This window comes from Dulcicalothrix desertica PCC 7102 (assembly GCF_003991905.1).
GTDB lineage: Bacteria > Cyanobacteriota > Cyanobacteriia > Cyanobacteriales > Nostocaceae > Dulcicalothrix > Dulcicalothrix desertica.
This window is the reverse complement of the sequence record NZ_RSCL01000006.1, coordinates 4,285-61,955: the sequence shown is the minus strand read 5'-3', so window position 1 is coordinate 61,955 and position 57,671 is coordinate 4,285. Positions and strand designations below refer to the sequence as shown.

Sequence of the window (57,671 nt, the reverse complement as noted above, 5' to 3'; positions counted from 1 at the left end):
AGAAAGTGTGTCTCCTGCTTGGACAGTATAGTTTTGTGCTGACATGGTTTTCTCCTGTTTAAAAGTTAAGTGTTTGTAATCTTTTGTAAAGACGCTCCAGTTTAGGAGCGTCTGAACGTAATCGTTACATGGGTGTTCCGAAAACTTGTGTCCAGTAGTGTTTGTAATTAACGCTACCTGTATCATTCGCTAAGAAGTAATAGCCAACTCCTATTTCTTGATATTCTGGATTTAGAATATTTTGGCGATGTCCAGGACTGTTCATCCATCCTTTAACAGCATCTTCAGGAGTAGAACCACCTGCGTAAATATTTTCTGCTGCACGGGAGTATCGATATCCCGTAGCTTTAATGCGGTCAAATGGCGATGAACCATTTTTTGCTTGGTGATTAAAATAATCCTGCACTGCCATGTCTGAACTATGCTTTTGAGCAGCTACAGCTAACTGACTGTTCAATCTTAGTAGCGATAAACCAGCTTTTTGACGTTCAGCGTTGGTTAGTTCTACGATGCGATTTATAAATTCTTGGTTCATATTGAACAACCTTTTGAGTGTAAAATTTGCTTGTCTACTTTTATTAGTCAAATCTAAAAGTTTTTTCCGCAGTGCTGGTAAATAACTTTTAATAAGTGGCAACTGACTACTCATCTAAGAGGATGTTTGAAAAGTATAAAATTCAACTATAGCCTTAATAAATCCCCCCTTCCCCCCTTATTAAGGGGGGTTAAAGCTGCTATTTTTCCCTCCTTAATAAGGGGGGTTAAAGCTGCTATTTTCCCCCCTTAATAAGGGGGGTTAGGGGGGATTAAACCAAGAATTGCGTATTAAATATAACTTTTCAAACATCCTCCAAGTATTGAAACTCATAGTCATATTCATTTTCGGTGAATGGTTGAACTATTGAGTCCTCATCTGTTACCCAACTATCTAAAGCTAAATCTGAACTCATCGAAAATAAAGTAGTTGGAGTAGTATCTAGACTTGCGTCACAAATTGCCCACAAGTCAAAGCTATATTGTGGGTTTGCCAGGTAGCTATAAGGTATATAGCAATAGCCACCATGACCCCAACGTTCTGACCATGAGTTGCGAACAATAAATACTTGATGCTTATCTGAATAACCCACGCAAAGCATCGCGTGATGACCATGCACTTGCAGTCCTTCTTCGCTATTTGGACTTGGCATAGTTACCCAACCAGACTTACTTGCTTGTTGAAAAGAATTGAATAACTTAATTCCGAATGCAAACGGATAACCGCTGGCTAAAAAATTCTTCATTGTGTAAAGGTCAATAGGTAGTTGACGTGCATCCTTAAGAAGAAAGTTTCGTGCTTCTTGATAAGCTTGTGCTGAAGGTTCTACATTAACTAGGTGAGGTTGGTAAGGCCAAGTTGCTTCTTTACAAACACCTTGTTGTTGCATCACTGTTATGGAAGTAGCAATGGAACTGCCTTTATCACCTTGGATGTTGTCACGCTTGCGAGCGTTATAATAAAGAAACAGTCGGCTAAAGTCTATATAACTGCCGTTTTTTCTATTAGCTAAATACTCGTAAGCAGCAACTAAAGTATTCGCAGTACAACTACCGATTTTTCCTTGGTCTTCTACTACGGACATATAACGACGTAAATCTACTACCGGAGGAAGTTGTGTAGTTGTTGGCAGGACATCAGTAAGCTTTTGTGGTGTTTCTTCAGAAGGAATGCAACCATTTACAAAATACTGTTTGCCAGTAGAGCGCTCTAAAAGGTAAGGTGTCAACATTATTCGCGTCTCCTGTTATGATAATTTCAAAATATCTTTGATGCCGTTTCTCTACTTTTATCAGTCATTCCTTGAGGGTTTTTCCGCAGTGTTGGAAAATCACTTTAGGAGGTTTCGAGAAGCATCTGTTTTCTTGTCTACTTTTATTAGTCATTCCTTAAGGATTTTTCCGCAATCTATTAAATTCTTTGGAACGCTAATTGAAACAAAGCCTCCACCCAACCTACAATCATCCTTATCCGAGCAGTATTGGGAGTTAGTCGGCGCCGACAACGCGACTAAGCAGGATGTACCTAGTGTTATACTTAGTCATATCTCAGAAGTTTTTCTGCAAAGCAAGCTCTGTTTTTTAGAGAAACCAGTGATATATAGAGTAACTATGTTTAATAAAAATTCTGACGGTTCCCAAAAAGTCTCATTTACAATACCCCTTGGTACTAAGGCACATGAAATTGGGCGCCAATCGAGCGAAGCTGTATGTAATACTGGTAAAGACGCTAACAAAACAGAGCGAGTATATCTCAACAGCTTGGCAGTATACGCAGTTAATTATTACCTGGAAATTCTGAGATTTGAGACTGAATTTGAGCAAAGCAATAGTCAGGATAAGCTGATGCTCAAATTCTTTGCTCAAGCAGATTTACCAGTAAAGAATATTGGGGTACTAGAATGTATTCCTGTACTAAATGATGCAGAGTATTGCGACATTCCGCTAGAAGTTTGGTCTAATAGAATTGGCTATGTTGTTGTCCAATTAAGTGCATCGCTAAAAGAGGCAGTAATTTTGGGCTTTACCAAAACGGGAGCATCACAAGTTGCTTTGAATGAATTACTGTCAGTAGACGATTTAATTGACTATTTGACTGATTTGTCAGAAGGTGCAACAATAAATATTAGCTAGCAAAATATTTATTGTTCTTGGTTTGATTGAGGGTTGGCTCAAGATAATAAGTCGTTTTCGCGTAAATAATCTATCACTTTTTCCCCATTGCGCTTAATGAATGAGGATAAGGACTTCGGCGAAATGTCAAATTGATTACATATATCTTGATTTGTGTACCCATCTAACCGCATTAACCATACGTCTTTGAGTAAGATAGATTCTTCATCACCTGTGTGTTTATTGTTGTAGTTTAGCCGTTTATTAAGTAGTGTGCTTGTATCCTGTTCAATAAACTCTCGAAGTAAGTTATCTTCCTCCATTGGCGCCGGAATCTCTAAATTTATATCGTCTAAGCTAGACATTTGCTTGTTTCTTAAATCTCTACTTAGATTGCGAAGGTTCAATTTGAAGGCGCCCTTAACCCAATTCACTAACGTGCCCTTCGTGGGTTCATACTTCTGAATAGTTTTAGAAATATCCCTAATGGTCTTTTCCAACGCATCGGCACACAAATGCTCATGCTCCTTTATATATCTCTCTGACAACCGAGGCAATAACTTAATGAGTTCTGGACTAATTAGTACTAGCAGTTGATTTAAGACTTTGCGATGCTGGTTGCTATCAGGTGGCAATTTTTTAATCTGCTGTACGAGATGTTGTAGTTCTTGTTCTGTGTCATTAATCATGATGCTAGTTTGTCTAAAAGTTTTTGTTCCTTGCTTGTTTCTAAAGTTATCAGAAGCTAAAATGTGGTTTGGTTGATGATCACGATTGATGATCCACTATTTTTAAATTATTTTTTTTGATTGTAGTCAAAGTCACTCCCCGCAAGGCTTCCGGCATTAGAGACTTTTTGGGGTGCTGATGATCATCGTGATGATATACTAGTTTGAGTGATTGTTTAAAATGTAGTGAGTCAAAGTCAGTTATCCACACACAAGTCTTCCGTCGCAAATGAGGGATTTGTTGGGGTGCTGCTAATTAGGTTACTGGGAGTAAGGAATGCCAAACCAAGATTCAGATAAAAAGTCAAATTCTCCTAAAGATATACGAAAACAAAAACCAGCATATATATTGACTGACGAAGGTATGAAAAAACTAAAGGAAGTTTTTAACAAGTTATTTGATTCAGATCAACCATCAAAGGCAAAGTTACACGGAGTTGTAAATTTAGACAAATCAACAATAGATAAAATTTTAAATCCTCATAAAAAAAAAGGAGTTAATGAAGATAGTTTAAACCGTTTTTTTGAGAAATTGGAAGAGCATTGTCTAGATAAAAATAAAGATATTACTAAATTTAGAGTAAAAATTGATTATAAATCGGTCAATAGAGAGACCAAAAATTTCACTAATCAAGGTAAAAATATTAATGAAAAAACTCCAATATTAGTCAATAATAAAGACAATTCTATAGCAATAAATAAAGAATTATTAAATAAATATTTACTCTCGTTGAATTGTTGTGAACAAAAAAAACAGTTTCAAAATAAAACAAATAGTCAGGTAGGTTTTTTTATAATTCAAGCAGATACAAAAGTTTCTTCTTGGCTTAGATGTGTTTTAGAACAAAAAATAGGAGGTTTCAAGACAGCAACAAAAATTCCAATTAAACTTGGTTATGCAGAACGACAAGATTTTGATAGTAATTTTCCGCAAAAATTCAAACATGCCATGAAAACAGCAGATAATATTAGCATAGACATGCTTGTTACAACATTAGCTGAGTTATATCGACAAAAAACTGTAATTATTTATATATCTTCTAATTCTGGTTTTACTTTTGAACAACTAAAAAAATTATCTAGTTTCTATTCTCAATTAGTTAAAAAAACTAGTCATACTCGAAAACAGCATAAGCAGGTAAACAAACCAATATATTTTATTTTATTTTTAATTGAAGAATTAAAACATAATATTAATAGTCAAAATTTCAAAAATATTAGTTTGCTGAGTTTAAATGAAATCTCACATAATGATGTGAACAGTTGGTTAATTTCTATGCAAAATCAACACGACTCACAAACACTTTTAAATATAGATAACGGGACATTCAAGCAAGCTAAACAATTTTCAATAGATCCTTATGCTGCAATCGATGATATTTGTGGATGTGTGTTTAAATTGAATGAGGGTATTGAAGAAATTCAAAACTATTGGAAACTAGAACATACTTAAGATTATGAGTAACGAACAAAAGTTAAAAGAAATACAACCCAATTATAAGTATACAGTAGAATACCAGCCTGAAAAGGAAAATGAAAATTACCCAACAGACTCAAAAGGACGAGTGTATTACCCTTACTTACCTAGCGACGATTTAATTGAAGCTGTAAATTTAGCTATTGCACTTGAACGACCATTACTACTGGAAGGGGAACCTGGTTGTGGTAAAACTCGTTTAGCTTCAGCAGTTGTCTACGAATTTACGAAAAAAAATCAAGAATATCTAAAAAAGATAAAAGATCAAAACTCGGAAAATCAAAATAGCGAAAACCAAAACCAGGAAAACCAAAACCAAAAAAATCAAAACCAGAAAAACCAACACAGTACACTACTGTGGTGGTCTTATTATATCTGGAATATTAAATCTACAACGCGCGCTCGTGATGGACTTTACAGGTATGATGCTGTTGCAAGACTGCGAGATGCTCAATTAATGGGAACTAACCCACAGCAGTTGCAAGAATATATTGGAGAAGATGAGACCAAAAAATTAAAGGAGCGGTTAAAAAATAAAGAAAAATATATAGAATTTGGACCATTTGGTAAAGCATTACAAAACCAATCCTATCGCTCAATTTTACTGATTGATGAAATTGACAAAGCAGATAGCGATTTTGCCAATGACTTGTTATTAGAATTAGAAGAGTTACGCTTTGAAATTACGGAAACAGGACAAAACATTACGACAGCTAATAAACCGATTATTTTTATTACTAGTAATCGTGAAAAACCTTTACCAGAACCATTTTTACGTCGCTGTCTTTACTTTTATGTTGAATTTCCTCAAGCAGAGAAATTAAAGGAGATTATTGAGTTACGCTTTGGTGAACAGAGCGAAAATAAAGAAAAACTGGTTGATAAAGCCATAAAAAGTTTTTATGATATTCATAATAAGCTGAAAGACTATCCTGGAATTAGACCACCTGGAACTAGCGAGTTTATGGATTTTCTCACTGCTATTTTAAATTTGAAGGAAGATGATATTAATACAGCATTAAATGATTTAGATAAGTATTTTTGTGATAAATTATACTTAAAAGGAACGCTATTGAAAACAAAAGAAGCACAGAACATATACCCAAAAGTTATGGAAAATTATGATGAAAATTTAACTTAAATAATATTATGATTAGTTCTGAGTATGTCCAAATCGATTCACTCTTATTAAACTTATTCCAAGAATTGCGTAAAGCAGGAATGGCTTTAACATTGGAACAGTACGAGTTATTACAAAAAGCAGTTGCTCAGGGGTATGGTTTAGGTGGATGGGAAGACTTAAAGCGGGTATGTCGGTTATTGTGGGTTAAACCTAGCGCTAATTATGATGGTGACACTTTCGAGCGCGCGTTTGACGCTTTTAAAAAAGATAATATCCGACAGCATGGCGCCAAAATGGATAGAGAACCAGAGGAAAAACCACCAGAAGATCCTCCCCCTATTGTAAAACCAACAGCACTCCCCCAAATTCCACCCAGGAGAACACCCAAAAAAACAGGAACACCATCAGCTACAGCGTCAGACGAAAATAATACGGAAGTTCCAACTGCCGTAAAAACGAATTCAAATCCCTTAGAAAAAGGTTTTACCAAAGATACTAGTAAGGAATATATACTTACCCCTAAGAATTTCCCGATAAAGCTGCAAGATGTTCGAGATACTTGGAAATTTTTAAAACGACCAGTACCAATTGGCAAAGAATACGAATTAGATATTGAAGCAACAATCGACCTAATTGAGCGGGAAGGTCTTTTTAGTGACGTAGTAATGCGACCTGTCAAAGTTCGTCGAGCCGAGCTTTTATTACTGATTGATGATAACTTGGCAATGATACCATTTTTCGGCGCCCTTCAGCCTTTTACTCAAGCAATTGACGAAGCTCGCATTACCCCCGCAAGGATTTATCGGTTTACAAGTTACCCAGACGAATATCTGTACCAATGGCATCATCCAACAAAAGCCGAACTAATTACTAATCTCTTATCCAAATTACACAAAAACCGCACTATTGCTCTAATTTTAAGCGATGCAGGCGCCGCAACAGGTACTTATAGCGAAGAACGAATACAGGGAATCTGGAAATTTTTACATAAATTATCCCCTTGTGTTCGCCAATTAATCTGGCTTAATCCCTTACCATCTAAACGTTGGCAGCATACTTCTGCTTGGGAGATACATAAAATACTTGATGGTAAAATGTTAACCTACGAATCAGCCAGTTTACAAACGGTAGTCAAACAAAATTCACAGGGGAGTATGATTCAGATATGCCAAATTCCCCATCTGTAAACCAACTCAGTAAGAGAGAAGATTTAACAACCCGGCGCCTTCGTGTTATTGTACAGCGCTACGGGGAAGAAAAACATAAAGAACAAGTGCTACTCTTAGCCTATCACGCTGCTTTTCCTCTCACCCTCACCTCAGATTTACTTTATTGTCTGCGCGAGACCTTTGTCAAAGACTGTCCCTGGTATGCTGTCGCGGATATTTTGCTATCGGGGTTGTGCGAAACTATCGGTTATGACCTGTATGAAATGGAAGCGGAAACGAGAAATGCTTTACTTCGCTGCTTAGAGGAGAAATTGGGAAAACAACGACTCCGGGAACTGGATAATTTTATGTTCCAGTACATTTCCAATCGCTTAGATCAAAAAGACAATGATTACCGTTGGACACCGCTGACATATTTGATTGCGGATGATGAAAAATTTGATACTCTCAAGCGGAAATTGCGAAAGTTAATACTTTCCTTATCTAAAGAAGATATCGAATGGAGAAAATTGTCAGAAAAGTATGACGATTTTTTACAAGAGCGAGGCTTTAAGCCATTATTATCGAAAGACGAACTGCACCCTCTTGATGAAGAAGAGCAAAAAATCGCCGCAGCATTGGGAGTTGAGTTAAAACCCTTTGAATATTACGTAGCAGTTATTACCGACGACGAATTAGAAGAATTAAAACCTTTCCAATTTGCAACAGTCACCGTTGATACTCACGGGCAAATAATTAAGCGAGAAAAAAAAGAAGCATTTTTCTTTACCGAGTATTTAGGTGAAACCCCAGGAAAACCAGCTGCATTAGGGATAGAAATGGTAGCAATACCGGGAGGAAGCTTTATAATGGGGGCGCCAGAAAATGAACAAGGACATCGTGACAACGAGAGTCCTCAGCATAAAGTCACCGTACAGCCCTTTTTCATTGGCAAATACCCCATAACTCAAGCACAGTGGAAATTTGTCGCTCAGTTACCCCAGATAAACAGAGAACTAAAATTAGACCCATCTGAATTTAAAGGCGATAACCGACCCGTTGAGTGCGTCTCTTGGAACAGCGCTGTTGAATTTTGCTCGCGTCTCTCGGAGTATACAGGTAGAACTTATACTTTACCAAGCGAAGCCGAATGGGAATATGCTTGTCGCGCGGGTACAACCACACCATTCCATTTTGGCGAAACAATTACATCAGAACTAGCTAGCTATAACGGTAGTGAGACTTATGCTAATGCTCCCAAAGGAAAATCTCGTCGTAAAACAACACCCGTAGGAAGTTTTCGCGTAGCTAATGCGTTTGGGTTATACGATATGCATGGAAATGTATGGGAATGGTGCCTTGATGATTGGCACAATAGTTATGAAGGGGCGCCTAATGATGGAAGTGCTTGGCTTGATGATAAGAATGATAATTCTTCTCAGGCACATAGATATACTGTGGCGCGTGGGGGTTCCTGGTATACTGAAGCACAGTACATACGTTCTGCGTATCGCGACTTCAACGATGGGTCGGAGCGCGTCAACTACTTCGACGATGTTGTTGGTTTTCGGGTGGTCTGCGGGGTTGGGAGGATTCTTCAGTAGCCCTTTATACTTTAGTCCTATTGTCCTTTATTCTTTTTCTTTTTTTCTTTTTCCCGCCGTTAGGCGGTCGATTTTTTTAGTAAAATATTAATGCTTATCAAAATAAGTAAAAATGAAAGAACTATCTGTCATTCAAAAGACTTATGATTGTATTAAATGGTATGTCCCTATTATTGATCGCCTACCCAAAATTCATAAGTTTACTTTAGGAGATAGAATTCTGAATGGGTTGTATAATTTATTAGAGGGATTGATTCAAGCTAAATACGCTAAGAATAAACTAACTCAATTAGAGGCTTTAAATACTCAGTTGGACATTTTACGCTATCAGACGCGGATGTTACAAGATTTTGACTTTATTTCCGTCGAGCGATATGAGTATGCAATTAAACTGGTAGATGACATTGGTATAGAGCTTGGTGGCTGGATAAAACAACAAAAGAGATAGAGATAAAGAAAAATGAAGCGTCGCGGTAATCTTTACCCTCAAATTATTGAATTTGCAAACCTACTCTCAGCCGCGCGTCAGGCACAAAGAGGTAAACGATTTCGAGATAATGTTTTAGATTTTAACTACCATCTCGAAACCGAGTTAATTAATTTACAGAAAGAGCTAACAAATAAAACTTACCAACCTGGAAATTACCGAACCTTTCACTTAACGGGTCTCAAAAGTCGCCTCATCTCCGCTGCACCTTATCGAGATAGAGTTGTCCATCATGCTTTGTGTAATATTATTGTACCGATTTTTGAGTCCACATTTATCCAAGATTCTTACGCTAATCGAGTTGGTTTTGGAACTCATCGAGCATTAAAAAGATTTACTCACTTTGCCCGCAATAGTCGCTATGTACTTCAATGCGATATCCGAAAGTATTTTCCCAGTATTGACCATATCGTATTAAAAGAGTTAATACGCCGTAAAATCAAATGTACTGATACTCTCTGGTTAATTGATACTATTATAGATAATAGTAACGAACAAGAACCTGTAATTGAATATTTTCCAGGCGATGATTTACTTACTCCAGTTACTCGCAGACGCGGTTTACCAATTGGGAACTTAACTAGTCAATTTTTTGCAAATATCTACTTAAGCGGGTTTGACCATTTTGTCAAGGAGCAACTAAAAGCTAAAAAATATGTTCGTTATGTCGATGACTTCGCTTTACTGTCAGATGACTGGCAATTTTTAGCTACTGCGCGGTTAGCTATAGAAAATTACTTAAATCAATTAAGACTGCAAATTCATCCAATTAAAAGCCAATTATTTGCTACCAAAATCGGCGCCACCTTTCTAGGGTTTAGAATATTTCCCGATAGAATTCGTGTGCGAAGTAGTAATTTACATTTAGCAAGGCGCCGACTCAGACGTTTGCAATCAGACTATGCTCGTGGTATAATCGACCGGGAAAAAGCAAATCAATCGATACAGAGTTGGTTTGCTCATTTAGAGCATGGAGATACTTGGCGATTGAGGCAACAGATATTTACTTCACTCGAATGGTTGAGGGAGTAGAGAAGGGATAGGCGAACCCGACTGCGTATCGCAACAACAACAATAGGACGGAGCGCGACAACAACAACAATAATGTTGGTTTTCGGGTAGTCTGCGGGGTTGGGATGTCTCTTCACCGCGAGAGTCGGCAGGTGGGAATCTGTCGAGGGTGTCATTGAAGAGTCCAGCCTATTCCTGAGATGTCGGTGACGATATCCGAAAATCAAACTGGATGAGGTAGCTTAGTAAGTAAGCTGAAAAGTTATCTCATCCTCACAATATTATAAAAATAAAATAAAAATAAATATGGCACTAACAATCACCAAACACCGCCAGACAGGACTACATTTTGTTGAAGACTTGGGAGGAGTTGAATTAGAAATGGTGCTGATAAAGGGTGGTACTTTTACAATGGGTGCCCCAAAAACGGAAGAAGGTAGCAGAGATAATGAACGTCCCCAACACGAAGTTACAGTCCCAACTTTCTTTATGGGTAAATACCCCATCACCCAAGCACAATGGCGAGCAGTGGCAAACATGCAGCATCTGCGAGTTAATGAAGATTTAGAACCAGACCCATCAAGATTTAAAGGTGATAACTTACCTGTAGAGCGGGTCACTTGGCGCCATGCTGTTGAATTTTGCTCACGTCTTGCTAGCTACACAAATACAAAAAGAGAATACCGTCTTCCCAGCGAAGCCGAATGGGAATATGCTTGTCGCGCGGGTACAACTACACCATTTCACTTTGGCGACACAATTACAACCGATTTAGCTAATTATAGGGGTACAGATAGCAAAGAAAATAAATGGTCAGGCTCTTATGGTCGAGGTACTAAAGGAAAATATCGCGAGCAAACAACACCCGTAGGAAGTTTTGGCGCTGCAAATGCGTTTGGATTATACGATATGCATGGAAACGTATGGGAATGGTGCCTTGATGATTGGCATGATAATTATAAAGGGGCGCCAACGGATGGTAGTGCTTGGTTTAATAATGAGAATGATAATCTTTATGAAAAAAAAAGAGACGTTGTACTGCGTGGCGGTTCCTGGTATTACAGTCCTAAGTACAACCGTTCTGCGTATCGCTACCTCGGTAGGTCAGTGCGCGAGTTCAACTTCACTTATGTTGGTTTTCGGGTAGTCTGCGGGGTTGGGAGGATTCTTCAGTAGCCCTTTATACTTTAGCTCTATTGCCCTTTATTCTTTTTCTTTTTTCCTTTTTTCCCGCCGTCAGGCGGTCGATTTTTTTTAGCAAAATATGAGGATTGATAAAAATAATTAAAACTAACTGGTGACGAGTAATTATTTTATCGGTGATGACGGCGCCTTGACTCGCAGCAAACATTTGAATAAAATCCCCCCAACCCCCCTTAATAAGGGGGGCTAAAAGCTTTTATTTTTCCCCCCTTATTAAGGGGGGTCAGGGGGGATCAATTTCGAGAAATTTTCAAAACCTACGCAGTATTGTAATCCAAGGCGCCTAACAAAATTCCACAGTTATTACCAACTAAGTTGGAATATATTGATAAAAAGATTGAGTGTTTTGCGGAAAAAGTGGTGAGCAGTGACTAATAAAAGTAGAGAACAGCTTTTCTGCTTCTCTAAAACCCGTTAACTCACATCTTGCACTAGTTCGAGAAACCGGGCTTCTTGAGAAAGATTTTGCTAGAAACCCCTAGTTTGTCGTAAAGAAGCCCGGTTTCTTTGAGCTTGTTGAGAATGAGGCAAGATATAAGTTACAGCTATTTACCAGTAAAAAGGAGCAATTTATGACTACTGACAAATGGGTGAGAAAGGCAAAAAATGGTTTAAATATTGTATTTATTCATGGCATAAATTCTAGTGATGATTGCTGGAGAAATAGTAATGGGTCTTACTGGCCACAATTACTTGCAGATGAGAGCGAGTTGGCAGATATTGGAATTTATTTATTCTCGTATCGTACTGGTCTTAATACTGGTTTTTATAGCTTAAGCTATGTTGTTGATTCTCTGAGAGAATACTTCGTGCTGGATGATTTATTTGATGGTTCGGGAGTTATATTTGTTTGTCATAGCATGGGAGGAATTGTAACAAGACGCTTTCTCGTAAACCAGCATTCAGCGTTAATCGAAAAAGGACTTAATAAAATTGGTCTGTTTTTAGTAGCATCACCTTCTTTAGGCTCTGAATATGCCAATATGCTAAGTATTTTATCACGTATCATGGGGCATACTCAAGCTAGTGGATTGAAATTTTCCCAAGACAATGTATGGCTCAACGATTTGGATAAGGATTTTATCAATCTCAAAACAGACGAGAGTTTGCAAATTAAAGGTAAAGAATTAATCGAAGATTTACCACTATATGGAAAAAGGTTGATAAAGAGGCAGATTGTTGAACCTTTCTCTGGCGCCAAGTATTTTGGTAACTCCTTCAAAGTACCGGGTTCAGACCATAGTACAATTGCAACTCCCGCTGATGAGAATGCAGTACAACACCGCTTACTAGTTCAATTTATCAAGGAGTTTGTTGAAACAGAATTAGGTTCCGCGAAACTGGATGATAGTTTAGTTTCTATTCGCCTTACTATTGACAAAATTGATAACATCAATCCTGTTGATGGGCTGACCAAAACAGACTATACAGAAGCAGAGATGCTAGACAGAACAAATGTTTGCAACTGTGGTCAGTATTTGCTGATTACCCTTCAAAATCTTACTAACAAGTCTGTTGATGTGCTTCGCGTGCAAGCTCGGTTAAAACAAATCTCTAAAAATCTCCCCTTAACGCTACCTAATAACGACCTGCAATTACCTTTGCCTGAGAAACGACTTCCAATAGAAACTATTCATCAACCTTTACAGTGGTTAGAAGCAGACCGAGAGGGAAGTACAAAAGAGATTGGAGCAGGTCGAATTAGACTTGGCTCTATGGGTAGTACTGACGGGAGCGATGTTCATCAGATTGGTGTTGTTGTTGAAGCTAAAGAAGCAGGATTTTGGTTTTACACTATTGAAGCTTTAGTTGACGATTTAGACAGTGGAGAAAAACTTGTCTTCGCAAGCAATGTAAATTCGATTTCTGTTTTGAACTGACACCCCCAACTATAAGGATACCGCTGGCAATTTGGGAGTGGCGCCTATCATTTCATCAAAACAGACGTGTAGAGACGCGACATGTACGGTCTCTACTTTTTTCTAAGTTTAGAGGCAAGCAAATCACCTAAGAACTGTATGACTTGGACTAAAATTATAAGTATCAAAATAGTGGAAAACATCACTCCAATATCAAATCGCTGGTATCCATACTGAATTGCTAAATTACCTAATCCACCACCTCCCACAGCTCCAGCCATTGCCGAAAAATTAAGTAAGCTTACTATTAATATTGTGATTCCTAATACTAATGCTGGGTTAGCTTCCGGTATCAATACTTTGAGAATAATTTGCCAGTAATTACAACCCATTGCTTCTGCTGCTTCTATTAATCCTTTATCTACTTCTAAAATAGATGTTTCTGAAATACGCGCAAAAAATGGAATTGCTGCCAAACTTAAAGGAACTAATGCTGCGGTACTACCTATTGAAGTACCAACTATAATTCGTGTGACGGGGGTTAATACAACTAATAAAATAATGAATGGGAATGAACGTCCTGTATTTACTATAGTACTAAGTATTTTATATAAATGTGGAGAATTTAAAATATTACCCGGCGCCGTCATTACTAGTAATACTCCCAATGGCAAACCTACAAACACAGAGATAAAGGTAGATATTCGAACCAATCTTTACGGTTGCCTTCTTCAAAGAAAAACGTAAGCGATGCTAACCCTATTGCCATTGTGACAATACCAAACCAATCACCTTTTTTGAGTAGATGTAACCGTGTTGGTCGTTGGGGTAATGCGTACCATACACCCGCAATTAGCAGTAATCCCGGTAACACATTCAGGTAGAAAATATACTGCCAACCATAAGTTTCTGTTAACCAACCACCAACAATGGAACTAAGAGAAGGAGCAATAATTGTGGATAGTCCAAATAGCGCCATACCTACAGGTTGCAATGCTTGTGGTAATGTCGTTAAAATGACAATAAACGCCATTGGTATTAAGACACCTCCAGTAAAACCCTGTCCAGCACGAAACAAAATCATCTGTGGTAAGTTAGTTGCAAAAGCACAGGTTACAGAAAAACAAATAAATAATGCTGCGTTCACAAGTAAATATAACCGTACCGAAAATACTTGTGATAGCCAACCTGTAAGCGGAATGACTACGATTTCTGCAACTAAATATGCCGTGGAAATCCAGGCGCCTTCCTCTAGACTTACACCAAGGGCGCCTGTAATATCCTTTAAGGAAGCATTAGTAATTTGATTATCTAATACTGCCATGAAGGCGCCGAGCAGTGTAGAGTATACTCCTATCCAATCTTTGAGTGTGACATCTTTTTGCGGTTGTACAGTTTGTTGTGGTGCTGACTTTACGCTTGTCATAATAATTAGTTACTGTATAAATCCCCCCCAACCCCCCCTTAATAAGGGGGGGCTAAGAATGTTGTTTTTGACTTATTTTAAAGATTTTGTTTCTGCCTTATTTAAAGTGGACTTCAACCTCCCTCATGTCCCCCCCTTATTAAGGGGGGATAGGGGGGATTTTATTTATTGCTATTTCCCTACATTTACAGTGATAACCGCAGACATTCCTGGTCTAATTAATGACTCATAATCTTTAAGGCTTTCAGGTTCAAAGATTACTTTTACAGGGACTCGCTGGACTATCTTGGTAAAATTACCTGTAGCATTATCTGCTGGTAATAAGGCAAATTTGGCGCCGGATGCAGGTGAAATACTATCGATTTTACCTTTGAATGTGTGTTCTCCAAAAGCATCAATCTTAATTTCTACCTCTTGTCCAGGTCGCATTTTCTTTAACTGCGTTTCTTTGAAGTTAGCCATAACCCAAGGTTTTTGTTTGACTATCGACATTAATATTTGTCCAGGTTGTACCCGTTGACCGACCTGCACTGTTTTATTTCCTACTTGACCAGTGGAGGGCGCCGTAATGGTAGTATAAGAAAGCTGTAAAAGAGCGTTTTTAACTTGCGCCTGTTGTTGAGCGTTTGCTGCAAGGGCTGCTTTATATTGTTGTTCGCTGACTTTAGTTTGTTGAAAACCTGTTGCTGCTAGTTGCAAACCTCCTTTAGATGTTGCTAGCTGTGCTTTAGCTTTTGTTACACCTTCTTGTGCTTGTGTGACTTTTGCATTAGCTTGTGTTACTTGTTGGTTTGCTTGTGCTAGTTTTGCTTCTCCTTTTGTAATGTCTTGTTTGGTTTGTGTGACTTTGGCATAAGCTTGCTCTTTACTTTCTTTCGCTTGAGATACTTGCTGTTGCGCTTGTAAAACAGCTTGTTGCGCTGCTTCTACTTGTGAAGAAGAAACTATATACGTTGCTTTTGAGGTATCTAGCTGCTGATGACTAACAACTCCCTGTTCAAACAAACTTTGATACCGTTTGTAGTCTGCTTGTGCTTTTGCTTGGTTTGCTTTTGCTTGCTTTACATTCGCTAAGGCAACCTGAACTCCAGAAGTGACTTGTTGTATAGCTGCAGTTGCTGTGGGTATTCCAGCTTGTGCTTGTGCAACAGATGCTTTTGCTGCATCTATTGTTGCTTGTGCATTTTTTACTTCTGCGAGTGCTACTGGTACTCCTGCAGTAGCTTCGTTGTAACTAGCTATTGCGGTAGATATTACTGCTTGCGATGAATTTACATCTCCTTGTGACTGGGCAGTTTTAGCTGTTGTTGTTAAGGAAGCAAGCGTAATATTTTCTTTTGCTGCTTCTGCTTGTTGCTTGGTGTTTTGTAAGCTTGCTTGTGCTTGCTGTAAACTAACTTGAAGGTCTGCTGGGTCTAGTTTTACTAATACTGCTCCGGAATTAACTATTTGGTTGTCGTTGACGTTTACTTGCTGAACTGTTCCAGCTATGCGTGCTGTGACTGGGTGAATATCAGCGGTAACATAAGCATTGTTGGTTTCTTGATGTGTGGAAGCAAACTGCCACCAACGATAACCTGTAATACCACTAAAGATTAAACTTATACTAAGTCCACTTAGTAATAGTAGCTTTCTGGGTGGAAGTTTTTTCTTCGGCGCCGTACCCTTTGGTATTGGACTATCTGCAACAATAGTAGTGTTGAAGTCTTGTACAGGTGCTATCGAATTTGGCTTTGAGGATTTAGCTTGCATGTTTGACTTTGACTCTAAAAAATATATAGGCGCCTCTACTGATGATTTTGTCTAAATAAATACAACATTTATTCCTCACTATCAGAATTATAAATATATTAAATCTTTGTTTGATATTGTTTGCTAATAACCCTTATTTTTATAAGTTATATATTGTGCCCTAGATTTTAAAATTTTCTTTTTTTGAAGCTTTAGCTTTAGCATCTCGAAGCTTACCTCAGCTGAAGAAGGGTGAGGATAATGCCTTTGATGCATCGAGTATAAAGTTGTGTTCATCTGTACTGCCATAACAGCATTTCGATTTCCAGAACTCGCCACTTGCAAGTATATCAATGTTCAGGATCAGAGTAGTTCGCTACTTCTTCTGACGAAGGGTAGGAAGATATTCGTAAAAGTTCGCTTCTATCCCTTCCGCGCGTTCCCGGCTATTTTATCGTCACAGCAATATATATAAAAGGAAATCTGCTTGTTAGTGGTAGTTTTGATGCTACTCTCAAAATCTGGGATTTACAACAGGTGTTTGTAATCTTTAGAATGAATGATTTCTCCATTAAATTCTCCTTCAAACTGAGGAAAACGCTTATACCAATGATGACCATTGCATATCAACACTCCTTTATAAGTTCTCTGTTACCCATCACTAAAAGTCACTTCCCAAAGATTATTTTCAACTGGTCGTACATAACTAATTGTACGATTAAGTTCAATTGAATCACGCAAATTAAAATGATTAGCAAAAGCGTTTAAGTAATCCCGCATATTTTGAGCGCTAGGAAAGTCGGGATAATTGTTTGGCATTGGAAAATGCGTAAATTGAGTGACATTTCGTGATGAAATGATATGCGCTGTTTAATAAACACCGTGATACCAATTTCCACCAATATCGTCACTAGCATCAACTTGGTCGTAGGCAATATCAGCAGCAGAGAGTGCTTGAGCCATACCCAAACCAACAAAACCAGCCCCGATAATCAAATATTTATTAGTTGTATCAACCACCTTGAAATCTCCTTATAAATATATCACTAATTCTATCAAGTAATTGAGGAGCATATCTTTTGAGAAGATGAATCCTTTTTGCCATTGCATCAGGAAACACATGCAGTTTATTGTGAACAATTCCTTGAATTGTCTCATTTATTACCTTTGCTGGGTCAGTTGCGTAATGTTCCGGAAGACCTATATTACTCTTGGCAAAAGTTCCAAACCTTTCGCACTGAAGAATTGGGGTACGGCTAAAAAATGGATAAACGGTTGTAACCTTTATATTATAATCTTTTAGCTCATCGAACAGTCCTTCGCTAAAGCCACGTAAACCAAATTTGCTAGCTGAATAATGGGTCAACCCTGCCATACCTGACCAACCCGCTACGGACGAAATATTAACGATGTGACCCTTTTGACGTGTAATCATATCAGTAGCGAATAAGGCACTTAACCGCATCGGCGCCAGCAAGTTAACATGCATCAGCCGTTCCCATTTCTCACTAGGAACTTCATCCATGCGACCGTAAAAAGCAATACCAGCATTATTAATTAAAATGTCAATACTGACATTGAGTGTTCTCACCTGATGATAAAGGTTTTCACATCCAGATCGGCTAGAGAGATCAGCACTTAGACAAGATAGTACATTTCCAGTTTTGACTTTAGTTTGAATTGCTTCGACTCGTTCGCGCAAAATAGCTTCATCTATATCCGTTAAAATTAGTTGGCTACTTTGCTCCAACAACTGACGGGTTAATTCTTGTCCAAATCCACCAGAGGCGCCAGTAATCAGCACGACTGCTTCGTATAATTGGGTCATAAAAAAGAAGTTGGGATGAAGGATGACGATGGGATGTATTTCTTAGGAGTATACGCGACTCGGCACGCAATCTACTGTAATTCTCCTCCTTCCTTTGCTTAAAAATTTGAGATTTGAGTAAAAAACTAGACTAAAGTTAAGTTATTTTCAATAAATTGATATTAATTTATCTTTTTATTGTTGAAGGAAATAACTATTGGCGTTATTTTATACTATAGTACTTACGTAAAAAGCTTTCAGATTCACCATTAATCTACCTTTTTTTCCAATGATCTTAAAAACTCGGTATAAAATTATTTAAGAGCATAATTTGATAAAGTTATGTAACAAAGATAGTTTAACCCTGTATAAATCATTTATTATCAAGCCTATATAATTACTTGCACATCACTTGTATAAAAAATCTATCAAAATAAATATTTTACAGATATTTATTAAGACTATATAGATTTTCGATAAGTAGTTATGCAAGAATTATTTTGCTGATATCTATTTTTTAAAGTCAGACAGAAATTTACTTTTGATTTTTCACGTTATATGGAAAAGCGTGCAGAAAGTCTAGTCTTCAAAGCCTGAATTTACATTATAAATCTATTAAATTCACGTCAACTTTCTAATGCTCCGTGGGCAGCAATCGAACGATAAGAATTATAAGTCCTCCTCTCTTTAAACAGCAAAGACCATTAACTAGGATAAGAAAAAATCGATGTTTGATAAGTTTTATAACCGTCGCCGCTTTCTTCAGAATGCCGCTTTATTCTCTACTGGTTTATTAACTTCATTCGCCTACCCAAAGAAAGCTATTTCCATCAACCCAGCGGCGCCTGTTGAATATATAGTAGTTGGTTCTGGTGCTGGCGGTGGTCCTCTAGCTGTTAATCTGGCAAAGGCGGGACATAAAGTAGTCCTAATAGAGGCAGGTGGCGCCTCAGAAGCTGACGATATAATTTCAGTGCCATTATTAAGCCCAGTCGTTGGTGAAGACCCTAGAGTGAGATGGGACTACTTTATCCGACAATATACTGATGAAGGGCGCCAAAGCCGTAATAGTAAGTATGTTGCAGAAAAAGGCGGTGTATTATATCCGCGATGTGGTACGCTTGGCGGCTGCACTGTGCATAATTTGATGATCACGATTTACCCAAATAACAGTGACTGGGATGAAATTGCGGAACTGACTGGCGATTTTAGTTGGAAAGCTGAGAATATGCGCTCATACTTCGAGCGGCTTGAAAATAATCGCTATGTTGAGCGTCCAATAGGCACGGATAACCCAACACGTCATGGTTTTGATGGCTGGCTTTCAACCGAGATTACTGACCCAGCATTGTGGACAAACGACAGTAATATGCAGCGAATTTTACTTTCAGCTGCAATTGAGGCTGGTGACAAAAATTTACTTGATGCATTTTCACGGCGCGAACTCGATCCAAATTCTTGGGTCGTTAACACAAAGGATGTTCAGGGGTTTTACAATATCCCGCAAGGTACTCGAAGTGGTCGGCGCCGTGGTCCACGCGACCTAATTAAAGAAACTGCTGCTGCGTTGCCTAATAACTTGATTGTTAAAACTAACACCCTAGTAACGCGCGTCCTTTTCCGTGGTAGAAATGCAATTGGTGTTGAATACCTTGAGGGCGCCCATCTTTATCGCGCTGACCCAAAGGCACCAACTGATGGAGCAGAACCTACACCAAGAAAGCAAATGTATGCGGCTCGCGAAGTTATCCTGGCAGCAGGCGCCTTTAACAGTCCGCAGATTCTGAAGCTTTCTGGCATTGGACCAGTAGATGAACTACAAAAACATGGCATTAGACCAATCATTAACCTTCCGGGAGTTGGAGAGAACCTGCAAGACCGCTATGAAGTCGGTGTAATCACGCAGATGAATTCAAATTTTACACTTGCTCAAAACTGTACCCCAGGACAACCGTCAGACCCTTGCGCTGCTGAATTAGAAAAGGGTCAGGGAATTTATACAAGCAACGCTACGTTCGCAGGTCATATCCGAAAATCTGATCCCGCGCGCGAAGTACCCGACCTCTTCATCTTTGGCTTACCTGTACCATACCAGGGCTATTATCCTGGTTGGTCAAAACCTCTCTCAGAAATAAAAAACCAATTTAGCTGGACTGTTCTTAAGGCACACACACGTAACCGCAAGGGAAGCGTAAAACTACGTTCATCTGACCCACGCGATACTCCCGAAATCAACTTCCATTATTTTACGGAAGGCAGCGACATCGAAGGTGAAGATTTAGCATCGGTTATTAATGGTGTTGAATTTGTGCGTAAAATGAACGCGCGTATTGCGGATATATCAAAAGAAGTCATTCCTGGTCCAAACGTTCAATCACGCGAGGAAATAATCAAATTTGTGGAGGCTGAAGCGTGGGGTCATCATGCTTCATGTACTAACAAGATTGGTTCTAAAAGCGACCCAATGGCTGTTGTTGATAGTGAATTCCGCGTTCATGGTACGCGAAATCTGCGCGTCGTAGATGCTTCAGTCTTCCCGCGCGTTCCTGGTTACTTTATCGTCACACCAATATATATAATTAGTGAGAAAGCAAGTGACGTTATAATCGCAAGCGCTAAAACTCGAAAGATTTTGCCTGTATATCAAGATATGTAAGTAAACCTGACTTTTGGCGTGAGTTTTAGCTCCCCGCGTCAAGAGCGAACTACAAACTGATATTTTTCTCGGCGCCTTCCTCAAACACTCCTATCTCAAGATTTCGCGTTCCTTCATTTTTTATAAATGCTAGGAAAAAGCAAGTACACTCGCATTAATATTGATATTGCTATTGCTAAAAATTTGAATATTTAATTAACGCTCGATGGCGCCTAATACCCGCAACGCCTCTTTTTGTGCGTCCGTTAATCCTGTTACACCTGAGATATTCATTGCTTCGTAAGGACGATTGACAGTTAAGATTCTCAAACAGTCGCCGGTGTGGCTATCCCAAATACGAATTGTACCATCCTCGCTACTACTGGCTATCGAATATCCATCGGGACTGAACGTTACTGACTGTATTGTATTTGTATGCCCAATGAGAGTACTAATAAGGGTTAAGCGCTGTAAATCCCAAATTTTGAGGGTAGTATCAAAACTCCCACTGACAAGCAAATTTCCTTCGGGATGAAAGCTAATGCTCACAACTGGGCGGATGTGACCTTGCAAAGTATAAAGGCATTGCCCAGTTTGCAAGTCCCACAACTTGATGTTACAGTCATCACTGCCACTGGCAAGCCTGTTTGCTGTGGGGTCAAAAGCGATTGTCTGTGCTTGTCGAGTATGTCCTTTTAGGGTTAGGAGACATTGATAATTATTAACGTCCCAAAGCTTCACGCTTCCATCTTCGTTGCTACTGGCTAAATATTGCTGATTCGGACTAAATGCTACGCATGGAACCCAGTTAGCTTCTGCTTCTATAACTCTAAGACATTGCCCAGTTTGCACATCAAAAAGGCGCACAACTCGATCAATCCCAGAACTCGCGAGCATCAATCCCGAAGCACTAAAGGCAACTGAATTAACCCAGCTAGGGGTACGGAACGCGCGTAAAAAGTTACCAGTCTGCACATCCCACAGGCGGACAGTAGTATCGAAACTGGCGCTTGCTAGCAGTTGACCATCTGGACTAAAAGCTACATGGGAAATACGGTCAGTGTGTCCAATCAAACAACTCAAACAATTTCCGCTTTGCACATCCCACAACCGCAAAGTTTTATCGCCATGAGAGCTTGCCAGCATTCGCTTTGAAGGATGAAATACTACGCTAACGACCGTTTTGGAGTAGCCCTGCCAGGTTTTCAGACATTGCCCAGTATGTACATCCCAGAGGCGGATTGATTGGTTGAGGGTAGCACTAACTAGCATAAGTCCTGAAGGGCTAAATGCGATTGATTGCACCACACCAGTATGCCCTAGTAACGTGCGATAACAAAGCTTCGTTTTAACGTCCCACAGCTTAATCGTTTTGTCTTCACTGCCGCTGGCTAAAGTTTGACCATCGGGACTAAAGGCAAGCGTCCAGGCTGCAGCATTGTTGTGTCCGAACCAAGCTGCAATTTCTTGACCTGTTAGAGCATCCCATAAGCGAATCGTACCATCAAGACTACTTGTAGCAATAGTTTGACCATCATGGGGCAATACCACAGCTAATATGCCTTGCTTATGTCCCGTTAATGTTCGCAATATTTCCCCTGATTGAACATCCCATAAGTGGATGACACAATCGCTACCTCCACTTGCTAGCGAATAGCTCTGTGTTGAAGTTTTAGCATTCGTGTCAAAGCTAATTGCTCCTATCCAACCCTGATGTCCTCTTAGGGTTTTCAAGCACTTAAGCGTTTGCATATCCCAAATTTTAATTGTTAAGTCTTCGCCTCCACTTGCAAGCAGGCGCCCACTAGTACTAAGAGCAACACTCAAAACTGCACCAGTGTGCCCATGTAGTTCGCTTCGCACTGTTCCAGATGGAATATGCATCAGTCTAATAATTCCGTCTTGGTTGCAAACAATTAAAGTTTCACCATCCGGACTGAATACGAGCGAGTTGCTCCAAGTAGCCATCTTCCTAAATGCAGTAATTTGTTGTCCCGAATCTACTTGCCACACGCAGATTTCACCGTTATCGTGACTCGTGGCAATGTTTTTACCATCAGGACTAAAAGCAACGCACAAAACACCGCTAATCGATTGCGTAAAAGTAGAATGGCTCAAATCCGCATGGCTGAAATTTGTAGAGTGCAAATTCAACAAAGCGAAGTCTGCTTGCCAAATTGCCAGGTTTGAAAAATCCAGATAATTTAAAGAAGCTCCAAGAGCAACCAGCAGATTAATAGCATTTCCAGCAAAGTACCCTGGCTGCAATCGTGCGGAGTGTTGCTGAATTTGAAGCAATTGCAGCAGCAGATGCTTGAGGTTTTCACTACCTCCTTGCGTTTCTAGCAATCTCGCTAATATAGGTTGCACAATCAACCGCATTTGAACGTCTCGCACATAATCTTTTGCCTGCGCTTTTAGTAAAGCATGGCTTCTAAGGCAATCAATCTGGGCAAGCTCTACTTCTTGGCAAACCTGTTCAATCAATTTTTCGATGAAATATTCCATGACCACAGGTTGCTGAGTATAACTAATATCATTCAAATTCATCAGCGCTGTAGTTTTTACTGAAGTCGGTCTGATTTTTTCAATCAATGAGCGGCGGTCTAATGAAAAGAGTCCATCTCGCAACTCGACCAAAGAAATGGAGGGCAATAAATCTGCTTGTAGTTGTGCTGCTGTTACGGGTTCCCGATTAATGGCTAACCAGTACATTATTTGCCTCTCCAACGAACTGAGACGATTGAACTGTTGTGTTAGCAAGCTACGAATGTCTTTAAATAACAGAGTCTCTTGGGCTAAAAAGGCTGCAATATTGCTATCAAATAAGTCTTTTATCGGCGCCGCGACAATTTCCAACGCTAGTGGATTACCTTGATATAACTCTATTAGTTGCCGTACTTGTGGTTGAGGAGCGCTTAATGTCAATCCCTTCGCCGCTAGAAGTATTTCTCCTTCCTCAATTGACAAAGATTCCAATCGCAGCAATCGTATAGGTACATTTATTCCTTGCTGAATGGCAACTTCTGATGGTACTTCGCGACTCGTCAATAATATAGTACTTTGATGTTGTCCTTCTCCCAATTGTTGAAACAACCACCCATAGTCTTCGTAACCTGGTCGGTAAGTACCCACCAATTCGCTACTAGACAAAACCGTTTCAATATTATCTAAAATCAGCAGGCAGCGTGAAGAGCGCAACTGCTCCAGCAACTCAAGCATCATCAAGTCAAGCCTAGGAACCAGCAATTGGGATGGCGCCATTACCTGCATTAACTCAGTCAGAAAATTAATAAGGGGTGGCGCCTGTCTTAACGAGCGCCAAACAACAACCTCAAATTGTGAGGCAATCTGTTGTGCCAGTCGAGTTGCGAGTCGAGTTTTGCCAATACCACCCATACCAACAATTGCAACCAATCGACAACGGTCAATAATCACCCACTGTTCGAGAAGAGCTAACTGTGGGTCGCGTCCATAAAACTGGCTAACATCAGGTGCTTCTCCCCAGTCCACACGTTTGCTACTAGAAAATGCCTTATTGTCACGCAATTGCAGCACATATTGCGTTAAAGCCTCATGCAAATTGAGTTTTGTTACCTTAATTCCTAATGCTTCTGTAAGTAATTGCCAAAGTTCGGCGCCAACGTCTTTGATGTAACCCTCTTTGTGATTTAGGGAGCGCGACATCTTAAGATACGACTGTCCAAGGAAGGCGCCTCGAAAAACATTAGTTTGTAGTTCGCTGAGAAAGCGAGGGGCTAAAACTGCCGTGATAATGGCAAGAGCTTCTTCAAGCGTCATGGCTAAAACAAACAATGAGTAGCTATAACTTAGCAGTTGCACGGTATATTTCCTATATCAAATCCTGCTAAAATTTTACAAATCCTGCTAAATGTAGAAATTAACTTATAAATCATAAAGATTTTCTATAGGCAGAAGGTGTTATTCTCATATGTTTACGAAAGAAGATCGGGTGGTTGCTAAATTGTCCCTGGCAACTAACCTACTTCTTATTTAACAACAGCAGGGAACAACAGTAAGCTTCGGCGCGCGAACTTTTACGAACATCTTCCTACCCTTCGCCCGAAGAATTAGCGAATAAGTCTCATCATCTTTATTGATATACTTCCAATTAGTGAGTTCTGGGGGTAAGAATATTCTCACGTTAGTACATAAAAACGCTGCAATTTTATACTCAACACAGTAAAGCCTTGAGATGCTAAAGCTTGACAAAAACAAAACTCAAGGATTGAGCGATAAATCTGTGATTTTTAGCTGTAATTTTTAGAAATAAGGGTTATGAGTAAATCGAAGTGTATCCGTATCATGGTAGCTTGTGACTATCCAATGGTCAGGCTAGGTTTAGCGTCAATAATCGAGCGTGAGTCAGATATGACTGTTATTGGGCAAGCTAGCAACGCATGGGAGGCAAAAGAAATTTTCTGCCAACAGCAACCTGATGTTTCAGTTATGAATTTACGGCTGCTCAAGCTTTCAGGTGTAGCTACAATTCAAACTTTTCTCACTAAATTTGATAGTGCAAATATTCTTATTTCAACTAACTACGATAGTAAGGAAGATATTTATAGTGGCATAGAAGCAGGCGCCAAAGGGTATTTACACGAAGACAGTGAACCGGAGGCAATCAAGAGCGCGATTCGTGCTGTTGCCAGTGGAAAAAGTTACATTTCACCGATTGTAGCTACCAAGCTGAAGGAATGGATGAAAAAGCCTAGATTGAGTACGCGCGAGTTAGAGATACTTCAACTCATTACTAATGGCAAGAGAAATCACGAAATTGCAACAACTCTATATGTTACTGAGGGGACTGTTAAATTTCATGTCACCAAGATTTTAGATAAATTGGAGGTTAATGACCGAACACAGGCAGTACTCACTGCAATAAAATCTGGAATTGTTTCTTTTTAATAAAACTTAGGAAAAACTAAATGCGTAATAACATTTTTATCAAGGTTGTATCTAGTGCATTTCTACTATCTTTATGCACTAACTTAAAAGTAGATGCTTTTCAGTTATCGGGGAAACATAGAGTGGATTTTACTAACTATGAACTTCAAGCTGATGTTCCCGGATTTATCAGTAATTTCCCAGCTACATTAGATACTTCCAATAATGGTAACTCATTTGAAGAATTTGATTTTGATAATAATAAAGTTTATCAACAGGTAGATTTAAAAACAGCATTTGATTCCAATCCAATATCAGCGCAACTTTTTGGTTCTGGAATCCTTCAAAACGTTCAAGTATTACCAACTGATAGTCCAGAAAGATACAGCTTTTTAGCTGACACCAACATTACGACGGGAGGATTTAGCGGTGATGAGAGTGACGAATATTCTTTTGAACATACAGAAGCCCAAAAACTTTCGGGTATAATCACTTTAGATTCTCAAGGTAAACCAAATTTTAGCCTTAGCAAAACTTTCTCTGGTTCTGGTATCGCAGCAAGCTTGCCAGGTGCTGATGAGAATATAAATGTTCCTGTTCAATATAGAGGAACAGCTTCATTAAAATCAATATCAGTTCCAGAACCTAATTTCCTTCTAGCACAAGTATTACTTTTTGGCGTTTTAGGAATGGGTTGTATGCGAAAGCAAAACAGAAATATTGAAAAGTAAATTAATACTATAATGCAGGTCTTTAAGGGTGAAAACGTGAATGTATCTAAGCCTTGAGTTGCGAGCAATACAATATCATCTACACTGCGAATGCTAGCAACCAAAATTCGAGTGGCGCCACCAACACCGACATTTGCTAATTGCATTGCTGCCAAATCTTCAAGTCCATTACGTCCCAAATCATTAATTCTACCTAAATAGGGTGCAACATAATCGGCGCCACTTGCGGTTGCTATTAAAACTTGATGAATAGCATAAACTCCTGTTAGAGTAACTCGAATCCCTTCTGCAATTAACTTACTTGCTGCCTCGGTTCCAACTTTGGTAATTGGCACCTTAACTACAACACGTTCATCTATTTCTGCTAATAGCTTACCCGTTTTTACTAATGAATCAACTGTAGTCCCCCAGGTTTGAAGTTGAACTTCTTTAGCTTTTAGAGCAAACGCTTGGTTAGCTAAAGCCTTTAACTGCTCAACACTACAGGTAACTTGAGAGCGTTCCAACATGCATTGGATTTGTCGTTACTCCGTAAAATAGCCCTGTTGGCAACCAATGTTCCCACTGTTGTGTATCGGCAGTGTCGAGAAATAAACGGATTCCTTTATGCATAAATTTGTAACCTGACTTTTCATGTTATCGGGTTTTAACGGCCTTACTTAAGTTTTCCAGCTATCATCATTCGCACGCCTCCTTTTGGAGCAAGGGTAAAACCACGACGTTGCATTATAACAGGTTTATCTTCTGCTAAAACAAGCTGATACTTTGATAAAATTGTTGCTAGGACTAATTTCATTTCTAGTTGAGCTAAAGCATATCCCAAACATCGCCGACTTCCACCACCAAAAGGCAAGTATTCCACAGGTGAGTACTGGCGCCCAAAAAAACGTTCTGGTTTAAACTGTTTAGCATCAGGATACAAATCTTCCCGATAATGCACGAGATAATTACTTATTAAAAAGGTAGTTTCTGCATCAAACTCGTAGCCGGCAATCTTCATAGATGATTTGGTAATGCGTGGGAACAATATTGGAAGTACTGGATACATCCGTAACGTTTCTTGACAAACTGCTGTTAAATAAGGAAGTTGATTAATTTCCATTAAGTTATTATTATTCCCTAAACTTTCCAGTTCATGCTGCAACTTTTCTAGAACATCAGGATGTCGGTGAATTTGATAGAAAGCCCACGATAATGTTGTTGCAGTAGTTTCGTGCCCAGCAAATAAAATTGTGAGCAACTCATCTTTTAATTCCTCATCGCTCATCGCTTGTCCATTCTCATCCGTTGCTGCCATCATCAAACTTAAAACATCACTGCCGTAATTATCTTGTTTTGTTCTTTTCTCTGTAATTTCTGCTTGGAGCAAATTATGAACCTGACGTTGTCTTTGTTTCATTTGCCCCCAAGGAGTCCACATTCCCCAATCTTTTTGTAAAAAGCGTAAAAATAACATACTAGAGCGCAGAGGAGAATCAGTCATATCAAGCCAAGCTGTGAGTAGAGGTTGAAGTTGTTCATAGCGTTCCCCTTGACTTAAACCAAAGACAATTTGTAAAATCACTTCTAAACTAACTTTCTGCATGGCAGAGCGAGTTATAAATGTTTGACCTACTTCCCAATGGCTGGCAATCTGCTCTGTGATTAAGCAAATTTGTTTTGCATAAACTTGTAGTTTTTCTCCATGAAAAGGAGGCATTAATAATTTTCGTTCTCGTCGATGGCGCCCACCATCCATTAACATTAAGGAATTTTGCCCGATGAGAGGCATTGCAAGGTCATTGCCACGACCAATATCAAATTTAGAATCTTGATTGAAAATTTCTTGAATAGCTTGAGGATTGCCAATAATTACATAAGACCCCATTCCACTCAAATGCATGGAAAAAATATCTCCATACTTTTGACTATATCTTTGCTGAAATCCAATTGGGTCGCCAATCCAATTTATAAGCTGCCACCAAGCAGGGCTAGTAATACTATTTGGGAGTGAACTTAACATAATATTTACCCTTTGAGTACACATAAGTATTTTAACAATGTAGAGACTAAACATGTTGAATCTCTACACGTATGGAATGAACCTATTTTTAAATTCCCATTAGCAATGCTAGTGGCGCCGCAAGTAAAAGCCACATAATGTTCTGCAAACCAAATTGATTAGCTAGTAACCCAAGAATTAATGGCATAAAACCACCAACTAAACCAAACAAATTATCTAGCGTCATTACTGTACCGCTTTGTCCTGGCATAGCTGTATATAATTGCCCTTTAAGAATAGAGTACCAACCAGCGTTGAAAAAACCCAGCAAGCCAAGAATTGTAAATTTGACATTTATATTTGGTACAACCAAAAAAGATGAGTAAAGACACAAGACAATTATGGCGCTAAATCTCAAATAATCTAATCCTCGCACTCGTTCTAGTAAAGGAATGATTAAAAAATCTCCCAGTAATCCTACTCCTAACCATACAGTTACAGCAAAACTTGCCTGTGTATTGTTTGCACCAACCACATCAACAAAGTACAATGCTAAAAAGCCACGTAAAACATCAAGCATTAAGTCAGAAAACTGTAGTAAAGTTAACCAACGTATTACTTCACACTGCTTTAAGGCTTCAAAAGCATTGCTTATCCCTGAATTAAAACTATGTGTTGGTTCATTAACTTGTTTTGATGCAGGCAAATTTCTAATTGGATTCCACAGCAACCCCAATGTTAACAGTGTTAATACTGCCAATACTAAAAACGCACTTCGCCAACTTTGATGTAATGCCACAGTACAACCTAAAATCAACGGGCCAATTACATTTCCAACAGAACCTGCCAATGTCCAACGTGCCATATTTTGTTCATGTCGTGTAGGTTCAATGTCCATCAAAGTCGCTTGGGCAAGACTCACAAAGGCGCCTGAAGCTGGATAAAATAGTACAAATGCTGCGAGTAACAGTGAAAAGTTCTGGTTAAAGGAAACTAGCAGCAAAGATATAACAAAAACTACACCTCCACCCAAGATAAGCTGGCGCCTCTTACCAATATCCCCCAGTATCCCCAGAATTGGTTCTATCAAGCTACTAATGGTATTAGGTATTGTAAGTAACATCCCGACTTGTACATAAGAAAGATGCAAGTCATTACGAATCAAGGGCCATGCGGCGCCGCGTACTCCATCAACAAGTTCATCTAATAACTCAATAACTAAGAATGTGAAGGTTAGTAAAACTACATTCTTAGTAAATTTGTTTTTACCATTTAATGGCATATTGTAATTCTCCCATCCTCAAAATTTGATACCAACGCAAAATCCTTACAAGGTTGGTTCAAAGGAGGGGGAATCCATGAGCAAAATGTTCGCCTTAAAAGTAAAGCGAATTGCTTGCTGAATAATTTTCTAGCAGCTTACCAGGGTGGAAAAATCATAAAAGCAGTTCTCTCGTGTGTGAATACTGTAGCATAGTTCACTACAAAATTGTATTTTCCCTGTAGGATAGGCTTCTAGCCTGTCCTTCATATTTAATAGGCGCCACGAATAAACTCTTAAGGTGCTATATTCGCAATTCCGGAAAATCTTCAATAGCCACTGTATTTACACTTAAGCCAAATTGGTTCAAGTTAAATTTTATTCTTGATTTATAACTGTATGAGTGGAGAAGTTATGGGTTTAATGACAAAGTTGACGGTGGCATTATTGAGTTTTGGAACATTGATAGCTGGGACATTACCTAGTATGGCACGTCCGGCAACCTTGACGACCGATAGCAATCTGCGAACAGGCGCCTCTTTAACAGCAACTGTATTGTCCGTATTACCACCGGGCAGTAATGTCGAGGTTTTGAATATTAGGGTGGGAAATGATGGCAATTACTGGTATTATGTGCGACCAGGAGTAGAAGGAACACCAGACGGTTGGATACGAAGCAATTTAGTCTCATTTAAGCCGAGTAGCAAGAGTTATGCAACGTTAACGGGCAATCGCGGGGATAAAATTAACGTGCGCTCGGCGCCTAGCTTACAGAGTAAAATTTTGCACTACGGACTAGAGGGCGATTTGGTAACGGTCTCCGAATCATTCAAAGAGTATGATTCATACCGCTGGTATCGTGTTCAGTTCCCTAATAATGCTGCTGGTTGGGTACGAGAGGATTTGTTATCAGTATGGCCAAAAGGATGCATTATTACTTGCCCAGAGAATTAAGTTCAGAAACCTATATGTAATGCGATGAATACTCACTCTTCTTTAAGTTGAGCAGACAGGATTTTAAGAAGCGTGAGTCATTAAATATTGACCATTACCATTATATTCACCATCACAACTAGCGAAATTGCGTGAAAACCAGATTAAATAGAATCTCCATATCCTGCGAAACTTGGCATATTCCATACCATAGTTTAAATCTTTTACTATTGCCTGACTCTTGTCAAAATTAATAAGCCAGGTAGCAAATGTTTTAGAGTAATTAAAGCCGTTGAGATACCATTTTTGGATTGTTTTCAAGTCTTTGTCATGGCTGGGAATTGCATCGTAGTTCCAGTAACGACCTTGGGGAAAAATGTACTTGTGTGTATAAACGCTGGATATATTGTTTGGAGTACGGACTGTAATTATGTGAATAAAAACTTTTCCATTATCTTTGAGTAAAGAAGCTAGTTTTTCAAAAGATTTTGTTAAATTTCCGACATGACAAAAAACTCCAATCGAAAGAATTTTATCAAACTTTGTCTCAAATTTAGCATCATTTAAATTGCCTTCATATAAAGTAAATCGACCTGAACTGAGGTAGCTTTCAGAATCTTGCATCTTATGTCGAATATATTCACATTGCTCGTGGCTTAAATTTAAACCCGTGAACCTGACATTCGGGAACTTAGAAAGAATATAATTGGGAACGCATCCCCAACCACATCCAAAATCTAATATTTCGTCTCCGTCCTTGATATCTAACTTTTCAATTACATCGTCAATCATTTGAATCTGAGATTGCTCAAGGTTTAATGCTCCTTTTTCCCACAATCCCATACTATACTTAGGATAAATCAGTTTACTCTCGCCTAACATTGTATTCAGCATCGTTTGAGGCAAATCATATTGAACCTTCATTAGCTCCTGTGATTCTTCGGCGATATGCTCAGTTTCTTTTAGTACCCATTCATAAGGTGCAAGCAAAGAGGGAAAATATTTAAAGAATATAGGCATACAGGTATCAAAAAGTCCTTGCAAAACCGAATCAGGAACCTCTAATCCATTAATATAAGCTTCTGCTACTGCCATTTGTATTGTATTCACGACCTGTACCGCTCCACGAGTAGTTTTGTAAGCTAAGGTCGTTTTGGTATTTACATCTCCCACAAGAGGTATATATTTTTCAAAATCTTGTAATGCGGTGTTAGTACTCATAATTAGGCTCCTTTTTCATTCAAACTGCTACATTTACAACCAGCAAAAAGCAAAGCAACAAGAGTGCAGTATAATCACAACAGAAAATATTATCTCAAACTGAATAGCATCAATAATGATGACAATTCAGTCAGTTACAAACACAAAAACCTGACGCGCACTTAATATCGCGTAAAAGCAAATTCATTCTTTGACACAGCAGCTTTGACTCAACTGTACATTAATTGTTAAAACATGAGCTAGGTCTTAATAAAACTAAATAACAATGCAGGCGCCACTAGTGTTAATGCTCTAATACCATTTCTATATGAAGATGCGCTTTATTACTCTTACTCCCCCCTTATTAAGGGGGGCAGGGGGGGATTTAATTATTTGCAGCTTCATATTAAATTGGTATAATGCTCAAGATAGTGTTTACAATTTTTATTAATTTACTACTCACGACTTAACTAAAGTTAAGTGTATGTATCGAGATATTCGTCCAAAATAGATGAGACATTGTATCCTTAGAGACGCAATGTATAATCAATCCTGCCTACAGTCGCCAAAAAAATTCGCGCACTCCCCGCTCACCCTCACCACCACCAAAGACTGGTAGGCAAGGTCGGTAACAAGAATAATCAAACCTAAGTTTTGAGGAAAATAAAATGGCAATTCTAACAGGTAATGCAAATACTAATATTCTGATCGGGACTCCAGATGATGACAATATTTCAGGTTTTGGAGGTAATGACTTTCTCTTCGCTGCTTCAGGTAACGACAGTGTTTTTGGTGATAATGGTAATGACTTGATCTCTGGTGGGGCTGGTGACGACTTCCTCGATGGTGGTAGCGGTGTAGACAGGCTTATTAGTGGTACGGGTAATGATATCTTCTTTTTCTCTGATGACCCTTTTGTAGGAAGTACAGCAAATCCACCAGATGTGCTTACTGATTTTCAAATTGGGCAAGACCGGCTGTTCTTCAGTAGCGATAAGCTTGGCATTAACAATCTTAGTTTCCAAACAGGCATTAGCGGTCAACTGTCCGGTGACAGCAATTTAATAGTACTACAGGATGGTTTTGCTAATGCTGGCGCCGCTGCACAAGCTATTGCAGATAACAACGCAATTACAGCTGATGCTGGTCTGTTTGTTTACTTTAATACCACATTAGGCTTTTCGAGAGTTGTGTTCTCTACAGACCTTAGTGACAGAGGTCAATTCAGTGTCCTTGGCAATCTCATAAATCAAACGGATGTTGCCAACCAAACGCAATTTACTGCGAATGAATTCGTGCTTGCCTAAGATTTTCGCTCTCAGATTCCCGACAACCGCATTCCGAAGTCGGGAATCTTGGTACTGAGTTAACCAGAAGCTTCAAGTGTTGGAGAGAAATTGCGACAGGTGGGACGGAAAAAGGCGCCTATGTACGAACTCTCCTTTATCAAGGTACTCAAGTTCTTCGGGGGTTGATTGGCGCCCTAATATTTCGTTACGATGAGGATGGCGCCCGAACCGTGCAATCACGTCCCGATGTCCGCGCGCTTGGGAGGAGGAAAACTCTAGCAAAGCCCGATATTCGTGTGGTGCCTCATAAACAAGTTCATCTGCAAGCTTAATTGCCAACTCTAGGTTTCTGATATCCTCAGAGTGTCCTAGTGGCAGTAAAAAGAAGGTCTTCTCCCAAGGTGTTTTAAGAGCAGCATAGTGACCAACGTCGATTCCTTCAAGAGTCAGCGCGCAAGCTATTTCGTCCTGTGCAAATGCTTGAGCAGTTCCCCTATAAATAGTTCGTGAGAACTGGTCGAGGATAATAATAAGCGCGAGTCGTGACCGTGGTTCACTTGACCAGGCGCCGAGTTCACCTTGCGTAGCTTGTTCCAGTAGCAGTGAAAAATGCTCGGTTATATAGGCATCTCCACCCCCACGAAACCACCATTCCCACTGACGAACCATCGCCCCAGTATCATCGCTTACTTGGTTGGGAAACCAGAACTTTATAACGTCTTCATATTGTTCAGTTTTCAAGGTGAACCTCCCCTTATATTTACTGACTTACATGTTTGCTTTTAATGGTTTATGCAACACCATAAAAATGAATAAAAGTAATCAGATTACCAATCAACATTTAAACATTGGCGCCTGTACTTACATGAATCGACTTGTTTACAGGTGGCTTTTCAGTTCACAAAATTATGCTTTGAGATGTCAAAAAATGAACCACGATAAAGTAACATTACATCCAAAAGCAAAATAGTCTGGATACCACCATTGGCAAAGTCTACAACAAGAAAAACAGCTACCCCAGAATTAGAAAAAACTACGGAGGCGCCCGTAACAATCTCGATGGATGCGACCACCGCAGGAACAGGGGAAATAACCGAAGCGTCCATAAATATCTCTATGGATACAACTGACGAGCAGTCTCTGTCAAAAGCTACCATACTGTTCGACGAAGCTCATAATGAGTTATTGCAGTGGCAAAAAAACTCTGATGACGACGAAGTTGACACTTGGTCTACTTTAGCATCTGCACTTCGAGCAGAAATAAATTGTAGAGCAGATGAGCATTAGAGAAAAATTGCTCGAAAAACTCTGTAAAATTAGTAAATAGCTTTGGGGAGTAAATACTAGTGTATCTTAATGCAAGCGCAGTAATTGACGAAAGAAAACTGACACAATATTTGCTAGTTTTACTCCCTAAAGATGATAAATCTCAGTTTTGAGCTACTGCTGGTTACACATTGGCAAACTGGCAACAACTTGAGCAAGATATCAGGGAACAAATTCTACCTTTAAAAGCAACACCCACTCAAAACACTCCCTACGGGCAGAAATAAGAAATTATTGGAACTTTGACGGGTAGAAATGGTGTTGTTTTGTCAGTTAAAACAATTTGGATTGTTACCTCTGGTTCAACTAAATTTGTTACACTATTTCCAAATTAGGAGAAAAACAATGACAAAGTTTCCTTTGTTCGCGCAGGTTGTTTTACAAGTGGATTTGCCTGAATACGGTCTTCAAAAGGGTGTCGAGGGGGTTATTGTCGAGTCCTATCCAATGACGGATGGTCAAGAAAATGGGTACAGTGTGGAAGGATTGATTCCCCAAGATACGGTTGAGCTAAAAGAATCACAGATTGAATTAGTTGCCGTTATGCAAATTCAGTAAATAAAGTCAATTTTAGTATAAAATGACTCTAGTGTGTTACAACGTAGTTTTATCTACAAATAGACCTGGTATTTCTCTAAGGTCGTGACCCCCAAGTGTTAATGGTTGATTTAATACATCCATAGATTTGACTATTACAATCTCGGATGCATTACTAGATTTAAGGGCATTTATTGCATTTTCAGAAATATCATCTAAGAAAATAATTATTTTTATAAATCCTTTATGTTGAATTGCAATATCAAACATTGTTTCAAGTTCTAGCCCATAGTCCCACAATTCATTTAAAGTAGGTATTCCATCAGGTCTTATTAGCTCAGAGTTTGAAACATATTCATCCCATACTGGCTCACAAGCTTCATTCCCTTTTGTTGTAATTGGATAGTCTGGAAAAACTCCCCAAAATGGTTCCCCTCTATTGACACGCCAACTAATTGCAGGTAATAAATTACTTTTGACGTAATTATCGTATCCAACAAACTCTGCTTCGTTTCTTAACCATTTAACAAGTAGTTCTTGAGCATATTTTTGAGCGTGAGTTTTAGGTTTTAGCATTTATTTTTCCTCATTATTATAATTTAACTTCATCTAAATTTAGATAATCATGGACGAATGCTTTTCTTAGTAACGGGTAAGGTATGTACTCATCGTATTTTTGAAGCTGAGGCGCCTCTGCTTCGCTTACCAGGTGTTCGGGTATTATACGCTGTGTACATAACGAAGTTATCTCCGGTTCAAGATTCTCTACTTTATCTCTGGGTAATCTAACTGTAATATAGTATGGACACGAACCACCAATGCTTTTTATTTCTAACGATTCACGGCAAAAAGTATTCAGCATTCTTTCTAAAGTTTTAAATCCTGCTGTTCCTAACCAAGGAAATATTACACATTTGCATGAAGGTAATCGCACAATATAGTTCTCATCCAAACCCAAGTTTTGTACTAGTTCGCGTACTTGTTTTAATCGCTTTAAAGCATTTGCTTGTAAATAGCTATATTCAGTATCTTCGCACAATACGCGACGCATACGTTGTAAGACTTTAGTATGAACTCTGCCACTACCACCACGCCAAAATACACTACCTTGTCCTTCAGCGGGTTTAACGGATACCGATTTTTTACGAAAGTCTACATCTAAGACTTGCCATTTTAGAATCCTAATTCGATGACTCAATATGACTACGTTGTAATTGGTGCAGGTTCGGCAGGTTGCGTTGTTGCCAATCGTCTGACCAAAGACCGCCAAACAACTGTATTGTTGCTAGAAGCTGGAAATCCGGATACAAAACCGGAGATTCAAATTCCAGCAGAATATCTAAAATTAATCTGTTCCGAGGTAGACTGGGGCTATTTCTCTAAACCAGAACCATACCTCGATGACCGCAAAATGTTTTATTCCGCTGGCAAAGTCTTGGGTGGCAGTAGTTCGATTAATGACATGCTCTATGTGCGAGGGAATTCTCGTGATCAACACTAAACGCCGATTTGGTGTTAGATGCGACGGGGCGGAGATCCCAAAGCCGCTGCTGGCTAGAGAAACTTGGCTACGGGAATACACAAAAACTTTTAACACAAACCATTAGTTGTAGATAGGGATTTATTTTTTATATTTCAATACGAATGATTTAAGACTGCTATCTATTATTATTGGCGCCAGCAAAAAGACATCTTCGCTTTATTTGAGAGGATTAGGCAATCATCTGCAAGGTTTGTGTATTTATGCAAAAGCTGATTAAGTCTACGATGAACTTATGCCACGAATCAGGCTGAAAAAATTAAATTAGAAGCGTTAATTATTCAAGCAAAACTGCAAACTATATGTGAAGACATGATGAAAGTAAATCATTAGTATCGATTTTTTCTCGAAATTAGTAAGGAGATATAGTCTCATGATTAAAAACAAAAACACTCAAAAAGTTGTGCTGATTACAGGTGCCAGTAGCGGCATTGGTGAAGCCACTGCTAGGTTACTTGCTCACAAAAACTTACGGGTTGTATTGGGGGCACGGCGCACCAATAAACTTGAAGCAATTGTCTCCGAAATCCGCAAAAAAGGTGGTGTAGCAGAATATCGCGCGCTTGATGTTACCAGCCTTGAAGATATGCAAGCCTTTGTAGATTTTGCAAAACATCAGTTTGGTCGTATTGATGTCGTCGTCAACAATGCTGGCTTAATGCCACTCTCTAAGCTAGAGATGTTGAAGATCGACGAGTGGAACCGCATGATTGATGTGAATATTCGTGGCGTACTTCATGGCATTGCCGTTGCCCTTCCTATTTTTAAGCAGCAACAATCTGGACAGTTTGTAAATCTATCTTCGATTGGAGGAAATACTGTTTTTCCTAATGCTGCGGTTTATTGCGCCACTAAGTTCGCAGTTTCTGCAATCTCGGAGGGACTGCGACAGGAATCAACGGACATCCGTGTTACGGTCATTTCACCCGGAGCTACCCAGTCTGAACTTGCTAGCACTACCACCGACGCTGAGGCGGCACAGTGGGTAGCAAAATTTCGCGAGTTAATCATCCCAGCAGACGCAATCGCGCGTGCAATTGCCTTTGCAATTGAGCAGCCAGAAGATGTGGATGTTAGTGAAATCATAGTTCAACCAAAAGGTTAAACCTGTTTGTGCGCCAATAGCGCACAAAAACAAAAATAGTATATTGTAAATTTATATACAAATTAATAAAATTTCGAGTTTGACTCAATATAATTACTTATTTTGTTTTAAAACATCACTAATTTATACAAAATTTGGTAGCGTAACAGATTTAGCTCAAGTCTTGAGTCTCTTGTTAGCAGTTAGTTGTACTAGGCAATATATTTCAAAGCTTGATTATCGTAACCGCTCAATGTCACGCATTGGTGGCGCCCCGAACATGCGGGAATATTCGCGACTGAACTGCGAAGTACTTTCGTACCCGACCCGATAGGCAGCTTGGGTTGCATCAACAGTTTCGGCAAGCATCATCTGACGCGCGCTCAAAAGTCTCAACTGTTTTTGATATTGCAGTGGACTCATTGAGGTAACTGCCTTGAAGTGGCGATGGAATGATGCAACAGACATATTTGCTTGTTTAGCTAGCTCTTCAACTCGCAGTGGCTTTGCAAAATCTACTTTGATCCGTTTAATAACTTCAGCAATGCGCTGCATGTTGCTACCAGAGGTGGCAATTTGACGAACCGCTTCGCCTTGCTCACCCATTAGAAGACGGTAATAGATTTCGCGGATGATCATCGGTGCTAAGAACGGGATATCCTGCGGTGTATCTAAAAGCTTTGTCAGCCTGATGGTGCAATCAATTAAGGATGGATCCGCGTCACTGACGAACCATCCTCTCACTGCGTTTTCTTTTTTACTAATATTCGGATGGGTTTGAGCAATGATGTCACAGAGTTCGGCATGGTCTAAATTTAGCTTAAATCCTAAATAAGGTTGATTAGGTGTTGCCTCCAGCATACATACACTTAGTGGCAAATCTACCGAAACAAGCAGGTACTGAGCCATACCATACCAAAAGGTTTCCTCATTAATCGAAACTTTTTTTTTGCCCTGCACCACAATGGCGAAAAGTGGTTCGTTAACCGCCTGTGTTGTTGTACAATTATCACAATTTCGCACTAGGACTAAGGGATCAATCGCGGTTGCATGGACTCCGTCTCCCTTGTCGTCAGTGTACCGATCTACTAATGCCGCCAATTCTTCACATTTGTCGATAGCGAAGCGTTGCTGCGATGGCAAAGTCTCTTGGCTAGAAGAAGCGTAGAGCGCGGTTTGATAGTTCAGTGTTTTGCTCGTCATGTTGTTGTATTCGTGACCGATGTAACACTTTTCATACGCTAATTATAGCCCTTGCTTGAGAGGATTAGGCAATTATCTGCAAGGTTTGTATATTCATATAGAGGCTGATGGAACCTAAAATGAATTTATGCCACATAATCAGGCAAAAAAAATCAGATTATAATAATCGGGAAGTCAAATGCTGAAGACAAAATCTGTAACAGGTAGCCTTTTTAGAACAAGCGAACTCAGCCAAGGATTGAATAAACCTCTAATGATATCAGGTGGTATTATAAAGCGATTATATATCGAATCATTAACTCAAGTTTTAATCATTCATATGCTGCGACACTATTCTAGTGTAACCCAAACTATTACATCTGAGAAAAAAAGCTTAACTCGTACTCAGTTGCAGCAGACAATTGACTATATTCACACTTACCTTGACCGAGATTTATCACTGGGAGAAATTGCAGGAGTTCTCAATATTAGCCCCACTCCTAACAGCTAGCTTATTCAAACATACTACAGGTATTTCTCCCCATCAGTACGTAATTCAACAACGAGTTCAACAGGCAAAAGTGCTGCTGTCAAAAACTGATTTGGCGATTGCTGATATTGCTTTACAAGTGGGTAACTCTTGCCAAAGCCATTTGACGCAACAATTTAAGCGATTTACTGGAGTCACACCTTCTTCAGGTTCGCACTTTATCATAAGAATCTGATAAATCATTGTAAGAATCTGAATATGTTGAGCGTTGGAACTTATTATACTGTCAGATAGGATATGGTTATAAACTTCAATAATGTATATTCTGAATTGATGCAGCAAATTTGGGAAGTAGTTTGTATTTTGCAAACTGCTCAAAAGTCAAAGAGAATAGGCTGCCATCACAATCTCGCACAGAAGCATCAGTCCTAAGTTCAATACTGTCGGCAAAGCTACCTCTTGGGATAGATGTCACTTAGTGTCAACTTGGCATTTAATGACAAGTATTGAAAGTAAAGATAGCTATAAGGAGTGATGGTGACAGTGACACGACGAACGATCGCAAATCAGGGGGGATGAGTGAGCGGCGGCAACAGAGGATGCGTCTGGAGATTTCGCGGGCGGCGGCGCATTTGTTCTGGGAACACGGTGTCGCTGCCACGAGCGGTGAGCAAATCGCAAATGCAGTAGGCATTTCGGTACGTACCCTCTGGCGGTACTTCCGCAACAAGGAGAGCTGTGCTGAACCTGTCTTGGCGCGGGATGTTGAGGAGTGTGTAGCGGTGTTGCGCCGTTGGCCTCGGGAGGTTTCCCTCGAAGATCACCTCGTCGAGTGGGCAACGAATCGCCCTAAGAATCCCGATCAGCAGTCTTACGACGATGCCGTGATCAAGATGACCGTGCTAGCTGAAAAAGAGCCGGATATCCGTGTGGCTTGGCTAATGACTCATGATCGAATAGAGCGCGAGATGGCTGAGATCATTGCGGATCGCCTGCGCCGCCCATCTGAGGATATCGAGGTGCGGCTGCACGCTGCTACTGCCACCGCAGCCTTGCGCGTCATTAGTGAAGATGTCAGTGCCGCCCTTATGGCGGGAGCTGATCGCGCCTCTATCGGCAACCCGATCAAGCACATGGCTCATGCCGTGCGCGTAGCCACTGGTGGAGCCGTCGGCGACCCCGTCGATCCCTGAAAACAATAGCAAAAACAACGAGAAACCTGATTCAAGCACTACATCTACGCCCTGGCGCACCTGCTCAACCCGGAGGCGAGCGTGGGCGGCTGGCTCACGGTCTTCTTCAACTACTTCCTCGTTCCGGGTCTAGTATGGACCGTGGTTTCGTTGATTGACGGAACCACCGAACTCGCCATCGGCGCACACTTCGCGAACAACATCGGCGGCAATCTCTTGATAGGCGTAGCCGAAAGCGCCGTGACCGCGCCGACTCTATTCACAATCAGCAAATTCCATGCAACCTACACGGCGCTATCAATGCTGGTTGTAGTACCCATATTCCTGGCGATCGCCTACGGGGTGTTCAAGCAGAAGTCGCCCCAATCCGTTTCTCAGAGCCACCAGAAGGGTCGTTGGTGACCCCAGCAAATCCCGAACCCATCAGCAACTGAAGTCAGCAACCCAATAAAAGGAGTCAATTATCATGCCTCGTGTTTCTTCAAATCACCTGCGGGAGTCGGAAAAGCCCCCTTCCGCGTCCTCGGCTCGGTCTAGCAAGACCTCTCGTCCGGGCTGGCCCGAGATTATCGTCGGACTCGTCGTCTATTTAATCGTAGGGTTCGGAGGTGTCTCGCTGTTCAAGCAACTCGGTCTTGACCCCGTGGTCCACGGCCTGATCTTGACTGCATGGACCGGCATCGCCACCCTCATCGCGTTCACGGCAGCCGCGCGGCTGCGGATCCGTTCCCTGAGCGCCTTCGGTGTACGCCGAACCTCCAGTCGCTGGCTTCTGACCAGTGTTGGCGTAGGGCTGGTTGCCTTTGTGCTCAAGGGTCTGGCGATCATGGCCTGGATCCAGATCACCGGGGACACGGAGAATGTCCAGAATGTTTACGCAGAGGGTGGTCGCGGCGGGTTACTGTCTCTGGTTTTGTCCACAGTATTGATCTCCGTCTTCTCACCTTTCGGCGAGGAACTGCTCTATCGCGGCATCATCACCAACGCGCTGCTGCGCTATGGCTCGTTCGCTGGGGTGGTGGGCAGCACCGTGATCTTTGCCCTCATGCACGGTATTAACATTGTCTTTCCGGCGGCCATTGTGGCCGGTCTCGCTACCGCTGAGGTCTTCCGTCGTAGCGGCTCGATCTGGCCCGGTCTCGTCGTTCATATTGTTTTCAACCTGCCCACAATCCCGATCATGGTGCTCGTTGGCACGGGCTGAAAGAAACCGCAGCATACCTCAATCAGGAATTCATCATGCAATATCTTTCACAGGACTTAATCCTGCTTGCACTCAATCCCCAAACTGGGAAAACTTGCTTCTCTTTGTACGCTGCACTCGACTATGGCTTGGTCGGTTCTTTATTACTAGACTTAGTACTGCAAGGCAAACTTGAGATCGACAACGACAATCGTGCGATCTGTGCGATTAGCGCTTTGCGTAACTCCGCAGGAACCGCAGGCAACACAGGCGATGAATTTTTAAATCGACACCTCAATGAGGTTCTAGCATCGTCTCGTCCTCGAACTGCCAGGTTCTGGGTGACTCGTTGGAGGCGAAGATACAGATGGTTTCAGCCGATTGTGTTGCAGAACTTAGTCGATCTAGGTATTTTAAAACGACAAGAGCAACGCATTCTTGGACTGTTCCCAACGCAGCGATATTTTCTAACCGATGAATCCATTCAACGCGAGATTGTCCAGCAAGTTCGTGCAGCCGTGTTAGAAGGCATTGGATTGGATTCTCGGATGGCAGCATTGATTAGTTTGATGCAAGCCTCTCACCTGACCGATGCGGTATTTAGACCTGAAGAACGTCCTGAAGCGCGGTCGCGAATTAAAGCGATCGCAGAAGGGGAGCTAGTCGGTCAAGCAGTTTCAAAAGCAATTCTCACCATTCAAACAGCCGCGACTTTGGGTGCAGTCAATGTCCGATGAAATCGTTAGGGATTGTATAGAACAAACGGATGGTCTTGTTGCGCTTCCGGATATATCTCCTTACGTTGCTAGCAAACATGCAGTAATGGGGCTGACACGCTGCCTTTGGCTAGGCGGAGGCACCGGCGGCTCTCAACTACGCCAAACAGGGCAATATGTCTGTACCCAACCTTACTTCGAGTCATTGAGGCATCGCTTCTTTAGTCAAAGCTTACTACAACACACTCATCAGGAGGTTTCCAATGAACCGGAAGATTTTAGTAACTGGCGCAACTGGGAGCAACGGTACAGAGATTGTCAAGCGACTCTCAGCACAGAATGTGCAAGTACGCGCAATGGTTCGTAACCATGTTCGAGCAAAGGAGATTGCACTTCCAAATGTTGAAGTGGTGGAGGGGAACTTTGATCGCCCTGAGACGCTATTGAAGGCGATGGCTGAAGTAGATCGTGCCTTTCTCTTAACGAACTCTACAGAACACGCAGAAGCGCAACAACTTGCGTTCGTTGATGCGGCACTTCAGAGTAGTGTTCAGCATATCGTCAAACTATCGCAATTTGCAGCCGATGCCCATTCGCCCGTGCGCTTTTTGCGCTACCATGCCGCAGTTGAAGCGGCAATCAAAGCATCAGGAATGATGTACACGTTTCTGCGTCCCAACCTCTTTATGCAGGGCTTATTAAGCTTTAGATCGACGATCACAAGCCAAAACGCCTTTTATGCAGCGATCGGTGATGCAAAGGTCAGCGTGGTAGACGTGCGCGATATTGCAGAAGTTGCAGTAGTTGCTCTAACAGAAACAGGGCATGAGGGAAAAATTTACAACCTCACGGGACCCCAGGCATTGACTCATGCTGAGCTGGCAGAACAACTCTCGGCTGCGCTCAATCGTCAGATTGCATTTGTCGATATTCCATCTGAAGCAATGCGCGATCAACTGCTCAACATTGGAGTTCCAGCTTGGCAAGCAGACGGACTGATTGAGGATTACGCGCACTACCAACGCAATGAGGCAGCAATGGTTTCGTCTGATATACAGGACGCAATTGGTAAAGAGCCGCGCACTTTTAAGACATTCGCCTGCGACTACGCAATAAAGTTTGGCTAAACGCAGCCCAACAAGCCTGCTACACCAAAGCGAACCTAAGTTATCATTGAAAAATAATGAAGCGATTTACCTTGTTCACTTTCCTGTATCTGGCACTGGGAGCCTATCTGACGGCGAACACTGCGTGAAGCGAAGCTACCGCGCTGGGATACCCAAATCTGCCTTCGAGTCTTCAAACCAGCCTGCTCATCAATGCAGGAGTGTCCTACATCACCTGTATTCTCAGTACCTTCCCATTTTGGCGAGAGACGGCAATCCTCTGGAGTTTAAACTAATGGCAATTTTGAAACAATTTGGTATTCTATTTGTGTTGGGCATTGCGGGAATTGCGATGCTTGCGATCACCTCGGTTCCATTAATGGAGCAAAAGTTGGCGAAACTGTCTCCAGAAAGACTGGCAAACGTTCCGCCACTGTGGGTTTTAATGCTGCTGCAAGCACTACAGCTTACAGTTCTACTGTCAATCAGCATTCTGATCGGAATTGGTTGTGCCTATCGTGTTGGATTAAGCTCCCATTTGATTGATCATTGGGTGTTTCACACTGCTAAACCTCTATCTTTCGCCGTTGAGATCAAGTGGAGCCTGGGTGTGGGTGCAGCAGCGGCGATCGTTCTCTTGTTGCTCGATCGGTTGATGCAACCTCTCCTACCTGAAGCGCTACGGGCAGCCAATAATAAAGAGCTAAGTTGGTTGAATTTGCTCACAGCAATGTTCTATGGCGGTATCACTGAGGAAATTTTGATGCGCTGGGGTTTAATGTCGCTGCTGGTTTGGATCGCGTGGAAAGGTCTAAAACAAGGCGTTACATTGCCAAGTCAAGGGATTTACCAGGGTGCGATCGTTCTAGCCGCGTTGGTATTTGGACTACTACACTTGCCAGCAACTGCCGCGATCGTTCCCCTCACTCCAGTTGTGATGATTCGGGCGTTGTTACTGAATGGGATTGCTGGCATTGCGTTTGGTTGGCTCTTTTGGCAATACTCGCTCTTAGCTGCGATGTTATCCCATATCAGCGTTCATGCCTTTTCCTTTGCTCTTAGCCTTTTGCTGGCAAGATTTGTCTAAGCTTTTTGCTGGCAAGCATCACTGTATCCATCACCAAATATCGGAGCTAAAACATGTCACGCAAAACGATCGCCACCAAAGACCAGTCTCCACAACGACCACTTACTCCCAATGCCAAACACCCGCTTCGGCGGTTTCTTCGCAAACCCTTTCAGATCATTCGCACTAATTTTCGCGCCTACCTCACTATCAACGCCATTGTGTATGGCTTAGTTATCACCGGGTTGGTAGCGGCGATGGTCTTCCCCAACCTGAACGCAACTCAGGTAGCCATCCAGGAAGACAACGGAACGGCGGATCTTGTCCGATCGCTATTCAATAACCCTTGGCTATTCTCGCTGACTATCCTGGGAGTCAACCTCACGACCGGCGTGCTGTGGATCGTGCTCCCTTCGCTGATCGTTCCCTGTGCTGGCATCGCCATGTTTGCGTATAAGACGTTCACTCTCGGTTTAGTTATGGCTCCGACTACCAAGATTATGGCGGTGGCACTGATCCCGCACTCGCTGACAATACTCATCGAATTTCAAGCTTACGCCCTCCTGATGTTTGGCGCGTACATCCTGGGTTGGTCTTGGGTTCGCCCCGCAACTATCGGGACTCGGAACCATCGTCAGGGTTACGTCCGTGGGCTGCAACAGCTTGGTTGGCTGAGTCTGTCCACGCTCCCACTGTTCATCGTCGGTGCGATCTGGGAGGCGTTCTCACTCCGCTACCTGGTTCATCCGCTGACCCAATGGTTGTTGTAGCCAGTAGGGTGAGTACTGCCCACAAAACTGCACTGTGAAGGGTTTTGCAGACTGTTCGGAGTTTGATTTTGGGCTGAAGGTCAATTTTGATTAAAACAGGAGAAACACAATGAGACAAGATAAAGTGGCTTTGATTCAGTGCAAGGATTTTGCGCCTCGGATTACAGAACGGGGACCCTTCGGCGGAGCTTCCGACTATGAATCCTTCTCTGAGGTGGTTAGGACTGCAAATCAGTGGATCGAAAGTAGAACGATACAGGTGATCAATGTTGAAACTGTCGTTTTACCGGATCGGATAGAAGGAACAAGTGATGGTGACTACGGATTGACGGTCAGTAATGGCTTCTATCCAGTCATGATCAGTCAAGGCGTTACAATCAATTGCTTTCAATGTGTGCGTGTCTGGTACAGAGAATAAACTTTACCAGAATCCTTACAAGTTGGCTTCTCTAGCCAAAATCACTCCTTACTATGGAGGAAAAATGAAACGATTTACCTTGTTTACTTTCCTGTATCTCGCACTGGGAATTTGTCTGACAGCGATCGCGCTTGGATACCCAAACCTGCCTTCGAGTCTTCAAAGAAGCTTGTTCGGCAGTGCAGGAATGTCTTACATTTTTTGTCTCCTCAGCACTTTCCCATTTTGGCGGGAGAAGACGATCCGCTTCTATCGCAGCCGCAATTCATCGGTAATTCTACCCTGGTTGGTGATTGGATTCAATATTGTTTGGATGTTCTGGGAGGTTCAGAGCCAGAACTGGACGATGGAAGCAATTTTAGGAGCGTTTTCGCGGCTAATATTTGTCTTAGGGTTTGCAGAAATCATTGTTATTACATGGCAAGTTAATTCTGAATATTAATACACAATGATATTTCAAGATAAAGCATCGAACTTTACATTAAAACTGTTAAACAAAGAGGGATGAATATGAAAACTTGGATTTCGGTACTGCTAATTTTAGCGAGTGTGAGCTTGTTTGGGTGCGATGAGCGATCGTCACAGCGATTGAATGCCACGATGAACAGTTGGATTGGTCGGGATATCAATGAGTTTGTTCGCAAATATGGCCCACCAACGACGACTCTCAAGTTACCCAATGGGAACACACTCTATTCCTACACAACGGATCGAGAACAGGCGTTTCAGCAACCGATTTATGTGAATGAGTCTCGTAACCGTAGAGGCGAGAAACGTACAGTGATTACAGGGGGCGGCACGATTGTTAATCGTGATTTCTGTGAGATTAATGTCGAGTTTGATCGGTCTAGAGAAATTCAGTCCTGGCGCTATGAGGGTGATTCTCCCCGAAATTGCAAAATTAAAAGCCTGCCGAAAACGCTCCAGAAGCAATTACAAAAAGACGGCATTCTTCCCTAGAAAAATTGTTGCTAGCAGTGCCTATTTAAGTTGTTTAACCACTTATGATCTTTTTACCTGCCTCTACCTACCCAATTGAATATGCTCGGCGTTGGTGTTGTCAGACTTCAGGAAAGCGACAGACAAGTAAATTATGTTCAATCCTGCAAAAAATTGTTATTATTCTCAACAGGTAAACGCCCAAGCTTTAGTCGGAATAAAAGTACTTATCGTTGATGACGATCAAGATAGTCTGGACTTAACTAGTTTTATTCTTGAAGCTTATGGGGTTAAAGTCATAACGGCAGTATCAGCTTTAGATGCTTTAGAAGTACTTGATAAATTCCAACCCCAGATTTTGCTTAGTGATATTGCTATGCCTTACATTGATGGCTACTCTTTGATTCGCAGAATTAGGCAAGGCAAGTTTCTAAGTCAAGACATTATAGCCATTGCGGTTACGGCACTAGATGGGGAAGAAGTCTTTGACTTAGCAGTTCAAGCTGGATTTCAAGCCTATCTGATTAAACCTTTTGAAGGAGACGATTTGATAGAGTTAATTGCGTCTCTGCACTGCAAGAAAGAAAATCGAGAGCCAACATACGATCATAATTACCATAAATAATTAACGTCGGTCTTGTAAAGGCGCCTATCCGAATTTATAAAAACTGGAGAACCGCAAAAATGATTCAAAAGATGATTCAAAAGATACCGCTGCACCACGCAGCCCTTTTCACTCTTGTGCTACTGTTTACTACCCATTTCGCCTCCGCCTGCACGGACTCTACAGCAATGATGCCTACAATCACTTATCCTAAAACCAAGCGAGTCGATGTCGTTGAGAAGCTTTTCGGGCAGACGATCTCCGACCCCTATCGCTGGCTGGAAAACGATGTCCGCAACAACAAGGAAGTCGGCGCCTGGGTGGAATCGCAAAACAAAGTTACCAACGCTTATCTCGATACGCTACCGGGTCGAGATATATTCAAGGATCGACTGAAGCAGTTGTACAACTATGAGCGGTTCACCATTCCGGTCAAAAAGGGTGGACGGTATTTCTACCTCTACAATTCCGGACTTCAGAACCAGCAAGTTCTTTATGTGCGTGACAGCGTGGATAGCGCAGGGCGGGTGCTGATCGATCCCAACAGTTGGGCTATTGATGGGGCGACCGCGCTTGCCGAATGGTCGGCATCTGACGACGGCAAACACGTGGTTTATGCGGTGCAGGATGGCGGCAGCGACCGACGCACGATTCGGGTGCTGGACGTAAACACAGGCAAGGTACTCAATGATGAGATCAAATGGGCGAGGCTCCCCAGCATCGTATGGATCAAGGACGGCTCCGGCTTTTTTTACACTCGTTTTCCTGAACCAAAGCAAGACGAAGCGTTCCAGGCGGGCGTGGAAAATCAGACCGTTTATTTCCATAGGCTCGGCACACCCCAGGCGCAAGATCATCGACGAAACGGCGGATATGTGGGCTTTTGCCGCTCATTGGACAGGGCTAGATGTGAAGCCTTTAAACTGATCTGATTTAGTTACCCACTCATTACGTTTTCCAAATTTAACCTTAAACAGGAGAAACAATCATGACTACAAAAAAATCTCAATGCGATTAGAATGCTTGGTACGATACTATGCCCGGAAGTAGCCCCACACTCCATGTCACTGGTAAATGCACATTTCCTACTGATGGTTATTCGGTTAAGTTAGAGCAAGTCGAGGTTGGAACCGAACCTCCAGGAGTACTTCAACTACGTTACATTGTTGAGCCACCAAAAGGTAAAGTTCCGCAAGTTATTACAGTAGAAGAAGCACGTTACAACGAAGACACTGATGTTGTCTACAAAGAAGTACAAATCCCTGACTGCCTGACAGATTTACGTGGAAGGCAGTAAAATCAAGGTCTGCACTCCAAGGAATAGATGCGAGAAAACCATATCCCATAACTTATATCTTGACGGGTTTTTTTGGAAGCAAAACAAGGTTCTGGGTATGCAGGGTAACGCTTGTATTGGGGTTAGCAATTCCCGCCCCTTATGAATAACACCTTTAAGCCAATTAATACCAATCTTAAGATAGCTCAAACCACGATTCCAATGGGGGTCAACACTTGAACGAAGACCGGCGACTTGCACAGCCATGCCCTGTGCTGTGCTATAAAGTAAAGTTAAAGCTGCAATTAAATACAAACGTTCGATTGACTTCGCGTTTCTCAGGCGAGAATCCTCTAATTCAAATGCACCTGATTTACTGTCAAGAAACAGTTCTTCGACACGAAACCTCAACGCATACTCATGCAATGTTTTTAAAGTTGGGGGTTCATTTGTAATAACAGCCCAATGCTCAGATACCCCTTCTGGATAAGCGACTACCAGGTTACAACGAATCAAACCATCTTGCCACAGTCCAACATTACGATAAAAAGCAGCTTCCCCTTTGTTTGGGTTTGCAACTGTTGCCAGAATACCTAGGTATTCCTATAATTAAAGAGCAGATTCCGAGATTATAATAAGACATGGAAAGATACGTCTCAATAGGAGAAGCAGCCCAGATAAAAGGCGTAAGTATTGATACGTTAAGACTTTGGGAAGAGAAAGAAATATTAATACCTGTAAGGACAGAAGGCGGACATCGTAGGTATAAACTTTCTGACCTTTTGGGCGCAAATAACAATACAAACAAAAAAACAGTTGCTTATGCAAGAGTCTCTAGTCACGACCAAAAAGCTGATTTAGAGAGACAGGCATTAGTCTTATCTGCATATTGTGAGCATCAAGACTACAATTACATCCTGATTCAAGATTTAGGCAGCGGACTTAATTACAAGAAAAAAGGATTGAGAAAACTAATCGATTTGATTCTTGGAGAAGAGGTTGACAGGTTAGTTGTTACTAATAAGGATAGACTACTGAGGTTTGGGTCAGAATTAGTTTTTGGACTCTGCGAACATTTTGGGGTGGAAGTGATTATTCTTAACAAAAAAGAGGAAGCAACCTTCGAGGAAGATTTGGCTAAGGACGTTTTAGAAATCATAACAGTTTTCTCTGCACGCTTGTACGGCAGCCGTTCACGCAAAAATCAAGAAATCTTGAGAAATCTTGTCAAAGCCATTGACACAGAGGATAATCTAGATTAATGTGAGTAGTAGGATTATTGTATGGTCTCTTAAATGTCTACCATCACTTACGTCAAAGGATTGCCAACACCTTCAAGTGAAATGAATAGTCTTGGTTTCACTCAGTTTGAGATGTTCCTTACAGACTTTTCATCCATATTCAGGCAAGCAACCATCAGGGCTGTTGAGATTATAAAGAAGTCAAAAAATTTTGATAAAATAAAAGGGAAAGTAAATACGGAATTACAAAAAGAGTTTGGATTAAACAAAAGACAAGTAAATGGAGTAATTGCACTTGCCTCGAGCAAGGTAGATTCAGCTGACGAATGTCGCAAAAATCACATAAAACAGTTAGAAGGAAAATTAAAATCAGCATTGACATGGATTAAGAATGCTGAAAAAAAGCTTAAAGACAGCCAAAAATTTTATGCTCTTGAAAACTGGCAGAAATCTAAGACTGGGTGCAAAGTGCCTTTGTGCTGTGATTTAAAGTTAAGGAGAAGTAATTGGCACGCTCTCAAGTTTCAAATTCATCATAAGAAACGCTACATATACGTACTTGAAAAAAAAGTAGCTCACCTAAAAACGGCACCGATACAAGTAAAAGTTTCAAGTAGTGAAATTTATATTGTTGGTTCAAGTGACGAAAGTTTTGGTAATCAAGTTTGTCAATACGACGGTTCAAAACTTTCATTCCGTGTACCATATTGCTTAGAAGCTAAATATGGTAAATATGTTGAGACTGTAATAGGAGGCTTTGACCGAAATATAAACAGGTTGCCTGATAATGGTGCCAAAACTTGGCACTTTTTTAGAAAAAATAATCGCTTTTGTTGCGCTTGTCAATTTACACCAAAACCCGTTGAAAAAGTCAGCAGACCAATTCAGTATGGTGCCATTGGAATAGATATTAATCCAAATTCTATCGGTTGGGCTTACGTTGATTACCAAGGAAATTTAAGAGATTGTGGTACTATACCATTATTCTCTCTTTTGGGTAGAAATTTCAATACTCAACAACTTGTAAACGCTTGTCTCGAAATTGCATCCCTCGCTACCAAATATGCTTGTCCCGTCGTGTGTGAAGAACTAGATTTTTCCAAGAAAAAAGAACAACTCCGGGAAAAAGGTAGAAAATATGCTCGAATGTTATCAAGTTTTGCGTACAGTAAATTGTATCAATTACTTGAATCAATACTTTCAAACCGAGGAATTAGCCTTTATAAGAAAAATGCTGCCTATACTTCTATTATTGGGTTAACAAAATATTCCCGAATGTATGGTAGCGGTTCTGACATTGCAGCAGCTTTAGTCATAGCTAGAAGAGGAATGAATCTGTCTGAAAGATTACCCGCATCCGTGTCCGCTTATCTTGGAGTGAATCCGAGAAAACACGTATGGAGCGGTTGGTCAAAATTGAATAAATTAACTTTGACTGCTGCCATAGTACTGTCACGGCACGACTATTTCAGCATACCTAACTGGGGGATGGTGGTCAAGGATACTACCGAGCAAGTAGCGGTAAAACGTAAACGTCGGGTAGTTTCCAAGCAAAGCGTTGCGCTTCCATTCTGAGTTAAAGTAAGTTACACCGTGGACTTGGACTTGTGGAAACTAGATTTTCATAGGTTTTTACAAGCGGTAGATAGAAGACGCTTCTATTGTATGGCGCCTAATTCCATGTAACTGTGTGTCACAAGTTATACGTATGCAATAATACCAATTACTTGCCCTTCGGGTTCGTCAGTTTGCCGGGACGGAAGCCGACTCCGGCAACTGACTCACTTGTAACCAACTTAAAAAATCATGATTTGCAAAGCCTCGATCCGCAAGCATCATAACGTTGGGATGATGACGCAGTAACCATCTGGCTTTGCGTAACATTGGTTCGTATTCCCTGAATGCCACTGTCGCGCTGCCATGTTCCAATACACGCCAGTGTATAAAATAAATAGAGTTTCCCTCTTTACTGGCTTTCGCCCCCTCTTGCTGAGTGGTTTATATCCCTGATTAGAGGCGCCGTTATCACAGTTATCTTGTACTATCAATTGGAAATTTTGATTTAATCACAAATTCATTTACTTTTTTGAGTACGACCTTACTAGATTAATTATCATTAATTAAAGCTTATTGAGATTGAGTCAAATAACTGTTTTTTGCTACAACCCTTGCTCTGCTTTATTTTTAGGCTTTTTCTTACGTCGAACTCAGGTTCCTTGAGAGTCGCGACGCAAAACAAATTTTTCTAGTTCTTCAATTTTTTGAGACCGACTAATAGTCCTGACTCGATATTCCCGGCGCCCTAAAACTAAAGGTCCACCGCGAATATCACGATTGTTATCACGTATAACACTAACTACATTGCCAATCGTAAGATTGCGGTCAGAAAGTGCCTTCGGGTCAATGCGTATCTCAACTTCCCGCTCCTGACCACCAGCAATAATAAAGCGACTAACACCTTGAACTCTTTGTAATCGCGGTTCAATTACATCTTCTACCAAATCGCGATACCTATTAGCATCAGGGGTAGAGCCTTTTTCAGGTTTTAAAGTAATCCACATCATGGAGGAGTTGTCACCACTCGCAACCCGTATAGATGATTCACCTGCTTCTTCTGGTAATTCTTCAGCTTGTTGTAGCTGATTAAGTACATCTACTAAACGAGCATCTACATCTACACCCCAATCAAACTCTATATTAATGCTGCTTATACCTGGTCGCGAGTTGCTAGTAATTTCTTGAACTCCTTCAACTTCTTCTAATACTTCTTCTAACGGACGAGTAATCAAATCTTCTACTTCGGCAGGTCCTGCGCCAATATATGGAGTAGTAATTGAAATTTCTGGTCTATCTCCACCTGGTTGTAATTCCAAAGGCAACCTAAATAAGCCTACTACGCCAAACATCGCTAGTAAACAAAATAAAACAAAAGTACCATGCCGCCAACGAACTGCTGTTTCAATAATATTCATTGCTCAATTTCCTTTTACTTGAACAGCGGCGCCATCAGATAAACCCTCACCACCGCGCGTGACAATTTGTTGTCGGGGTTGTAACTGTGGGTGAAAAATTGCCATTTGCTTACCCATATCTGCCACTATTTCCACTTCGTATTGCTTTGCTTTGCCGGAGTCAACCTTGTAAAGTAGCCATTTCTCGTTACTCAGAACAAGAGCATCGCGAGGTACAACAAAACTCGGACGGTTTGAGCGCAGTTCTAATTGACCATTGACTGCCATTCCTGGTAGTAGATTACTTTGCGGATTGTTTAAACGCACACGTACCATTTGGCGCCGAGAAGTAGTGTTAGTTGCTGGCACAACTGCTGTAACGGTCGCGCGTCCTTGCCATTGTGGTAAAGCACGAGCAGTAAGTGTTAGAGGTAAACCAGGTGTAACTTGACTACTGAGTTCTTCAGGTAATTCTAAAAACACATCTAATAGTTGCTTATCTACCAAAGTTGCAATAGAGCCATTACTTTCAACATAATCTCCAACACTAACATTACGTGTTTCTACGATGCCATTAGATGGTGCAGTTATACGAGTTCGTTGTAATCTTAACTTGGCTTGGTTAACTGCTGCTTGTGCTGCTTCTACTAAACCACGTTGAGCATCAATTTCTTCTTTAACTGGCCCAGCTTGTGCTTCTTTTAATGCCGCTTCAACTTTCAAACGCTCACCGCGCGCTGTATCTACCCCTGCTCTTGCTTGAACTAACAACCGTTGGGCAACGGCGCCTTCTTTAACCAAAGCAGTAGTTCTTTGCAAGTTATCTTGTGCTTCTCGTTCGCGCGCTTGCACAGTACGTAACTCAGATTGACGTTGATCAATAATTTCTCTGCGAGTGCCAACTAATAAACGTGTTAAACGACTACGTTCTTGTGCTAACCTAGCTTGCGCTTCTGCCAAAGCAATATTTTGGTCGGCATTATCAAGGATGGCAATAGTGGCACCACGAGTAACTCTATCACCCGCGTGTACGGTAATTTGTTCGACCACGCCAGCAGTGCGACTGCGAATATTTGCACGCGCGCTAGGTTCAATTTGACCGAGTAAATTTATTTTTTTAACTCCATTTCCTGACTGTAACGCAACAGTTTCTACAACTGGTGCAGGTGGCGCCTGTGATGCAGCACTTTCAGCTTGTGTATTTTTCGCTGGTATTAAATAACGCCAAACACCTATCCCACCACCAACTAATAACAGCGACAATAAAATCCATAACCACGGTTTCTTTTTTCGTGATGCTGTGGTTGAAGTGGGTTCTAATACTGTTTGTGATTCTTGGGAGTTCATAATTTTTTTGGTACAGTCCAGTAATAAACAGTGTGCTGACGGTCATTACCTTGAACTTTTACAACTTTGTCTGGCTTCCATTCACCCATATCAAAATCATGAGACACAATACGAGTACCTGGTTTAAGTTGACTTAATAGTTTTGTCCGAAGTTTTGTATTGACATCAGGTAATAGATACAAGGTGACAACCGAAGCATTGCTAAAATCTGTGTTAAACAAATCTTGTTGAACAAATTTCACTTTGTCTGTAACACCAGCGCTTTGAGCATTTGCATTGGCTTGTTTAATTAGTTGTGGGTCAATCTCTATACCAGTACCGCGCGCTCCAAATTTTTGTGCTGCAGTAATGACAATTCGCCCATCACCGCTACCAAGGTCATAGAGAACATCATTTTGATTGACTTTAGCCAAACTCAGCATTGTATCCACTACTGGTTGTGGTGTTAGTACATAAGGTACATCCGCACGCACTTCTTTTGCAGGGGGAACAGTTACACCAGGTGTTTGAGTTTGCTCATTCTCAACAGATTCTTTGGACTTAACAATATATTCCTGCCCTCCACATCCTGTAATGGTTATACAAACTCCTACCAAAAATAGAATTAGGAGTCTTTGATGTTGCATTTTCATTTTTTATTCCTCTATAATTACTTCTTTACTCTTGTGAATGTAATACATCAAGAGATAACAAATTATTCACGCTACGTTCAACAACACCTAGAAATAGTTATGACAAAAATATGTTTCAAGACAATACAAGTTATTATTGAATCAAAAAAAGTTAAAAAAGCTTATATCTGACACTCTATAATTGTTGACGACACAGTTATTAATTAAGCTAACACATAAATTACAAAAGTGTATTTAATGTTTATATTTTTTTGTTTTTTAAAAGACATGTATCTAAAGATATAGAGATTTTGAAATAGACAAGTAATTATTTAATATAGGACATGATTTGTGTATTAACACTTCACCCAATCGGGTGAAGATTAAAACGTTATCAAAAGAAGATAAGAAAAATAATTACCTTACAAGTAATTGAATATTTATACTTGAATAAATATAAAATAATTATATTAATTTCTTAAAAACATTGAAATTAGATGTCTGAAAATAACGAATTCTATGATATCCCAGAGGTACTAGAGTATTACCTTGCACATCGTAGGCGCTAAAGTTTACCCTAACGACGCACTCGAACGCCCGCTTTTCTTAGAACTAACAGGCAATTTAACAAACCTGGATATTATTGATTTGGGTTGTGGAGATGCTTCGTTTGGGTCTTACGCTTTACTTCAAGGCGCCCGTTCTTATGAAGGTATTGAAGTTTCATCATCTATGGTTGATATTGCTCGACAAACACTTGCAGGAACATCTGGGAAAGTTCGCCACGAAAGCATAGAAACATGGCGAGCAAAATCTGAACAAGTTGATTTGGTATCATCACGACTTGCATTGAATTACGTTAAAAATCTTGAACCTGTGTTTCAAGAAATTTATAAAGTGCTTCGTCCAGGTGGACGGGTAATTATATCAGTCGAGCATCCTGTTATTACATCAAACTTTGCAAATTTGTCAGAAGGGCGCCGTACCACATGGTTGGTTGATAACTACTTCAATTTAGGTGTAAGAAAACATATGTGGCTTGGCTCGGAAGTTACGAAGTACCACCATACCTTAGAAGAATATTTTAATCTTGTCACGGATGCAGGGTTTGAGTTAGCGCGCGTGCGAGAATCATGCCCTAGAATAGAAAATTTTGTGAGCGAAGCGGAATTTGAACGACGTTTACGAATTCCACTATTTTTGTTTATTGCCGCACGTAAGCCAAAGTTTGGTTAAACATTCTGTTCAAAAATATCAAGCATGAACTTAGTGAATAGTTAGTGATATGAGCGGTAAAAGCTTGAGCAGCCATATACTCCTTTGTATCTTGATTTAGCTGCATGTTAATGCTCCAAAGTACTACCGTTAGCGTACTGAGTTCTAATGCTCAATTTCTTTCAAATTCTTACAAAAGTTTATTAAATTCTTATGATTTTAGCTATTGAACCTATAGAACCAGGTGACTCGTTTGAATGGTTAGTTCTCCAAATTGTGATAGCCAGATTATAAAAAATACATACAGAGTACTCTATCTATTAATCGACAAATGTGGACAGAAATTAGGTTGTGATGGTAGGTATTGAGATTGAATATCTTGCGTACTAGCGACTAAATATACTTGACCGCTACTATCAACTGTCCCGAGAATAAGTTTTATCGAAAATAGTAGGCAGTGAAATTTAGAACTGCCTTTCCCCCTTATTGTCAAACTAAACAAATCTTAACTGGCAGTGGCGCCCAGCCCTGGTGCAAACTAAAGTACTATAAAATATTAGCTTGTTATTCTTGTGTTACCGCTAAATTAAGTTTTTTGGTTCTGCATACAAATTTACATATACGCATATCAAAAATGGTCATCAGTCCAATACTGCGAGCGCTTGTCCATTGACAAAACGCTAGTCGCGTGCTGCCAAAATAATATTTTCTGCTAAACCGACAGGGTTAGAAAATATCACCTCATGACCACCAGGCATTTGCACAAGCCGAAATAACCCCAAGCGGCTAGACATTCTGGGATGCCAACCCCACTCACCTTGAGGTAGGGTAGTGTCTTCGGTACAGTAGAGGTAACTTTTGGGAATTGGCAGTGAGTAAAACTGCTTTAAGTCCAACTTGTCAATCCAGGGTTGATATGGTTCAGATGATAATAGCGCGTAACTCGATTGAGCAAGTTCCAGGTCAGCGTCGCCCTTGAAACGCTTGTCGCCAAATCTCAAAAGGCATAATCATCGTATTATCATCCGATTCTCTCGCTAGCTTGTCGAATAACGCTCTCGAGTGAGGTGGTATGTTATCTGTAAGGCTCTCCCCATCATTCAGGACAAAGGCATTCAAGAAGATGAGCCGTTTAATGCGCTCGCTAATTGCTTCGGCAACTTTAGCAATAATTGTCCCGCCGAAACTATGTCCTAAGAGGACAATATCAGTTAAATCTTTGTCAAGAATATAATCTACAATCGACTGTGTGCATTTGGCATGGTTGACGTTTTTATTCACGCCTTTACCATGTCCGGCAATTGTGGGAGCAAAAGCCTGGTGTGCTTCAGCTTCTAAATGTTTGACCACAGCTTTCCAAGTAGAACCATCGTGCCACGAGCCGTGAACTAAGACAAAAGTTGACATAAAATTGCTCCTTTAAATGTGCTTTGAAAATCAAGTCCTCTTAATTAGTCTGAACATGTTTTTTGAGAAATAACCCCAGTCCACCTCAGTACCTAGTAAATTTACACATTAGTAGACGTAATCAACAGTTCAGGTAATCATGCCGTTGGCACGTGTAAAATGGGTATTGACCGAATGGCAGTCGTAGACCCCGAACTACGAGTACACGGAGTAGAAGGCTTGCGGGTTGTGGATGCCTCTAAATGCCAACTTTAATCACGGGACATATAAACGCAGCCACT

At 40.7% G+C, this 57,671-nt stretch carries 60 protein-coding genes and 4 pseudogenes (1 of these 64 running past the window's edge); 37 read left to right on the top strand and 27 right to left on the bottom strand.

The annotated features are described in order from the left end of the window. The 3 genes from DSM106972_RS13845 to DSM106972_RS13835 form a co-directional block, all read right to left on the bottom strand. Positions 1–45, bottom strand: partial view of a LysM peptidoglycan-binding domain-containing protein gene (locus DSM106972_RS13845; RefSeq protein ID WP_127081261.1) — the beginning only. The gene continues 723 nt to the left of window position 1, outside the view; only the first 45 of its 768 coding nucleotides appear in the window; it begins with the start codon at positions 43–45; its stop codon lies beyond the left edge, outside the window. 79 nt (positions 46–124) lie between these two features. Continuing rightward, positions 125–535, bottom strand: coding sequence for a CAP domain-containing protein (locus DSM106972_RS13840; protein ID WP_127081260.1), 411 nt, complete (start codon positions 533–535; stop codon positions 125–127). Positions 536–839: 304 nt separating this feature from the next. After that, positions 840–1,766: a C1 family peptidase gene (locus DSM106972_RS13835; RefSeq protein WP_127081259.1), complete on the bottom strand. Its 927-nt coding sequence runs from the start codon at positions 1,764–1,766 to the stop codon at positions 840–842. A gap of 88 nt (positions 1,767–1,854) precedes the next feature. Between DSM106972_RS13835 and DSM106972_RS13830 the strand changes: the two genes are divergently transcribed. Continuing rightward, the gene (locus tag DSM106972_RS13830; RefSeq protein WP_201800726.1) at positions 1,855–2,667 is read left to right on the top strand and encodes a DUF1822 family protein; all 813 of its coding nucleotides are present in this window, start codon (positions 1,855–1,857) and stop codon (positions 2,665–2,667) included. Positions 2,668–2,705: 38 nt separating this feature from the next. Here DSM106972_RS13830 and DSM106972_RS13825 read toward each other — a convergent pair whose 3' ends face one another. Continuing rightward, the gene (locus tag DSM106972_RS13825) at positions 2,706–3,335 is read right to left on the bottom strand and encodes a hypothetical protein (RefSeq protein ID WP_127081257.1); all 630 of its coding nucleotides are present in this window, start codon (positions 3,333–3,335) and stop codon (positions 2,706–2,708) included. A 316-nt stretch (positions 3,336–3,651) separates the two neighbouring features. Here DSM106972_RS13825 and DSM106972_RS13820 point away from each other — a divergent pair, with 316 nt between their 5' ends. The 7 genes from DSM106972_RS13820 (at position 3,652) to DSM106972_RS13790 (ending at position 11,400) form a co-directional block, all read left to right on the top strand. Continuing rightward, positions 3,652–4,827, top strand: coding sequence for a hypothetical protein (locus DSM106972_RS13820; protein ID WP_127081256.1), 1,176 nt, complete (start codon positions 3,652–3,654; stop codon positions 4,825–4,827). A gap of 4 nt (positions 4,828–4,831) precedes the next feature. Then, positions 4,832–5,992: an AAA family ATPase gene (locus DSM106972_RS13815; RefSeq protein WP_127081255.1), complete on the top strand. Its 1,161-nt coding sequence runs from the start codon at positions 4,832–4,834 to the stop codon at positions 5,990–5,992. 8 nt (positions 5,993–6,000) lie between these two features. Continuing rightward, positions 6,001–7,161, top strand: a complete 1,161-nt coding sequence (locus tag DSM106972_RS13810) for a hypothetical protein (protein ID WP_127081254.1) — start codon at positions 6,001–6,003, stop codon at positions 7,159–7,161. Continuing rightward, positions 7,140–8,726: a formylglycine-generating enzyme family protein gene (locus tag DSM106972_RS13805; RefSeq protein ID WP_127081253.1), complete on the top strand. Its 1,587-nt coding sequence runs from the start codon at positions 7,140–7,142 to the stop codon at positions 8,724–8,726. Before DSM106972_RS13810 ends, DSM106972_RS13805 begins: the two co-directional genes overlap by 22 nt. Before the next feature lie 112 nt (positions 8,727–8,838). Next, positions 8,839–9,174, top strand: coding sequence for a diversity-generating retroelement protein Avd (avd, locus tag DSM106972_RS13800; protein ID WP_127081252.1), 336 nt, complete (start codon positions 8,839–8,841; stop codon positions 9,172–9,174). A gap of 12 nt (positions 9,175–9,186) precedes the next feature. Continuing rightward, on the top strand, positions 9,187–10,245 hold the full coding sequence (locus DSM106972_RS13795; RefSeq protein ID WP_127081251.1) for an RNA-directed DNA polymerase: 1,059 nt from the start codon (positions 9,187–9,189) through the stop codon (positions 10,243–10,245). 285 nt (positions 10,246–10,530) lie between these two features. Further along, positions 10,531–11,400, top strand: coding sequence for a formylglycine-generating enzyme family protein (locus DSM106972_RS13790; protein ID WP_127081250.1), 870 nt, complete (start codon positions 10,531–10,533; stop codon positions 11,398–11,400). Between the two features lie 4 nt (positions 11,401–11,404). Here DSM106972_RS13790 and DSM106972_RS51370 read toward each other — a convergent pair whose 3' ends face one another. Further along, positions 11,405–11,575, bottom strand: coding sequence for a hypothetical protein (locus tag DSM106972_RS51370; RefSeq protein ID WP_158632818.1), 171 nt, complete (start codon positions 11,573–11,575; stop codon positions 11,405–11,407). A 424-nt stretch (positions 11,576–11,999) separates the two neighbouring features. Between DSM106972_RS51370 and DSM106972_RS13785 the strand changes: the two genes are divergently transcribed. Next, entirely contained in the window at positions 12,000–13,307 is a 1,308-nt protein-coding gene (locus DSM106972_RS13785) for an esterase/lipase family protein (protein ID WP_127081249.1), read from the top strand. 92 nt (positions 13,308–13,399) lie between these two features. On the opposite strand, the gene DSM106972_RS13780 is transcribed toward DSM106972_RS13785, so the two are convergent. The 6 genes from DSM106972_RS13780 to DSM106972_RS13760 all read right to left on the bottom strand — a co-directional run bounded on the left by DSM106972_RS13780 (position 13,400) and on the right by DSM106972_RS13760 (position 18,271). After that, complete coding sequence (locus DSM106972_RS13780) at positions 13,400–13,972, bottom strand: methionine ABC transporter permease (RefSeq protein ID WP_233787248.1); 573 nt, start codon at positions 13,970–13,972, stop codon at positions 13,400–13,402. Then, positions 13,963–14,712 carry an MFS transporter gene (locus DSM106972_RS13775; RefSeq protein ID WP_127081247.1) on the bottom strand — a complete coding sequence of 250 codons (750 nt, stop codon included), beginning with the start codon at positions 14,710–14,712 and terminating at the stop codon, positions 13,963–13,965. The genes DSM106972_RS13780 and DSM106972_RS13775 overlap by 10 nt, the downstream gene beginning before the upstream one ends. A 171-nt stretch (positions 14,713–14,883) precedes the next feature. Next, positions 14,884–16,464, bottom strand: coding sequence for an HlyD family secretion protein (locus DSM106972_RS13770; RefSeq protein ID WP_127081246.1), 1,581 nt, complete (start codon positions 16,462–16,464; stop codon positions 14,884–14,886). A gap of 630 nt (positions 16,465–17,094) precedes the next feature. Further along, entirely contained in the window at positions 17,095–17,301 is a 207-nt protein-coding gene (locus DSM106972_RS53435; RefSeq protein WP_267901119.1) for a hypothetical protein, read from the bottom strand. A gap of 12 nt (positions 17,302–17,313) precedes the next feature. Then, complete coding sequence (locus tag DSM106972_RS53430) at positions 17,314–17,463, bottom strand: NAD(P)-binding protein (RefSeq protein WP_233787250.1); 150 nt, start codon at positions 17,461–17,463, stop codon at positions 17,314–17,316. Then, positions 17,456–18,271 (bottom strand): SDR family NAD(P)-dependent oxidoreductase, encoded by an 816-nt coding sequence (locus DSM106972_RS13760; RefSeq protein ID WP_127081245.1) that lies wholly within the window; start codon positions 18,269–18,271, stop codon positions 17,456–17,458. The genes DSM106972_RS53430 and DSM106972_RS13760 overlap by 8 nt, the downstream gene beginning before the upstream one ends. 706 nt (positions 18,272–18,977) lie before the next feature. Here DSM106972_RS13760 and DSM106972_RS13755 point away from each other — a divergent pair. Then, positions 18,978–20,906, top strand: a complete 1,929-nt coding sequence (locus tag DSM106972_RS13755) for a GMC family oxidoreductase (RefSeq protein ID WP_127081244.1) — start codon at positions 18,978–18,980, stop codon at positions 20,904–20,906. A 195-nt stretch (positions 20,907–21,101) separates the two neighbouring features. Here the strand turns inward: DSM106972_RS13755 and DSM106972_RS13750 are convergent, their stop codons facing one another. Next, positions 21,102–24,728, bottom strand: coding sequence for a helix-turn-helix domain-containing protein (locus DSM106972_RS13750; protein ID WP_127081243.1), 3,627 nt, complete (start codon positions 24,726–24,728; stop codon positions 21,102–21,104). A gap of 456 nt (positions 24,729–25,184) precedes the next feature. Here DSM106972_RS13750 and DSM106972_RS13745 point away from each other — a divergent pair, with 456 nt between their 5' ends. After that, positions 25,185–25,814 (top strand): LuxR C-terminal-related transcriptional regulator, encoded by a 630-nt coding sequence (locus DSM106972_RS13745; protein ID WP_127081242.1) that lies wholly within the window; start codon positions 25,185–25,187, stop codon positions 25,812–25,814. A gap of 577 nt (positions 25,815–26,391) precedes the next feature. Here DSM106972_RS13745 and DSM106972_RS13740 read toward each other — a convergent pair. The 4 genes from DSM106972_RS13740 to DSM106972_RS13730 all read right to left on the bottom strand — a co-directional run bounded on the left by DSM106972_RS13740 (position 26,392) and on the right by DSM106972_RS13730 (position 29,787). Further along, a complete protein-coding gene (locus tag DSM106972_RS13740; RefSeq protein ID WP_201800725.1) occupies positions 26,392–27,033 on the bottom strand; it encodes a transaldolase family protein in 642 nt (213 codons plus the stop codon). Next, positions 27,005–27,136, bottom strand: coding sequence for a hypothetical protein (locus tag DSM106972_RS54880; protein ID WP_267901108.1), 132 nt, complete (start codon positions 27,134–27,136; stop codon positions 27,005–27,007). Before DSM106972_RS54880 ends, DSM106972_RS13740 begins: the two co-directional genes overlap by 29 nt. A 43-nt stretch (positions 27,137–27,179) precedes the next feature. Beyond that, positions 27,180–28,526 (bottom strand): cytochrome P450, encoded by a 1,347-nt coding sequence (locus DSM106972_RS13735; RefSeq protein ID WP_127081241.1) that lies wholly within the window; start codon positions 28,524–28,526, stop codon positions 27,180–27,182. A gap of 88 nt (positions 28,527–28,614) precedes the next feature. Beyond that, the gene (locus DSM106972_RS13730; protein ID WP_127081240.1) at positions 28,615–29,787 is read right to left on the bottom strand and encodes an MFS transporter; all 1,173 of its coding nucleotides are present in this window, start codon (positions 29,785–29,787) and stop codon (positions 28,615–28,617) included. 378 nt (positions 29,788–30,165) lie between these two features. On the opposite strand from DSM106972_RS13730, the gene DSM106972_RS13725 reads away from it, so the two are divergent. Further along, a complete protein-coding gene (locus DSM106972_RS13725; protein WP_233787251.1) occupies positions 30,166–30,720 on the top strand; it encodes an SH3 domain-containing protein in 555 nt (184 codons plus the stop codon). Positions 30,721–30,783: 63 nt separating this feature from the next. On the opposite strand, the gene DSM106972_RS13720 is transcribed toward DSM106972_RS13725, so the two are convergent. Then, positions 30,784–31,920 (bottom strand): SAM-dependent methyltransferase, encoded by a 1,137-nt coding sequence (locus DSM106972_RS13720; protein WP_127081239.1) that lies wholly within the window; start codon positions 31,918–31,920, stop codon positions 30,784–30,786. Between the two features lie 647 nt (positions 31,921–32,567). On the opposite strand from DSM106972_RS13720, the gene DSM106972_RS13715 reads away from it, so the two are divergent. Next, the gene (locus DSM106972_RS13715) at positions 32,568–33,206 is read left to right on the top strand and encodes a M10 family metallopeptidase C-terminal domain-containing protein (protein WP_127081238.1); all 639 of its coding nucleotides are present in this window, start codon (positions 32,568–32,570) and stop codon (positions 33,204–33,206) included. Positions 33,207–33,278: 72 nt separating this feature from the next. Here DSM106972_RS13715 and DSM106972_RS13710 read toward each other — a convergent pair whose 3' ends face one another. Next, positions 33,279–33,929: a DUF924 family protein gene (locus DSM106972_RS13710; protein ID WP_127081237.1), complete on the bottom strand. Its 651-nt coding sequence runs from the start codon at positions 33,927–33,929 to the stop codon at positions 33,279–33,281. 243 nt (positions 33,930–34,172) lie between these two features. Here DSM106972_RS13710 and DSM106972_RS13705 point away from each other — a divergent pair, with 243 nt between their 5' ends. Beyond that, positions 34,173–34,475 (top strand): hypothetical protein, encoded by a 303-nt coding sequence (locus DSM106972_RS13705; RefSeq protein ID WP_127081236.1) that lies wholly within the window; start codon positions 34,173–34,175, stop codon positions 34,473–34,475. 384 nt (positions 34,476–34,859) lie between these two features. Further along, positions 34,860–35,072 carry a DUF4926 domain-containing protein gene (locus tag DSM106972_RS13695; RefSeq protein WP_127081235.1) on the top strand — a complete coding sequence of 71 codons (213 nt, stop codon included), beginning with the start codon at positions 34,860–34,862 and terminating at the stop codon, positions 35,070–35,072. A 36-nt stretch (positions 35,073–35,108) separates the two neighbouring features. Here the strand turns inward: DSM106972_RS13695 and DSM106972_RS13690 are convergent, their stop codons facing one another. Then, complete coding sequence (locus DSM106972_RS13690) at positions 35,109–35,627, bottom strand: hypothetical protein (protein ID WP_127081234.1); 519 nt, start codon at positions 35,625–35,627, stop codon at positions 35,109–35,111. Between the two features lie 16 nt (positions 35,628–35,643). Then, positions 35,644–36,222 (bottom strand): annotated as a pseudogene (locus DSM106972_RS13685) (DEAD/DEAH box helicase); the annotation flags it as partial. 18 nt (positions 36,223–36,240) lie between these two features. On the opposite strand from DSM106972_RS13685, the pseudogene DSM106972_RS13680 reads away from it, so the two are divergent. Further along, positions 36,241–36,543, top strand: a pseudogene (locus DSM106972_RS13680) (GMC family oxidoreductase N-terminal domain-containing protein); the annotation flags it as partial. Positions 36,544–36,964: 421 nt separating this feature from the next. After that, complete coding sequence (locus DSM106972_RS13675) at positions 36,965–37,696, top strand: SDR family oxidoreductase (RefSeq protein ID WP_127081232.1); 732 nt, start codon at positions 36,965–36,967, stop codon at positions 37,694–37,696. Between the two features lie 216 nt (positions 37,697–37,912). Here DSM106972_RS13675 and DSM106972_RS13670 read toward each other — a convergent pair whose 3' ends face one another. Beyond that, the gene (locus DSM106972_RS13670; RefSeq protein WP_127081231.1) at positions 37,913–38,878 is read right to left on the bottom strand and encodes an AraC family transcriptional regulator; all 966 of its coding nucleotides are present in this window, start codon (positions 38,876–38,878) and stop codon (positions 37,913–37,915) included. Positions 38,879–39,056: 178 nt separating this feature from the next. On the opposite strand from DSM106972_RS13670, the gene DSM106972_RS53425 reads away from it, so the two are divergent. From DSM106972_RS53425 to DSM106972_RS13590, 16 genes are all read left to right on the top strand, one after another. Further along, positions 39,057–39,368 carry a hypothetical protein gene (locus DSM106972_RS53425; RefSeq protein WP_233787252.1) on the top strand — a complete coding sequence of 104 codons (312 nt, stop codon included), beginning with the start codon at positions 39,057–39,059 and terminating at the stop codon, positions 39,366–39,368. Continuing rightward, positions 39,328–39,582 (top strand): helix-turn-helix transcriptional regulator, encoded by a 255-nt coding sequence (locus tag DSM106972_RS53420; RefSeq protein WP_233787253.1) that lies wholly within the window; start codon positions 39,328–39,330, stop codon positions 39,580–39,582. Before DSM106972_RS53425 ends, DSM106972_RS53420 begins: the two co-directional genes overlap by 41 nt. Positions 39,583–39,922: 340 nt before the next feature. After that, positions 39,923–40,540, top strand: coding sequence for a TetR/AcrR family transcriptional regulator (locus tag DSM106972_RS13660; protein ID WP_127081230.1), 618 nt, complete (start codon positions 39,923–39,925; stop codon positions 40,538–40,540). An 81-nt stretch (positions 40,541–40,621) separates the two neighbouring features. Further along, on the top strand, positions 40,622–40,942 hold the full coding sequence (locus DSM106972_RS13655) for a hypothetical protein (RefSeq protein ID WP_233787254.1): 321 nt from the start codon (positions 40,622–40,624) through the stop codon (positions 40,940–40,942). A gap of 64 nt (positions 40,943–41,006) precedes the next feature. Then, positions 41,007–41,744, top strand: coding sequence for a CPBP family intramembrane glutamic endopeptidase (locus tag DSM106972_RS13650; RefSeq protein ID WP_127081229.1), 738 nt, complete (start codon positions 41,007–41,009; stop codon positions 41,742–41,744). Positions 41,745–41,779: 35 nt separating this feature from the next. Next, positions 41,780–42,460, top strand: coding sequence for a GOLPH3/VPS74 family protein (locus tag DSM106972_RS13645; protein ID WP_127081228.1), 681 nt, complete (start codon positions 41,780–41,782; stop codon positions 42,458–42,460). Then, a complete protein-coding gene (locus tag DSM106972_RS13640) occupies positions 42,450–42,806 on the top strand; it encodes a hypothetical protein (protein ID WP_127081227.1) in 357 nt (118 codons plus the stop codon). The genes DSM106972_RS13645 and DSM106972_RS13640 overlap by 11 nt, the downstream gene beginning before the upstream one ends. After that, the gene (locus tag DSM106972_RS13635) at positions 42,703–43,566 is read left to right on the top strand and encodes an SDR family oxidoreductase (RefSeq protein WP_127081226.1); all 864 of its coding nucleotides are present in this window, start codon (positions 42,703–42,705) and stop codon (positions 43,564–43,566) included. The genes DSM106972_RS13640 and DSM106972_RS13635 overlap by 104 nt, the downstream gene beginning before the upstream one ends. A gap of 274 nt (positions 43,567–43,840) precedes the next feature. After that, the gene (locus DSM106972_RS13625; RefSeq protein ID WP_127081225.1) at positions 43,841–44,632 is read left to right on the top strand and encodes a CPBP family intramembrane glutamic endopeptidase; all 792 of its coding nucleotides are present in this window, start codon (positions 43,841–43,843) and stop codon (positions 44,630–44,632) included. A gap of 53 nt (positions 44,633–44,685) precedes the next feature. Then, positions 44,686–45,381, top strand: coding sequence for a stage II sporulation protein M (locus tag DSM106972_RS13620; protein WP_127081224.1), 696 nt, complete (start codon positions 44,686–44,688; stop codon positions 45,379–45,381). Positions 45,382–45,490: 109 nt separating this feature from the next. Next, positions 45,491–45,799 (top strand): hypothetical protein, encoded by a 309-nt coding sequence (locus DSM106972_RS13615; RefSeq protein WP_233787255.1) that lies wholly within the window; start codon positions 45,491–45,493, stop codon positions 45,797–45,799. 64 nt (positions 45,800–45,863) lie between these two features. After that, positions 45,864–46,241: a hypothetical protein gene (locus tag DSM106972_RS13610; RefSeq protein ID WP_127081223.1), complete on the top strand. Its 378-nt coding sequence runs from the start codon at positions 45,864–45,866 to the stop codon at positions 46,239–46,241. Between the two features lie 68 nt (positions 46,242–46,309). Beyond that, positions 46,310–46,759 (top strand): hypothetical protein, encoded by a 450-nt coding sequence (locus DSM106972_RS13605; protein ID WP_127081222.1) that lies wholly within the window; start codon positions 46,310–46,312, stop codon positions 46,757–46,759. A 133-nt stretch (positions 46,760–46,892) separates the two neighbouring features. After that, entirely contained in the window at positions 46,893–47,363 is a 471-nt protein-coding gene (locus DSM106972_RS13600) for a response regulator (protein ID WP_127081221.1), read from the top strand. Positions 47,364–47,422: 59 nt separating this feature from the next. Next, positions 47,423–48,274 (top strand): prolyl oligopeptidase family protein, encoded by an 852-nt coding sequence (locus tag DSM106972_RS13595; RefSeq protein ID WP_201800724.1) that lies wholly within the window; start codon positions 47,423–47,425, stop codon positions 48,272–48,274. Between the two features lie 104 nt (positions 48,275–48,378). Continuing rightward, positions 48,379–48,639 (top strand): hypothetical protein, encoded by a 261-nt coding sequence (locus DSM106972_RS13590; protein WP_127081220.1) that lies wholly within the window; start codon positions 48,379–48,381, stop codon positions 48,637–48,639. On the opposite strand, the gene DSM106972_RS53415 is transcribed toward DSM106972_RS13590, so the two are convergent. Further along, positions 48,622–49,134: a hypothetical protein gene (locus tag DSM106972_RS53415; protein WP_233787257.1), complete on the bottom strand. Its 513-nt coding sequence runs from the start codon at positions 49,132–49,134 to the stop codon at positions 48,622–48,624. The two genes, DSM106972_RS13590 and DSM106972_RS53415, sit on opposite strands and share 18 nt — an antisense overlap. A 125-nt stretch (positions 49,135–49,259) precedes the next feature. Between DSM106972_RS53415 and DSM106972_RS13580 the strand changes: the two genes are divergently transcribed. Both DSM106972_RS13580 and DSM106972_RS13575 read left to right on the top strand, forming a co-directional pair. Next, a complete protein-coding gene (locus DSM106972_RS13580; RefSeq protein ID WP_127081219.1) occupies positions 49,260–49,880 on the top strand; it encodes an IS607 family transposase in 621 nt (206 codons plus the stop codon). Between the two features lie 33 nt (positions 49,881–49,913). Beyond that, positions 49,914–51,434 carry a hypothetical protein gene (locus DSM106972_RS13575; RefSeq protein ID WP_127081218.1) on the top strand — a complete coding sequence of 507 codons (1,521 nt, stop codon included), beginning with the start codon at positions 49,914–49,916 and terminating at the stop codon, positions 51,432–51,434. Positions 51,435–52,069: 635 nt separating this feature from the next. On the opposite strand, the pseudogene DSM106972_RS13565 reads toward DSM106972_RS13575, so the two are convergent. The 3 genes and pseudogenes from DSM106972_RS13565 to DSM106972_RS13555 form a co-directional block, all read right to left on the bottom strand. Further along, positions 52,070–52,831, bottom strand: a pseudogene (locus tag DSM106972_RS13565) (efflux RND transporter permease subunit); the annotation flags it as partial. Positions 52,832–52,834: 3 nt separating this feature from the next. Then, a complete protein-coding gene (locus DSM106972_RS13560; RefSeq protein WP_127081217.1) occupies positions 52,835–54,157 on the bottom strand; it encodes an efflux RND transporter periplasmic adaptor subunit in 1,323 nt (440 codons plus the stop codon). Beyond that, positions 54,154–54,783: an SAM-dependent methyltransferase gene (locus DSM106972_RS13555; RefSeq protein WP_201800732.1), complete on the bottom strand. Its 630-nt coding sequence runs from the start codon at positions 54,781–54,783 to the stop codon at positions 54,154–54,156. Before DSM106972_RS13555 ends, DSM106972_RS13560 begins: the two co-directional genes overlap by 4 nt. Before the next feature lie 534 nt (positions 54,784–55,317). Between DSM106972_RS13555 and DSM106972_RS13550 the strand changes: the two genes are divergently transcribed. Continuing rightward, positions 55,318–56,004: a class I SAM-dependent methyltransferase gene (locus DSM106972_RS13550; protein WP_158632817.1), complete on the top strand. Its 687-nt coding sequence runs from the start codon at positions 55,318–55,320 to the stop codon at positions 56,002–56,004. A 659-nt stretch (positions 56,005–56,663) separates the two neighbouring features. Here the strand turns inward: DSM106972_RS13550 and DSM106972_RS53410 are convergent. Together DSM106972_RS53410 and DSM106972_RS53405 are read right to left on the bottom strand one after the other, a co-directional pair. After that, positions 56,664–56,984: a salicylate esterase gene (locus DSM106972_RS53410; RefSeq protein ID WP_233787258.1), complete on the bottom strand. Its 321-nt coding sequence runs from the start codon at positions 56,982–56,984 to the stop codon at positions 56,664–56,666. Then, a complete protein-coding gene (locus tag DSM106972_RS53405; RefSeq protein WP_233787259.1) occupies positions 56,947–57,390 on the bottom strand; it encodes an alpha/beta fold hydrolase in 444 nt (147 codons plus the stop codon). Before DSM106972_RS53405 ends, DSM106972_RS53410 begins: the two co-directional genes overlap by 38 nt. A 138-nt stretch (positions 57,391–57,528) precedes the next feature. Between DSM106972_RS53405 and DSM106972_RS13540 the strand changes: the two are divergent. After that, a pseudogene (locus DSM106972_RS13540) lies at positions 57,529–57,671 on the top strand (GMC oxidoreductase); the annotation flags it as partial.

Coding starts and splice junctions, on each gene's coding strand:
- DSM106972_RS13840 (WP_127081260.1), bottom strand. CDS start 535: ATGAACCAAGAATTTATAAATCGCATCGTAGAACTAACCAACGCTGAA.
- DSM106972_RS13835 (WP_127081259.1), bottom strand. CDS start 1,766: ATGTTGACACCTTACCTTTTAGAGCGCTCTACTGGCAAACAGTATTTT.
- DSM106972_RS13825 (WP_127081257.1), bottom strand. CDS start 3,335: ATGATTAATGACACAGAACAAGAACTACAACATCTCGTACAGCAGATT.
- DSM106972_RS13820 (WP_127081256.1), top strand. CDS start 3,652: ATGCCAAACCAAGATTCAGATAAAAAGTCAAATTCTCCTAAAGATATA.
- DSM106972_RS13815 (WP_127081255.1), top strand. CDS start 4,832: ATGAGTAACGAACAAAAGTTAAAAGAAATACAACCCAATTATAAGTAT.
- DSM106972_RS13810 (WP_127081254.1), top strand. CDS start 6,001: ATGATTAGTTCTGAGTATGTCCAAATCGATTCACTCTTATTAAACTTA.
- DSM106972_RS13805 (WP_127081253.1), top strand. CDS start 7,140: ATGCCAAATTCCCCATCTGTAAACCAACTCAGTAAGAGAGAAGATTTA.
- avd (WP_127081252.1), top strand. CDS start 8,839: ATGAAAGAACTATCTGTCATTCAAAAGACTTATGATTGTATTAAATGG.
- DSM106972_RS13795 (WP_127081251.1), top strand. CDS start 9,187: ATGAAGCGTCGCGGTAATCTTTACCCTCAAATTATTGAATTTGCAAAC.
- DSM106972_RS13790 (WP_127081250.1), top strand. CDS start 10,531: ATGGCACTAACAATCACCAAACACCGCCAGACAGGACTACATTTTGTT.
- DSM106972_RS51370 (WP_158632818.1), bottom strand. CDS start 11,575: ATGTTTGCTGCGAGTCAAGGCGCCGTCATCACCGATAAAATAATTACT.
- DSM106972_RS13785 (WP_127081249.1), top strand. CDS start 12,000: ATGACTACTGACAAATGGGTGAGAAAGGCAAAAAATGGTTTAAATATT.
- DSM106972_RS13775 (WP_127081247.1), bottom strand. CDS start 14,712: ATGACAAGCGTAAAGTCAGCACCACAACAAACTGTACAACCGCAAAAA.
- DSM106972_RS13770 (WP_127081246.1), bottom strand. CDS start 16,464: ATGCAAGCTAAATCCTCAAAGCCAAATTCGATAGCACCTGTACAAGAC.
- DSM106972_RS13760 (WP_127081245.1), bottom strand. CDS start 18,271: ATGACCCAATTATACGAAGCAGTCGTGCTGATTACTGGCGCCTCTGGT.
- DSM106972_RS13755 (WP_127081244.1), top strand. CDS start 18,978: ATGTTTGATAAGTTTTATAACCGTCGCCGCTTTCTTCAGAATGCCGCT.
- DSM106972_RS13745 (WP_127081242.1), top strand. CDS start 25,185: ATGAGTAAATCGAAGTGTATCCGTATCATGGTAGCTTGTGACTATCCA.
- DSM106972_RS13740 (WP_201800725.1), bottom strand. CDS start 27,033: ATGTTGGAACGCTCTCAAGTTACCTGTAGTGTTGAGCAGTTAAAGGCT.
- DSM106972_RS54880 (WP_267901108.1), bottom strand. CDS start 27,136: ATGCATAAAGGAATCCGTTTATTTCTCGACACTGCCGATACACAACAG.
- DSM106972_RS13735 (WP_127081241.1), bottom strand. CDS start 28,526: ATGTTAAGTTCACTCCCAAATAGTATTACTAGCCCTGCTTGGTGGCAG.
- DSM106972_RS13730 (WP_127081240.1), bottom strand. CDS start 29,787: ATGCCATTAAATGGTAAAAACAAATTTACTAAGAATGTAGTTTTACTA.
- DSM106972_RS13725 (WP_233787251.1), top strand. CDS start 30,166: ATGAGTGGAGAAGTTATGGGTTTAATGACAAAGTTGACGGTGGCATTA.
- DSM106972_RS13720 (WP_127081239.1), bottom strand. CDS start 31,920: ATGAGTACTAACACCGCATTACAAGATTTTGAAAAATATATACCTCTT.
- DSM106972_RS13715 (WP_127081238.1), top strand. CDS start 32,568: ATGGCAATTCTAACAGGTAATGCAAATACTAATATTCTGATCGGGACT.
- DSM106972_RS13695 (WP_127081235.1), top strand. CDS start 34,860: ATGACAAAGTTTCCTTTGTTCGCGCAGGTTGTTTTACAAGTGGATTTG.
- DSM106972_RS13690 (WP_127081234.1), bottom strand. CDS start 35,627: ATGCTAAAACCTAAAACTCACGCTCAAAAATATGCTCAAGAACTACTT.
- DSM106972_RS13675 (WP_127081232.1), top strand. CDS start 36,965: ATGATTAAAAACAAAAACACTCAAAAAGTTGTGCTGATTACAGGTGCC.
- DSM106972_RS13670 (WP_127081231.1), bottom strand. CDS start 38,878: ATGACGAGCAAAACACTGAACTATCAAACCGCGCTCTACGCTTCTTCT.
- DSM106972_RS53425 (WP_233787252.1), top strand. CDS start 39,057: ATGCTGAAGACAAAATCTGTAACAGGTAGCCTTTTTAGAACAAGCGAA.
- DSM106972_RS13660 (WP_127081230.1), top strand. CDS start 39,923: ATGAGTGAGCGGCGGCAACAGAGGATGCGTCTGGAGATTTCGCGGGCG.
- DSM106972_RS13650 (WP_127081229.1), top strand. CDS start 41,007: ATGCCTCGTGTTTCTTCAAATCACCTGCGGGAGTCGGAAAAGCCCCCT.
- DSM106972_RS13645 (WP_127081228.1), top strand. CDS start 41,780: ATGCAATATCTTTCACAGGACTTAATCCTGCTTGCACTCAATCCCCAA.
- DSM106972_RS13640 (WP_127081227.1), top strand. CDS start 42,450: ATGTCCGATGAAATCGTTAGGGATTGTATAGAACAAACGGATGGTCTT.
- DSM106972_RS13635 (WP_127081226.1), top strand. CDS start 42,703: ATGAACCGGAAGATTTTAGTAACTGGCGCAACTGGGAGCAACGGTACA.
- DSM106972_RS13625 (WP_127081225.1), top strand. CDS start 43,841: ATGGCAATTTTGAAACAATTTGGTATTCTATTTGTGTTGGGCATTGCG.
- DSM106972_RS13620 (WP_127081224.1), top strand. CDS start 44,686: ATGTCACGCAAAACGATCGCCACCAAAGACCAGTCTCCACAACGACCA.
- DSM106972_RS13615 (WP_233787255.1), top strand. CDS start 45,491: ATGAGACAAGATAAAGTGGCTTTGATTCAGTGCAAGGATTTTGCGCCT.
- DSM106972_RS13610 (WP_127081223.1), top strand. CDS start 45,864: ATGAAACGATTTACCTTGTTTACTTTCCTGTATCTCGCACTGGGAATT.
- DSM106972_RS13605 (WP_127081222.1), top strand. CDS start 46,310: ATGAAAACTTGGATTTCGGTACTGCTAATTTTAGCGAGTGTGAGCTTG.
- DSM106972_RS13600 (WP_127081221.1), top strand. CDS start 46,893: ATGTTCAATCCTGCAAAAAATTGTTATTATTCTCAACAGGTAAACGCC.
- DSM106972_RS13595 (WP_201800724.1), top strand. CDS start 47,423: ATGATTCAAAAGATGATTCAAAAGATACCGCTGCACCACGCAGCCCTT.
- DSM106972_RS13590 (WP_127081220.1), top strand. CDS start 48,379: ATGCCCGGAAGTAGCCCCACACTCCATGTCACTGGTAAATGCACATTT.
- DSM106972_RS13580 (WP_127081219.1), top strand. CDS start 49,260: ATGGAAAGATACGTCTCAATAGGAGAAGCAGCCCAGATAAAAGGCGTA.
- DSM106972_RS13575 (WP_127081218.1), top strand. CDS start 49,914: ATGTCTACCATCACTTACGTCAAAGGATTGCCAACACCTTCAAGTGAA.
- DSM106972_RS13560 (WP_127081217.1), bottom strand. CDS start 54,157: ATGAACTCCCAAGAATCACAAACAGTATTAGAACCCACTTCAACCACA.
- DSM106972_RS13555 (WP_201800732.1), bottom strand. CDS start 54,783: ATGCAACATCAAAGACTCCTAATTCTATTTTTGGTAGGAGTTTGTATA.
- DSM106972_RS53405 (WP_233787259.1), bottom strand. CDS start 57,390: ATGTCAACTTTTGTCTTAGTTCACGGCTCGTGGCACGATGGTTCTACT.